Here is a 56,693-nt window from a genome sequence, read left to right as displayed (position 1 = left end):
ACGCCAGCATCGCCACCATCTTCGACTTCGGCCTGGCCTCGCCGGCCAGCGCGCTGTTCGATCTGGCCACGGCCATCGAACGCAACGCCATCGCCTGGCTGGCGGATGACGCGGACGGCCCGGTCGCCCACCCGGACATCGCCCTGGCCCTGCTCGCCGGCTACCGCCAGGAGCGGCCCCTGTCGGCGGCGCAGGTGCACCTGCTGGCCGATCTGCTGCCGGTGGTCCACCTGGACTTCGCGCTGTCGGAAGTGGAGTACTTCCAAGGGGTTACCGGCTCGAGCGCCAATGCCGACGTGGCCTACCACACCTTCCTGCTGGGCCATGCGGACTGGTTCGCCGGGCCGCGCGGGCGCGCCCTGCTGGGCGGCCTGCACGCCGCCGCCTGACATCCAGGCTCGCAACGGCCGCCGTTTGGTGGAAAAATGACCGCTGAAGCGGGGGTGCCTGGCGTTGCCAGGCTGAGAGAGTCCCTTGGAACCTGATCCGGTTTGCACCGGCGTAGGGAGCTTTGAGCAGCGAGCGCACCGACCTGGTGCGCGCGTGCGCCTTCGCTTCGTCTCCTTTGGCTGATGACGACTCGAATGAACCGCTGCTACCGCCTCACGCTCCTGACCGCCGCCCTCTGCGCCGCGCTGCCGCTGCATGCCAGTGAGGCCGATGCCGGCACGGGCGAGCGTTCGCCTACCGACCTGGCCGGTGTCCGCGTGCAGGCACGCAAGCCCGCCGCGGCCCTTCCGCCGTCCAGCAGCTTTGGCAGCGCCGACTGGAAGAACACGCCGGCTTCGGTGAACGTGCTCGACGCCGCCGTGCTCGACCGCCTGCAGGTACGCACGCTGTCGGAACTGGCCCGCCACGATGCGTCGCTGGGCGACAGCTACGCGCCGGTCGGCTATTACCAGAACATCGCCATTCGCGGCTTCGCGCTGGACCCGGCCACCGGCTACCGCTTCAACGGTCTGTCCATCGCCGGCGAACAGCGGCTGGCGCTGGAGAACGTGCAGCAGGTGGAGATACTCAAGGGCGAGGCCGGCCTGGCCGCGGGCGTGATGGCGCCGGGCGGCATCATCAACTACGTGGGCAAGCGCCCCATCGACATCACCACCGTCACCCTGGCCACCGATTCGGAAGGCTCGCGCTACGCCGCGGTGGACGTGGGCCGCTGGCTCACGCCGCGCTTCGGGTTGCGCTTCAATGCCGCCTGGGATGACAGCGCGTCCTACATCGACCATGCCGACGGCCGCCGCAATTTCTACTCGCTGGCCGCCGACTGGCTGATCGGCGAGCACGGCAAGCTGGAAGTGGACGCCAACTACCAGACCAGCGCGCAGCGCTCGGCCTCGGGTTACCAGTTGCTGGGGGGCAGCGCACTGCCGCGCGGCGTGGACCGCAGCCGCATGCTCGGCCACCAGCCGTGGCAGCAGCCGGTGGGCATCGACAGCACCAACATCACCGCGCTGCATACCTACGATTTCAGCCCGGACTGGCAGTCGCGCGTGTCAGTCGGCCACAGCCGCTCGGTGATCGACGACAACGTCGCCTTCGCCTACGGCTGCTACTACGCCGCCGCCTGCGCCGATGGCAGCACGCCGGGCAATTACTTCGCACCGGATGGCGACTACGACATCTACGATTACCGCAGCCCCGATGACACGCGCCGCAATGACGAGCTGCGCGCCGAGCTGCGCGGGCACTTCGCCACTGGCGCGCTCACGCACGAACTGTCGGTCGGGCTGAGCGCGTTCCATCGCACGGTGGACAAGCACCAGAACGTCAACGAGTACGTCGGCACCGCCAACATCGACGATGCGCAGGTGCCGGTGTTCGATCCCTCGCCGCTGCAGCCGGGTCCGTCGGCACGCCGCCTGGACAGCTGGCAGCGTGCACTCTTCGCGCTGGACCGGATCAGCATCGGCGACGACTGGCAGTGGCTGGCCGGCGGCCGCTACGTGCGCCTGGACGAGCGCGCCTACGACAAGCGCGGCACCCCGGAACGGCACAGCCGCATGTCGCAGTTCCTGCCGCAGACAGCGTTGGTGTGGAAGGCCACCGACCAGCTCAATGTCTACGCCAGCTACGTTGAAGGACTGTCGCTGGGCCAGGAAGCGCCGTTCTGGACCTCCAACGGCAGCGCCTTCCTGCCCGCCATGCAGTCGCGCCAGCGCGAGGTGGGCGTCAAGTACGCGGCCACCGACGGGCTGATGCTGGGCGCGGCCGTGTTCCGCACCCGCCAACCGTTCCAGTACGCCAAGCCGGATGACAGCGAGGCCGGCTTCACCTTCGTGCAGGAAGGCACCCAGACCCACACCGGGCTGGAGCTGAGCGGCAACGGGCAGCTCACAGAGCGCTTGGCGCTGACCGCCAGCGCCAGCGTGCTGCAGGCGCGCGCACGCGATGCCGGCACGGCGTACTACGACGGCCAGCAGCTGGTGAACGTGCCCAAGGTGCGCGCCGCCGTGCACGTGGACTACGCCCTGCCCTTCGCGCCCGGCCTGGACGTGAGCGGCGGCTGGCGCTACGCCTCCTCCAATGCGGCGACGGTGGATGGCAGCGTGAAGGCACCGGCGTATTCGGTGTTCGATGCGGGCCTGCGCTTCCGGCACGCGCTGCGCGAGCATCCGGTGACCTGGACGCTCGCGGTGGACAACGTGTTCGACCGCTTCTACTGGCGTGATACCGGCAGCAGCTACGGCGATTACTACCTGTTCGCCGGTGCACCGCGCCAGGCGCGCCTGTCGGTGACGGTCGGGCTATGAACCCGGCCGTGCTCGAATGGTCGGCGGTGGTGGCCAGCCTGCTCGGGGTCTGGCTGATGGCGCGCCGGCGCATGCTGGCCTGGCCGGTGGGCCTGGTGGCGGTGGGGCTGTACGCGGTGGTGTTCATCGAGGCCAGGCTGTACTCGGACACGCTGCTGCAGGTCGCCTTCGGCGGCTTCCTGCTGTACGGCTGGCTCAGCTGGCACCGCCACGCCGAACAGGACGGCGCCATCGTGATCGCGCCGCTGCCGCGCAGGACGCTGCTGCGTGACCTCGCGGTGGGCATCGTGTTCGGCATCGCACTGGGCGCGGCCATGCACACCTGGACCAACGCCGCGCTGCCGTGGCTGGACGCGATGCTGGCGGCGTTGAGCCTGGTGGCGCAGTGGTGGCAGGCCCGGCGCCATGTCGCCACGTGGTGGCTGTGGATCGTGGTCGACGTGGTCTACGTGGCCATGTATCTGGTCAAGTCACTGGACGTGACCGCCGGGCTGTACCTGGTGTTCGTCGGCATGGCGGTGATGGGGCTGCGGGCATGGACGGCGGCCAGCCATGCAGAGGCTGCACTCAAACCGCGTTAGCCTGCGCGCATGAACCAGACCCCTGAACTGCTGCGCCGCCTGCTGCGGGCCAAGGACCGGATGGACCGCGCCCCGCACGAGGCGTGGCCGATCGCACGGCTGGCCGAAGTCAGCGCGGTCTCCGAGGCCTACTTCGCGCGGCAGTTCCGCCAGGCGTTCGGCCTGCCACCGCACCGTTACCTGCTCACCCGGCGGATCGAACGTGCGGTGGCGCTGTGCCGCGACACCGAGCTGCCCATCACCGAGATCGCGCTGCAGACCGGCTGGAGCAGCCTGGGCACGTTCGGGCGGATCTTCCGCGACATCACCGGGCAGAGCCCGGGCGAGCTGCGCGCCAGCCTGGCGCCGGGGTCCTCCGCACAGGCCCCGGAGTGCATCGCGCGCGCGGCGGGCCGCCCGGACCTCAAGACCTCAGTTTCGGAGAAGCGGCAGCGGTCGGGTCGGGAGTAAAAAGGACGCTCACACAGCGGAGGTCATATGAACCAGGGCATTGAAGTAGTGGGTCTATACGTGCGCGACCAGCAGGAAGCGCTCGATTTCTACGTGGGCAAGCTCGGCTTCGTCGTGCACAGCGACGTGGGCAACGGTGACTACCGCTGGCTGACCGTGCAGCACCCGCAGCAACCGGGCTTCCAGTTGGGCCTGTTCCGCCCGGGCCCGCCGGTGCACGACGCGGCGACCGCGCAGGCGCTGAATGCACTGGTGGCCAAGGGGGCGATGCCGCCGCTGGTGCTCACCGTGGACGACTGCCGCGCCACCCATGAACGGCTGAGCGCGGCGGGCGTGGAATTCATGCAGGAACCGGTGGAACGCTATGGCACGGTGGACGCTGGCTTCCGCGACCCCTCCGGCAATGGCTGGAAGCTGATCGAACGCGCCGCCGCGGCGGTCGCGTAGTTCCTCAGTCCAGCAGGAAGCGCATCGCCCCGGTGCCCAGCGCCGGGTCCGTACTGCCCGGCCGGCCATCTTCAATGCGCCCGGCAAGGCGCTGCATCAGGCCGGGTTGCAGGACCTCCAGGTCGTACCAGCCTGCCGTGGGCGCGGCGTTCCAGCGGATCTCCAGCGCCTGCCCCGGCGCCAGCTGCAGCTCCCGCTCCGGCATGCGGCCTGCGTAGACGGCGGCGCGCAGCGTGACCGCCTGCGCGGTGCCCGTGGTGTTGTTCAACTGGAGCTTCAGCTGCTCGCCCTCTCCGCTCACCGACGCCCGCACCGGTGCACCGGCGTTGGCCTCGCCACGGAACTGGCGGTGGAAGCCATTCGGCCCCAGCAGCCACAGGTCGTAGCCTTCCCCGGCGTGTATCGGCCACTGGTCCTGCAGGGGCGCGCTGGGCGCGACGGTGTAGCGGCGCGGAATCGCCTCCAGGCGCAGGCGGTCGTAGACATGCAATACCGCCGCCGCGCCTTCGCAACCCAGCGTCAGCTGCACGGTGGTGGTGTCGGCACCCAGCGCGATCTCCGCCTGTGGGCGGTACGGCAACGCGCGCGCCGGGCGCACGCCCGGTTCCTGCTGGGCGGGCACAAGGTCCACCGGCAGTTGCGGCACCGTGCGCCCGGGCAACGCGGCGGCACGTGCGGCCACCGCCGCCGTTGCGGGCAGCGAGGCGAGGAACGGGCGCGCATCGGACGCGGTGAAGTCGAAGGCACCGGTGAGGTCACCGCACACGGCGCGCCGCCACGGCGAGAGTTCGGGGGCGGCCACGCCGAAGCGGCGTTCGATCAGGCGGATCACCGAGGTGTGGTCATACACCTGCGAATCCACCCAGCCGCCGCGGCTCCAGGGCGAAATCACGTACAGCGGCACGCGCGGGCCGAGTCCGTACGGGCGGCCGCGCAGGTCGAGCGGGTCGGCGGTCTCGTTGCCCGGCGACGGATGCTGGTGATACTCGCCGTCGGTGGATACCGCCGACGCGCCGGCCCAGCCACCGGGAGCGTCGGCGTCGGCCGAGGGCGGTGCCGGCGGCGGTACGTGATCGAAGAACCCATCGTTCTCGTCGAACATCAGCAGCAACGCGGTGCGGCTCCAGACCTCCGGGTCGGCGGTCAGCGCGTCCAGCACGCGTGCGGTATAGGCCGCGCCCTGTGCGGGACTGGACGGCCCGGGATGTTCGCTGCCGGCGGCGTCGGCAATGATGAAGCTCACCTGCGGCAGCTGCCCCTTCAACACGTCTTCGCGCAGCTGCGCCAGGCCGCGCGTACTGACGCCGCGCTCGCGCAGAGCGGCGTCATGGCCCGGGGCGCCGCGCCATGCCTGCCGGAACGATTCGAAGCCGGCCAGTGGGTTGTCGGTGAAGTTGTCGGCCATGTCCTGGTAGATCCGCCAGTCGATGCCTGCGCGCTGCAGGCGCTCGACATAGGTGGTCCAGGTGTAGGAATCCGGGTTGCCGCCCAGCTCCGGGAAGTTGTCGTGCGAATTGGCCACGGCCGGGCCGCCGCCGCGCGCGTGCGGATCGTTGTGCCCGGTCCACAGGAACAGCCGGTTCGGGTTGGTGCCCGCCTGCATCGCGCAGTGGTAGGCATCGCATACGGTGAAGGCCTCGGCCAGCGCGAACTGGAACGGCATGTCATCGCGGCAGAAGTAGCCCATCGCGTGGTCCTGCTTGGCCGCCGGCCAGTGCGCCATGCGCCCGTGGTCCCACGCACGCTGCGCGTCTGGCCAGGTGTGCGGCGTGCCTTCCACGCGCATGTAGCCGAAGTGCGCGGCGGTATCCAGCGGGAACGGCGCGATGCCGTGGGTGCCGGCGGCGTTCGGCTGCAGCCACACGTTGCGGCGTGGCTGGCCGGCCGCCAGCGGCGCGGCCGGCACCACGAAGCGGTCGCCGAAGCCGCGCACGCCGGGCAGCGTGCCGAAGTAGTGGTCGAAGGAGCGGTTCTCCTGCATGAACACCACGATGTGCTGCACGTCCTCCAGGCTGCGGCTGCGCGCGTACGGCGCGATCGCCGCCGCGCGCGCGATGCTTGGCATCAGCGCCGCCAGGCCACCGGCCAGCCCGGCCTGCAGCAACCGGCGGCGGCCGCTGTCGGTCACGGGCGGGCGCGCTGGGCTCACAGGTCGACCCGGACCGAGAAGCCCACGGTGCGCGGTGCACCGATGAACGCCGAGTCGCTGCCATCCACGCCGGCCAGGTAGCGGCGGTCGGTGAGGTTGCTGACCACGAAGCTGGCGCCCACGCCCTTCAGCTTCGGCGACAGGCTCTGCAGGTCGAAGCCGATGTTGGCGTTGAACACCGTGGCCGAGGGCAGGCGGTTGTCGTTGGCCGCATCCAGGTAACGCTCGCCCAGGTAACGCCCGGACAGGCCGAAGTTCCAGGTGTCGCCCTGCCAATCGGCAGAGACCACCAGCACGTGCTTGGGCTGGCCGATCACCTGCGCGCCATCGACGATGCCCAGCTCGGTGTCGCGCGCCACGTTGCCGCTGCCCAGGTACTTGGAGCGGTTGTAGGTGTAGGCACCGTTGATGCGCCAGCCGTTGTCCCAGCCATAGCCGAGCGCGGCTTCCAGGCCGGTGCTTTCCACGCCACCAAAGTTCTCGTAGACGCCATCGGTCTCGTCCAGGTAGTCGATGCCATCGGCCAGCCGCGCGGGCAGGTAGACGATGCGGTTGTCGAACTTGATGTTGTACAGGGTCAGCGAGCCGGTCAAGGGCCAGCGGCTCACGCGCAGGCCGAGCTCGATGTTGTCGGCCGTCTCCGGTTCCACCCGCGAGAAGCGCTGTGCATCGGTTTCACCCAGCACGCCGGACGGGATGGCCGCGAAGTTCTGCGAGAAGCCGCCGAACAGCTCCAGCCCTTCCACGGGCGTCGTCCAGGTGCCGCCGGCGGAAATCAGCGGATCGGACTTCGAATCGGAGCGCACGTTCTCGGCACTGCCGATCACGCGGTTGCGCTTCTGGTCGACGAAGAACTGCTTGACGCCCAGGCGGGCACTGAACGGACCGAAGCGCGCCACGTCCTCGACGTAATACATCTGCTCGTCGGTCTTGTAGCGGTCTTCGAACTGCACCCAGTACGGCTGGTGGTCGAAGCTGATGTCGGTGCCGACGTTGAGCAGGCGGTGCCAGTCGCGGCGCACGCTGCGGTCGAACTGCTCCAGCCAGACGCCGGCGCGCACGGTGTTGTCCACGCTGCCCAGGGTCTGCTTCCACTCCATGTCGGCGGTGAAGCCGGCGCGGTCGTTGTCGTAGTGCGAATGGCGGTAGGACTGCACACCCTGTACGCCGGGCGCGTAGCAGTTGGGGTCGTACTCGGCGGTGAAACCGGCACGCGGCACGCAGCCGGCACGCATCTGCGCGGCGCTGCCGTCGGGATTGACGAAGTAGAACTGGCCCAGCGCGCTGCCGCCGTACACGGTGCTGCCGCCGAGGTACTCCGATTCCGGCGCGCCCGCGCCATCGTTGCGCGCCTGTACCAGGTAGGGCGGCAGCCAGTCGCCACGACCTTCCATCTTGTGCGCGTAGCCGGTAAGCGAGAGCTTCAAGCCGTTGCCGCTGTCGAACGCGCCGCGCAGGTAGCCGAAGGTGTTCTCGCGCAGCGCACGCGAGCCGGAACGGAAATTCTGGTCCAGGTACGGAACGCCGGTGAGCGTGCCGGTCAGGCCGTCGCGGTCGGGGTTGATGGCGAAGGCTTCGGGGGTGACGCTGGTGTATTCGGGTTCGTCGGCGTCGTTGTACGAGGCGTAGCCGCTCAGCGTCCAGCGGTCCAGTTCGGTGATGAACTTGGCGGCGAGATGGTCGTTGCTGACATGGCCGCTGCCGTCGATCCAGTCGTTGACGCGCGACGACGAGGCACTGACCCACGCGCGGGTGTTGCCGCCGAGCAGGCCGGTGTCGTAGCGCACGTAGTACTTGCGGGCGTCGTTGTCGCCGCCACCGGCGACCATGCGCAGGCGCTGTTCCTGCAGCGGGTCGCTGGTGAGGAAGTTCAGCGTGCCACCGAGTGCTTCGTTGGAGCGCGAGGAGATATCCGCGGTGCCCTGGCTGACTTCGATGGTCTCCAGGTCCAGCGTATCGATGTAGCGGTTGGCCAGCGAGCCGCCGCCGTAGCCGGAGCCGCCGTTGGGCAGGCCATCGATGGTGGTGCCGATCTGTTGGGTGTCGCGGTTGGTGACGAAGCCGCGCATGCTGATCTGCGTGCCCCACACCGAGGAGCCGGTGGCGTCGGCTTCGCTCACCACCACGCCCGGCAGTTCGTTGAGGGCGTTGTTGACGCTGCTCAGGATCTGCTGGCGGTTGAGCGTTTCCTGGCTGACGGTGGTCTTGGCGAAGCTCGTGGCCTGGCCGATGACCTGCACCTGGTCCAGCGTGCGTGCGTCATCGGCGGGTGCCGGTTCGGCGGCCATGGCCTGCACGGAAGCGGTGAGCATGAGGGCAAGCAGGGAGACGCGGGGATAACGGCCAGCAATGGGCATGGGTCATGGGCGCGGCAGTGGGGTCGGCCGGCAGTATTGGCAGCGGGGGTTACGTGGCCATGACATGAAATGCGCGATATCGCGATAGTGCGACGGCGCGCACGACGGGGTTTTCCGTCATGCGCGCCGTCGTTTCCCTCAATGTGCGCCGTGCGTGGAGCGACGACGGAACTTGCGCGACATCCACTCGCCCAGATCGTCCATCACGGTAAACGCCGCCGGAATCACGATCAGGCTGAGCAGCGTGGAGGTGATCAGGCCGCCGATCACGGCAATCGCCATCGGGGCGCGGAAGCTGGAATCACCGGCGAAACCCAACGCGATCGGCATCATGCCGGCGCCCATCGCCAGCGTGGTCATGACGATCGGCTGCGCGCGCTTGCGGCACGCATCGATCAACGCATCGTGCTGGCTCATGCCGTGTTCGTCTTCGGCCATCACCGCGTAGTCCACCAGCAGGATGGAGTTCTTGGTGGCGATGCCGATCAGCATCAGCAAGCCGATCAATGCCGGCAGCGAGAGCATGTTCTGGGTGATCAGCAGCGCGCCGAACGCGCCACCCGCACACAGCGGCACCGCCGCCAGGATGGTGACCGGCATCAATGCGTGGTTGAACAGCAGCAGCAACACCATGTAGATGCAGATCAGGCCGGCGGCCATCGCCAGCATGAAGCCGATGAACAGCTCCACGAATACTTCGGCATCGCCGGTATTGAGGAAGGTCACGCCCGGTGGCAGCTGTTTGACGCTGGGCAGGGCCTGCACTTCGGTCATCACATCGCCCAGCGGGCGACCATTGAGTTCGGCGGTCAGGGTCACATTGCGCTGGCGCTGGTAGCGCGAGATCTGCGAAGGCCCACTGCCCTGGCGGATTTCGGCCACGGCCGCGAGCGGCACCGGACCATCGCGCCCTGGCACGCGCAGCTGCCCGATCAGCGCCGGGTTGGCCAGCGTGGCCTCGGCGAAGCCGACGCGTATCGGCACCTGGCGGTCCGGCAGGTTGAGCTTGGCCAGACGCTGTTCGTAGTCGCCGGCCGTGGCGATGCGCGCCGCTTCGGCGATGTCCTGGGTGGCGACGCCGAGATCGGCCGCACGCGCGGCGTTGGGCACGATCTGCAGTTCCGGGCGCAGCAGCGAGGCGGTCGAGGTCACGCTGCCCAGCCCCTGGATGCCGCGCAGGTCGCGCTCCAGTGCGGTGGAGGCTTCCTGCAGGCGCTGCGGGTCGTCGCCGGACAGCACCAGCTGCAGCAGGTTGCCCGGCTCGGAGCTGACATAGCTCACGCGCACGCCGGGCAGGTTGGCCAGGCGCTCGCGCGCGTCGCGCTCCAGCGCACGCTGGTCACGGTCGCGGTCATCGGCCAGGCCCCAGTCGAGCACCAGCGTGGCCTTGCGCGCTTCGCCTACGCCGGTCGCGCTCGGATCGCCGAGGTCGAGCACCGCACCCACGGCGGTGTAGACCTGCTTCAGTTCGGGCATGTCCTTGAGCAGCGCGCGGGCGCGTTCGGCAACGGCCACGGTTTCCTGCAGGCGCGTGCCCGGCGGCAGTTCCAGGTTGAGGTTGCTGCGGCCCAGATCCGACTGCGGGATGAAGGTGGCCGGGATGAACGGCACCAGCGCCAGCGAGGCCACGAACAGGCCGGTCGCCAGCCACAGCGTGCGCCCACGGTGGCGCAGCGCGGCGTCCACCCAGCCCAGGTACCACGTCATCAGCTTCGATTCGGGCTTCTCTTCGCCATGCGGCTTGAGCAGGTAAGCCGCCATCATCGGGGTGAGCAGGCGCGCCACCAGCAGCGAGAACAGCACGGCGGTGGCGGCGGTCCAGCCGAACTCGCGGAAGAACTTGCCGGCGATGCCGGGCATGAAGGCCACCGGCACGAACACCGCTGCCAGCGTCAGCGACGTGGCGATCACCGCGTTGCCGATCTCGCCGGCGGCTTCGCGCGCGGCCTCCAGTGGCGGCTTGCCCATGCGCAGGTGGCGCACGATGTTCTCGATCTCCACGATCGCATCGTCGACCAGGATGCCGACCACCACCGACAGCGCCAGCAGCGTGATCATGTTCAGCGTGAAGCCGAAGAAGTACATGACCGCGAAAGTGGGGATGATCGACAGCGGCAGCGCCAGCGCGGACACCCACGTGGCGCGCCAGTCGCGCAGGAACAGCCACACCACCAGCAGCGCCAGCAGCGCGCCCTCGTAGAGCATCGTCATCGACGAGTCGTAGGACCGGTGGGTCTCGTCGATGGCGGTGGTGACCAGCCGGAAGTCGATGCCCGGGTGCGCGGCCTTGAGCTGGTCGAGTGCGCTGTGCACACCGGCTTCGACCTTCACTTCGCTGGAGCCGCGCGTACGCGACATCGAGAACGCCACCACCGTCTTGCCATCCAGCAGCGCCGCCTCGGTCGGGTCGGCGGCGGCGTCGGTCACGGTGGCCAACGTGGACAGCCGCACGGCGCGGCCATCCGGCAGCGCGATGGAGTAGTCACGCAGCGCCTGCGCATCGCCGACGGTGCCGAGCGTGCGGATGGTCTGCTGGGCGCCTTCGATCTCGGCCTTGCCGCCGGCACGTTCCACCTGGATGCGCGCGAGCTGCTGCGACACGTCACCGGCGGTGATGCCCATCGCGATCAGCGCGTTGGGGTCCAGGTCCACGCGCACCTGGCGCTGCACGCCGCCCACGCGGGTGACCCGCGCCACACCGGGCACTCCGTACATCGCGCGCGAGACGTCGCGGTCGACGAACCAGCTGGCCTCGTCCGGCGTCATGTGCGGCGCGACCAGGGCGTAGGTCATCAGCGAGCCGCCGATGTCCACCTTGGAGATCACCGGTTCCTGGATGTCCTGCGGCAGGTCGGTGCGGATGCGGGTGACCGCGTCGCGGGTGTCGTCCAGCGCGGTGGCCAGGTCGGCCTCCAGCTGGAATTCGATGGTGGTGGTGCTGACGCCTTCGCTGACCGAGGAGATCACGCGCTTGACGTTGTTCACCGTGGCCACCGAATCTTCCACCTTGCGGGTGACCTCGGCCTCCAGCTGGCTGGGCGAGGCGCCCGGCTGGGTGACGGTCACGGTGGTCATCGGGAAGGCGATGTCGGGGAAGCGGGCCACGGGCAGCTGGTGGAAGCCCCACAGGCCGGCCACACACAGCACGAAGAAGATCAGCAGCGCGGGCAACGGGCGCTTGATCGCCCAGGCGGAGATATTCATTTGGCGCTCGCCTTGGCATCGGCCACCACGCGCACGCGGTCGCCTTCACCCAGGAAGCCGGCGCCTTCCACCACCACGCGGTCGCCGGCCTTGAGGCCTTCGAGGATCGCGGTGCGGCCCTGCACGGCCTGGCCGGTGCGTACGCGCAGGCGCGCGGCCTGCTGCTTGTCGTTCACGGTGAACACATAGCTGTGGCCGTCGCGCTGCACGATGGCGGCGGTCGGGATGGTCAGCACCTCGCCCTGGCCGGTGACGATGCGGCCTTCGACATACACGCCCGGCTTGAGCGTGCCCGGGTCGGGCAGGTCGGCGTAGATCGTGCCGGTGCGGGTCTGGGCGTCCACGCCCGGGGTGACCGCACGGATGCGGCCGCTGACCACCGCGTCGGCGTAGGGCAGTTCCACGGTGTTGCCCACGGCCACGCCGGTCAGCTGGTCTTCGGGCAGTTCGGCGCGCCATTCCAGGCGGCCGTCGCGAATCAGGCGCAGCAGTTCGGTGCCGGCCGATACCACCTGGCCGGGCTGGACCAGGCGCTTGGAGATCAGGCCGTCGGCGGGCGCGCGCAGGTCGGCGAAGTCGCGGCGCAACTTGGCCGCATCGCGCGCGGCACGCGCGGTGGCGGTCTGCGCCTCGGCGTTGATGCGGGCGGCGCGCAGCTCGTCCAGGCTGCTTTCGCTGATCAGCTTCTCGGCCGCCAGCTTGGCGCTGCGCTCGTAGTTCAGGCGTGCCAGTTCCTGCGAGGCCTGCGCCTGCTTGAGCGAGGCATCGGCCTGCGCCAGTTCACTGTCCAGGGTGCGGTGGTCCAGCTGCAGCAGCACCTGGCCCTGCTTGACCCACTGGCCCACGTCCACCGGCAGCGCGGTGACGCGCTGGCCGCTGATTTCCACGCCGAGCTGCATTTCCTCATAGGCCGTCACCGGGCCTGAGACCAGCACGGTGCGCGCCATCTGCTGTTGCTGGGCGACGGCCAACGAGACCGGCAGCGCCGAGGTGGCGGCGGCGTCGGCCGCCTTGTCGTCTTTGCCGCCGCATGCCGAGAGCAGCGCGAGGGTGAGCAGGAGCAGCGAGCTGCGGAGAAGGGGTGCACGCATGGATGAGCTTCCGTGTCGGAACAGCGGGAACAAGGGAAAATGAAAACGAATCAGGGCGCGCGGGCCAGGCGCAGTTCAATCCCGTCGAGCATCAGCCCGAGGCCCTGCTCGAAGCGGGTGTCGAAATCGACTTCGCTCCAGACGTCACGGGCCTGCCAGCAATGGGGGAAACGCTGCTCGGCCAGCGCCATGAAGGCCTCGCCAAGCGCCTCCATGCTGCCGTCGCCAGGCCACGACTGTTCTTCGATGACGAAGCCCATCGCGTAGTACACCAGGTCCATCGATGTGGTCGCGGCGAAGCGCACCGAGGCACCGGCACCAACCAGCGCGGCGATGCTCGCCTCGCCCACCCGCAGCACGTTCTCGGTAGCCAGGAACGTGCCGGCATACACGCGCGCGCCATCGCGACGGGCCTTGAACGCCACCCGGAACTCGCGCGCGATCTGCAGCATCGTCTGCCGCCAGGCCTGGCCCTCGGGAATGTGGCGGGCCACCTCCACGATCATGGCGTCGGCCATGGCATCCACCAGCGCCTGCTTGCTCTTGAAGTGCCAGTACAGCGACGGCGCGCGGATGCCCAGCGTGCAGGCCACCTTGCGCAGGGTCACCCCCTCCATGCCGGCCTCGTCGAGGATCTTGAAGGCGGCACCGACGATGTTGTCCCGGGCGATAGGCTGACGCACTGGGGGGCTTCTACCTAACGTTGTTAGGGGGCGAATCTAACAGTGTTAGGTAGACTCCTGCAAGTAGAGCCACGCCATGCGTGGCTGGGCTTCGTTCGGCACCGCTAAGCCACGCATGGCGTGGCTCTACCGCGCCGTAGACCACGCCGATATGCTGCGTCCATCGACCTGCCGGACGCGTGGCATACTCCGCCAGCGCTGCATCCTGCTCTGGCTGCAAGGCGCGCCCCCTTTCCCCCCACTGGCCTGGCATTCATGCACTGGCTTCCGGTTCGTCCTGCTCCTGCGCACGTCACGAACCGGCACGCTGGCGCTGCGTGGCGGCGGCTGTTCTGCTGCGTGTTGGCCACGGTGTGTGCGCTGTCTTCGGCCCACGCGCTGGCACCGGACCGCGCCCTTTCCCAGCTCCGCCATGACCGCTGGACGCCCAACGAGGGCGCGCCCGCGCAGGTGTTCTCCATTGCCCAGACGCCCGACGGATTGCTCTGGCTGGGCTCGCGGCAGGGGCTGTACCGCTTCGATGGCGTGCGCTTCGAGCGCATCACCACGGCCGGCGGCGCACCGTTGATCGATGACGATGTGCTGAGTTTGAAGACGGACCCCGACGGCTCGCTGTGGGTGGGTTACTTCAACGGCGGCATGAGCCGGGTCGGCGGGCCGCGACCGGGCCAGTACGCCTACCAGCGCGACGATGTGCCGCTGGGCTCGGTACTGGGCTTCGCGCGCGACGCAGGCAGACGGTTGTGGGCGATCACGCCGGTCGCGCTGGTCTGGCTCGATCCCACCAGCGATACCTGGACGCCTGCGCAGGACATGGGCTTCGATCCGACGTGGCGGCCGGAGCGGATCCACGCCGACCGCCAGGGCGGGCTGTGGGTGGCGTACTCGGAGAACCACGGCTTCGGCATTGCCTACCTTCCCCCGAAGGCATCGCGTTTCCAGGCCTACCCCAAGCCTGTGCAGATTCCCTACTTCGACGAGGCAGCAGACGGCACGCTGTGGGCGGCCGACTACTGGGGCGTACGCCCGCTGGCACGTGCCGATGCCGATTCCCGCAACGCGCGTGCCACCGTGAGCTGGCTGGATCCTGCGTTCAAGGGTGCCGGGTTGCGCTTCGACCGCGATGGCGGCATGTGGCTGAGCACGTCCGGCGGCATCGCGCGGGTGCGGGATGCGAAGGCGCTGCGCGCGCCAGGCGGCGGCGTGGTGCCGCCGCACCCGGAGTACTTCGGCCCTGCCCAGGGGCTCACTTCCGAGGTGGTCTGGACGATCTTCGAAGATCGCGAAGGCAACCTCTGGACCGGTACCGCCAACGGGCTGGACCGCTTCCGCGACAACGCCCTTGCCCCGATCGCGCTGCCGCGCCGCGACCAGTCCTTCGCCATGGCGGTGGGAGGCGACGGCCGCCTGCTGGTCGGCAATGCCGACCGCGGCCCGATGTGGGTGACGCCCGATCCCGGCCAGCCCAGCGGTGCCCGCATCGACGAGCTTGGCGGCGCGGACATGGAAGGCGTAACTGCACTGCACCGCGATGCCGCCGGCACGATGTGGGTGGGGGGTGCACGCGGCACGTTGTCGCGGCTGGGCGCCAACGGGCTGGAGCACGTTGCGCTGCCACCGGAACTGGAAGGCGACGGCATGATCGGCATGATCGGCAGCGACCGTGCCGGCGGGCTGTGGGTCAGCCGGCTCAACGGCGGCCTGCTGCGCTTGTACAAGGGCCAGTGGGAGATGCAGAACGCGAAGTACGGCGTGCAGCCGGGCGTGACCCCGCGTGCGCTGGCCGAAGATGCGCAGGGGCGTATCTGGACGGACGCCGGGCAGACCATCGGCGTGTTCGAGAACGGTCACCGCCGCGACTTCAAGCAGGATGGCCCGGACATTGGCCGCATCGGCGTGCTGCGCGCCCACGGCGAGGAACTGTGGGCCGGCGCGGCACAGGGCGTGTCGATGCGCGCCAACAACGCCTTCCACCGGCTGCTGGGCAACGGCGGCGAACGCTTCGAGCATACGACGGGCATCCTGCTGCGGCCCGACGGCGAGCTGTGGCTGGGCGGGCGTGGCGGCCTGACCCGGGTGCCTGCTGCGGAAATGCGGCAGTGGCGTTCCAACCCGACCCACCCGGTGGCCTTCGAACGCTTCGGTGTCCTCGATGGCCTGCGCGGGACGACCGAAAAGACCGGGGGGGTGTCGTCGGTGCAGAGCGATGCGCAGGGATGCATCTGGTTCGCCACGGATCGTGGCGTGCACTGGATCGACCCGAATCACATCACCCGCAACCCCGCCAATGCCCCGCCCGCGCCTTCGCTGCTTGGCGTGCAGGTGGACGACACCGCCCTGCCGCTGTCACCGCACCTGCGCCTGCCCGCCGGCAGCCGCGACCTGCGCGTGGATTACACCGCACCGGCACTGCGCATCCCGGAGCGGGTGCGGTTCCGCTACCGGCTCGACGGGGTGGACGAGGACTGGCGCGAGGCCGGCACGCGCCGCCAGGCGCTGTACAGCCGCCTGGCACCGGGTGCGTACCGGTTCCGGCTGATCGCCAGCGACGACACCGGCAGGTGGTCGCCGCAGGAGGCGTCGTTCAACGTCACCGTACTGCCCGCCTTCTGGCAGACCACGTGGTTTGCGCTGACCGTGCTGGCGCTGGTGGCGGTGCTGATCTGGCTGTTCGTGCGCTGGCGCGTCGCGGTGGCGCGCCAGCGCGTGCAGCGCGTGTACCGGGCGCGGGTGGGCGAACGCGAGCGCATCGCGCGCGACCTGCACGACACCCTGCTGCAATCCGTGCAGGCGCTGATGCTGCGCATTGAATCCTCTCGCCGTCGACTGGCATCGGGCGATTCCGCCGCCGCCGATGCCGGCCTGGTGCATGCGCTGGCCGAGGCGGAGTCCAGCCTGGTCGAAGGACGCGACCACATCCGTGCACTGCGCCGCGACGAGGCTGCCGCCGATGAACTCGAGCCGGCGCTGCGCGACCTGCCCACGCTGCTGGAGCTGCCTGCACAGACCAATTACGCCGTCCACGTGCAGGGTCGCCCACGGCGCTGGCGACAGCCCGAACTCGGCGAGGTGTACCGGATCGTGCGCGAGGCGGTGGCCAACGCCACTCGCCATGCCGGCGCCTCACGCATCGACGTGCGCGTCAGCTATGCGCTGCTGCACACCACGATCGAGATCGAGGACGATGGCTGCGGCATCCGGGACGAGGTGCTGGCGCGCGGCGGCAGTGACGGGCATTGGGGCCTGCGTGGCATGCGCGAACGCGCCGCGCTGTGCGGTGGCACGCTGTCGGTGGAGGCGGTGCCGGCCGGTGGCACCCGGGTGCGGGTGCGCCTGCCGCGCTGGCGGGTGGCACACGCGCGCGATGCCGCCTGACCCGCAGGGCAGGCCGCTGCACGCGGGACGCTTGCGTTGGGCGGCGCCACGATGCACGGTGCTCTCCTCACCGGGATCCCGCCCATGACCCTCCGCATCCTGACCATCGATGACCATCCCCTGATCCGCCAGGGCATCGCCTCCATGCTGGAGCTGGAGCCTGGCCTGGAACTGGTCGGCGAAGCGGCCGATGCGCAAAGCGGCATCGAACAATTCCGCCGGCTGCTGCCGGACATCGCCCTGGTCGACCTGCAGATGCCCGGAGTGGATGGGATCGAGCTGACCCGACGCCTGCGCGCGGAGTTTCCGCAGGCCCGCGTGGTCATCCTCACCACCTACCGCGGCGACGCCAATGCGCGCGACGCGCTGGCGGCCGGCGCCTGCGGCTACCTGCTCAAGAGTTCCCTGCGCCGCGAGCTGGTGGATGCGCTGCATCGCGTAGCCCAGGGCAAGCGCTGCCTGTCGGCGGAGATCTCGGAAGAGATCGCCCAGCACCTCGGCGAGGAACCGCTGACCGCGCGCGAGCAGTCCATCCTGGCCGCGCTGGCCCAGGGCTGGGAGAACAAGCGCATCGCCAATGACCTGGGTATTTCCTCGGAAACGGTCAAATCCCACCTGGCGCGGATCTTCGAAAAGATCGGCGCACGCACGCGTACCGAGGCGATCCACATTGCCCTGCGCCGCGGGCTGGTACGGCTGGACGACTAGCGTTTCATCATCGGCAGCGGGCGAAGCGGATGGCGAAGCCCATGCCGCAGCGAGAACTGCACCAGGCGCAGGTGGAAACCCAGTCGCGGGAATCGCGCCACGGTCCGGCTGAAGTCATCCGGATGCAGGTCGAAGCGAAGCAGTCCCAGCGATACATCGATCCAGTCGGCGCACCGGAACGCCTCGATGCGGCGGTCCTGCTCCGGCGGCACGCGCGACACGCGGTGGTGCTCGCTGATCATCGCCAGCACCACCGGCACCAGCTCGGGCCGATCCTGCTCGATCAGGTAGTGCCGGGCCAACGCCTGGGAGGGCGCGAGGTAATCAAAGGTGCCGGCGGTCCATATCCCCAGATCATGGAACGCAACGGCCACTGACAAGGCGTACAGATCGTGCACGGTGCCGGGCAGCAGGCACCAGTGGAAATTGGCCACACGGTAGGTGTGGTTGCGGTAGGGATGGAAGTCCCGGCCCAGCACCTCGGCATGGGTGTCCAGGATGTCATCCAGCACCGCCAGGCGGTCGAGCATGGGGTTCTCCGGGTACACGGCGCGGCACCGTGCCGGGGCAAGCATAGCGCCGGCACCCGGGCATGGCCGGCGCCTCCCGGGGTATCCGTACCTCCCCCATGTGGGGGCATCGACGCGCGCCCGAACGCCCGATGCCCCGCGTACCCCCGCGTGTGAGCCTGTCTTCCTTCCCTCCGCCACGAGGAACCGCCATGAACGCCGTCCCCCCCACCGCCCTGCATGACGTGCCCGCCGACGTTCATGCAACTGGACCTTCGCACACCGAAGAATTCATCCGCGGCGGCGAACGCGAGCTGTTCATCCGTAATCGAGCGGCACCTCAGGTGACGGCGATGCCTTTCACCAGCCGCGACGCGAGACGCTCGTGCTTGAGCTGCGCCAGCCACCAGTCGAGCGCGCGCCCCTGGTGATCACCGCGCCACGCCACGTACAGCAGGTTGGGTTCGCGCGGATCGGCCATGCGCTTTTCCACCAGCGCGCCGCTGGCGAGCAACCCCGCCACGCGTTCGCGCGGCAACCAGCCCACACCAAGCCCCTCGCACTGCGCGCGGATCTTGGCCTGCATGCTTGGCACCGCCAGCGAAGGCTGGCCGCCGAGTACGCCGTAGCCGCGTACGTCGACTCTCCGGGAGGTATCGGCCACCACCACCGCGCGATGCTGCAGCACCGTTGAGGCATCCACCGGTTCGGCGGCCTTGGCCAACGGATGATGCGGCGCCACCGCGAACACCCATTCCATCACCCCCAGTTCGAACCAGCGCAGGCCCGGGATCACCGGCGGCTCATTGGTGGCCCCAACGACCACGTCCGCGCGCCCGTCGCGCAGCGCGTCCCAGGTGCCGGTGAGGACTTCGTGGGTAATGCGCAGCGTGACCCCGGAAGCAAGCGTATCGAAGGCCTGGATCACCGGCAGCAGCGTGTCGAACTCCAGTATTTCGTCGGTGACGATCCACAGGCGGTCTTCCCAGCCGCCGGCCACCTGCTTGACCCGGCGGGTAAGCCGGGACACGTCGAGCATCAGCCGCGCCGCTTCCTGCGCGAGCAGATGGCCGGCGGGCGTGAGTTGCAGGCGGTAGCGGCGGCGGTCGAACAGCAGGGCGTCGAAGCGGGCCTCCAGCTGGCGAGCGGCGTGCGAGACGGTCGAGGGCGCCTTGCCCAGCCGGGCGGCGGCGCGCGACAGGCTGCCGCTCTCGCGGATTGCCTCCAGCAGGGCCAGTTCGTCGGCAGACAACATGTTCGATCCCTTCGAACGAGTTCGTCGTGATTGTGGCACGGAAACATCAGGACGCCCGCGCAACATGGGCTCACGGCATAACGCCCCCGTCGAAGGAGATCCGCATGAACCGTTTCAACAGCAAAACCGTCCTCGTCACCGGCGGCAGCAGCGGCATCGGCCTGGCCGCCGCCAAGGCGTTCGCCGCCGAGGGCGCCCGCGTGGTCATCACCGGCCGCGACGCGGCCGCGCTCGACCAGGCCAAGGCGGCCGTGGGCGCCAACGCCCTGGCGGTGGTGAATGACGCAGGTGACATCGCCGCCGCCCGCGCCCTGGCCGACACCCTGGCCACCCACGACGTGCGCCTGGACGCGGTCTTCATCAACGCGGGAGCCGCGAAGTTCGCCGCCTACCCGGACGTGGACGAGGCGTTGTGGGACCAGATCTTCAACACCAACATCAAGGGGCCGTATTTCCAGCTGCAGGCCCTGCTGCCGCTGCTCAACCCGGGCGCGTCGGTGGTCATCAACGGTTCGATCAACGCCCGCATCGGCATGCCCAACACCTCGGTGTATGCAGCCAGCAAGGCGGCAGTGATCTCGCTGGCCAAGACGCTCTCGGCCGAGCTGCTGCCGCGCGGCGTGCGCGTCAACGTGCTCAGCCCGGGCCCGGTCTCCACCCCGATCTACACCAAGCTCGGGCTGGATGCGGCTGCGCTGGATGCCACCGCCGCACAGATCCAGAGCCAGATTCCGCTCGGCCGCTTCGGCACGCCGGAAGAAATCGCCGCGACCGTGCTGCACCTGTCATCGCCCGAATCGGCCTACATCGTCGGCACCGAGATCATCGCCGACGGTGGCATGAGCCAGCTCTAACGCCGCCCCTTTCCCAGGAGATCGTCATGAAACTGTTCCCGCGTTCCTTCCGCCGTGCCGCCACCGCGCTGCTGATGATGATGGCCGTGCATGCCACCGCGCAGGCGGCCGACACGGCCGCCATCCAGAGCCACAATGCCACCGTCAACGGCGTCACCCTGCACTACCTGCAGGCCGGGCAAGGCGACGCATCGCCGGTGGTGCTGCTGCACGGCTATGCCGAAACCAGCCACATGTGGCGCCCGTTGATGCCACAGCTGGCCGGACAGCATGTGGTGATCGCGCCGGACCTTCGCGGTGCCGGCCAGTCTTCGAAGCCGGACGGTGGCTACGACAAGAAGACGATGGCCCAGGACATCCACGCGCTGGTGAAGTCGCTGGGTTACCCCAAGGTCAAGATCGTTGGCCACGACATCGGGCTGATGGTGGCCTACGCCTATGCGGCCCAGTATCCGGATGAGGTGGATAGCATCGTGCTGATGGATGCATTCCTGCCCGGCGTGGGCGACTGGACCCATGTGTGGCTGCTGCGCGATCTGTGGCACTTCCACTTCTACGGCGAAACACCGCTGAAGCTGGTCGACGGCCGCGAGCGCATTTACTTCGAGCACTTCTGGAACGACTTCGCCGCCGACCGCAACCACTCGATTCCGGAGGCCGACCGCAAGTTCTACGCGTCCGAATATGCGCGTCCCGGCGGCATGCGCGCGGGCTTTGAGTACTTCAGGAACTTCGAGCAGGACGCCAAAGATTTCGCCGGATTCGCCAAGACTCCGCTGCACATGCCGATGCTGGTGCTCTCCGGCGAAAAGGCCGGCGGCCAGTTCCTGATCGACCAGGCCAAGCTGGTGGATACCAACGTGGAAGGCGTGATCGTCAAGGGCTCGGGCCACTGGCTGATGGAAGAGGCGCCGGCGCAGACGATGCCGGCGCTGGTGGCATTCCTCAACAAGTGATATTGAACAGCGAACCTCGTCAACGCTGGGCCTGATCGGTGGCCGGCAGCACCAAGGGCCGCTCCGACCACATGAGGTGCTCACAGCGCCCCTTGGCGGCGCGGCACATGAAGACCCACGTCGTGTCGTTCTGGTGCAGCCACCACACCGAGACGTCCTTGCGCCGCTGCGCGTCGCGTACTTCGGAAGCCGCATGATCCGGAATCCGGGCGGGAACGCCCGGCTTCAGCCGCCGGAACAGCTGGGGAGCTTCAGCCGGCGCGAATGAGAATTCGCCGTGGGACGTGTTGAGATCGAGGTTGTTGACCGTAACGATATCCACGGTCGAAGGAGGCAGTACTTCCGGCAGCCAACCCCGACCGAACAGTTCGTCCGCCTGCGCATCGGCAAGCGTCTTGTAGCGGCTGGTCACAACATCCAGGCCGCAGCCGGTAGCGAGAAGCACCGCCACCATTGTCATGATGTATGTCGCTCGCCGAGATGCCCTTGCGAACCGCACTCTCAGGATGTCCGCCCGGCTATACGAGGTTGCCATCCTCGCAGAGGCGTCGCGTTCGCAGCAGATGGGTTCTTCCATGACGACGGGGCGCTTCCTTGTTCAATGTCCATGGCACGCCGGTTGGCGCGTCATCTTCCTTTGCGACGTCCATCCTACGACAGCGATCGTCTGCCGCTGGAAGCAGTTTCCTGGGCGGCGCAAGTTCCCTGAACGCCCGCTTCATTCATGTACCGCTCAGTTCAATATTCAGGGTTGATTAGAGCGCCTAACGGATAATTTACATCTGTCGACCGCCCCTCTCTCCCCTCCCCAGGGGGCGGCCGGCGAAACCAAAAACAATAAAGGTGTGTTCCCGATGATGAAGACCTCCCTGCTTGCTCTGGGCCTGTTTGCCGCTCTGCCGTTCGCTGCTTCGGCCGCCGATGGCCTGTCGTACAACTACGTTGAAGGCGGCTACGTGAACACCGATGCCAAGGGTGGCGACGCTGACGGTTGGGCCGCCAAGGGCTCGGTCGCCGTGGCGCCGAACTTCCACATCTTTGGCGATTACAACTCCCAGGAAACCAAGCGCGGCAACGCAGACGTTGACCAGTGGCGCGTGGGCGTCGGCTACAACTACGGCATCGCGCCGACCACCGACCTGGTGGCCCGCGTCGCGTACCAGAAGTTCGACCCGAAGCACGGCCTGGACTTCAACGGCTACTCGACCGAAGTGGGCGTGCGCACTGCGTTCACCCCGATGATCGAAGGCTACGCGCTGGCCGGCTACGAGGACTTCAGCAAGAAGCACGGCATCAACCCGGACGGCGAGTTCTACGGCCGCGTCGGCGCCCAGGCCAAGTTCACCCCGAACTGGGGCCTGAGCGGCGAAGTGAAGCTGGCCAAGGCAGGCGACAAGGAATGGTTCGTCGGCCCGCGCTACACCTGGTAAGGCGATAGCTGCACGGTACGTTGTTGGATGGCGTGATCTCTCTCTCCCTCACGCCATGAAGCCCGGCTTAGTAGGCCGGGCTTCACTTATCTGGCGCTCACCTCGTCGGTGTGCCACGTAACAACCCAGCGAAGGCTGGGTTTTTGCGTTCAAAAAAAACCCCGGCATTGCCGGGGTTTTTCGTCATCACTTGAACAGCGTGTCCGGGTATTCCGGCTTCTGCTCGCGCGCCAGCAGCGCGCGCAGGCCTTCTTCCGGCGTCTGTTCGCCGTGCAGCACGGCGCGGACGCGGTCGGAGATGGGCAGGTCGATGCCATGGCGGCGTGCCTGGCGCATGACTTCATCGGCGGTCTGCACCGATTCGACCACCTGGCCAATCTCACGCACGGCATCCTGCAGGCTTTGCCCACGCCCCAGCGCCAGGCCGAGGCGACGGTTGCGCGAGAGGTCGCCGGTGCAGGTCAGCACCAGATCGCCCAGGCCCGCCAGGCCCATCAGGGTTTCCGGCTTGGCACCGATCGCAGCGGCAAGCCGCAGCATCTCGTTGAGGCCACGGGTGATCAGGCCGGCACGGGCGTTGAGGCCCAACTGCATGCCATCGGCGACGCCGGTGGCTACGGCCAGCACGTTCTTCATCGCACCGCCGAGTTCGGCGCCGACCATGTCATCGCCGGTATAGGCGCGGAAGGCCGGGCCATGCATCGCTTCGGCCACCTGCTGGGCGAAGTCGGCGTCGTCGCCGTGCACGGTAATCGCGGTGGGCAGGCCCAGCGTGACTTCCTTGGCGAACGACGGACCGGTCACCACCGCCAGCGGCACATCCGGCCCGAGGACCTCGCGTGCTACTTCGTGCAGGAAACGACCCGAGCCGGGCTCGAAGCCCTTGGTGGCCCAGGCCACGCCGGCATCGGCCGGGCGCAGCGGTGCCAATGCACGCACGGTTTCACCGAAGGCATGCGAGGGCACCACGACCAGGATCCAGCGCGCGTCCTTGACGGCAGCGGCCAGATCGGTGGTGGCACGCAGCGATTCCGGCAACGGAATGCCCGGCAGGTAGCGGGTGTTCTCGTGACGCTGGTCGATGGCGTCGACCATCGCCGCGTCGCGGCCCCACAGCACGGTCTGCTGACCGTGCCGCGCAAGCAGGCTCGCCAGGGCCGTGCCCCAGGAGCCGGCGCCGAGAACGGCGATCTTGTCTGCGTTGTTGCTCATCGTTGCGACAGCAGCGCCGATCAGGCGTTGCCGGCCGGCTCGGAATCAGCAAGCGAGGTTTCGCCCTGTTCCTGGCGCTGGCGCAGGGTTTCGGCGTACAGGCCTTCGAAGTTGATCGGCTGCAGGAAGAACGGCGGGAAGCCACCAGCCTGGATCAGCTCGCTCACCAGCGAACGCACGTACGGGAAGAGGATGTTCGGGCACTGGGTGCCCAGCAGCACGTCGATGGACTGCGGGTCCAGGCCGACCAGACCGAACACGCCGGCCTGCTGCACTTCTGCCACATAGGCGGTCTTGTCGCCGGCCTTGCAGGTCAGGGTGACGGCCAGCACGACTTCAAACGCGCTCTCGCCCAGGCGCTGCACGCGCTGGTTGAGGTTGAGCTGCAGCTCGGGCTGCACGGCTTCGTTGAACACGGCCGGAGCGTTCGGCGATTCGAAGGAAACGTCCTTGACGTAGATCTTCTCGACGGTGAACGCGGGACCAGTGGCGGCGTCGGCCGGCGCGATGGCGCCGTTGGTGTTCTCTTCGGACATTTCCTGTTGCTCCAGAATGAATGCAATGAATGCTGTAAAAATCGATTGTTACATGCCCTGCGATGGGGGCGTGTGGCGGCGCGCACAAGGCGTGCCACGCAATCGGGGCAAAATCAGTTGCGGCCCTTGACCAGCGGCAACTCGGCCTGCTGCCAGGCCGGAATGCCGCCGTCGAGCACGCTGACCTGCTCGAAACCGGCCTTCTTCAACGCCTTGGCGGCGGTTTCCGAGGCGGTACCGGTGCGGCAGACCAGCACGACCGGGCTCTGCTTGGCGTTGACCACCAGCTTGTGCTCGGGACCGAACTGGGCCGGCTGCACATTGCGGCTGCCGGCGATGTGACCCTTTTCGAAGTCGCTGCTGGACGACAGATCGACCACGACCGCGCCGCCCGCATTCATCAGCTGGGTCAGCTCGGCCGGCTTCAGGGACTTGTAGCCACGCAGCAGGCGGCGCACTTCGGTGACGATGATGGCTACGGTCAGGCCCACGAAGGCCATCGACAACATCGGGTTTCGGCCGGCAAAAGCCAGCAACTCTTCGTAATTCACTTGGATCACGGGTCGATAAGCGGGCGCCGATTGTCGCACATGCAGGCGAACCGGCGTCCAGCGGGGCGGTGAGGGCTCAGTTCTGGTCCTGCCAGAGGTCCGGCAGACCGCTGGCCTGCAGCCAGCGCTTGCCTTCGGCATCCCAGCGCCAGATTTCGTTGACCCGCACCGTGCGCTCGGCCTGGGTGTTGTTGTTGATCACGCGCACTTCGGCGCTGCGACCGACGCGGCCGCCGGGCATCGGCACGTTTTCGCCGGCACGGTAGCTGGAGATCTTCACCTGCTCGAAGCGGCGCAGCTCCAGGTCGGTCAGCGGGTGCGCCTTGGTGTACTCCGGGTCCAGGTACGGCAGCGCGTCTTCGGCGGTGCCCCAGCGCATGGTGGAGTCGTACTTGATCTGGACTTCCTCCAGCTCCCGGCGCTGCTTCTTGGTCAACTTCTCGGCCGCCACGGCCGCCACGCTGGTCAGCGCAAGCAGGCTCAGCAGCAGGATCTGGAAGGTACGGCGCATGCGAATTCCCCAATTGGCAAGGCGCCCATCCTACCGCCTTGCGAAGGCAACGAAGCGCCCGGTCAGTTCAGCCGCCGGCCTGCCGCCCTCGCCCGGCTGGCGGGCCACCACTTCGATGCGGGCCTTGCCGCGCTGGGCGAACGTGGCCAGGAAGACGGCCCAGTCGGCCTCGTCGGCGGCCTGGGCCTGGGCGTGCAGGTCCTCGTAGACCGGGGCCAGGTAGCGCACATGGCTGTCGGCCACGTAAACGTCGGCCTCGAAGCCGGCGAGACGAAGCCGCAGGGTGACCAGCGCCCAGCCGGACAGGGTGAGCGCCGAGGCCAGGCTGCCGCCGAAGGCATTGCCCTTGTCGTTGACATTGGCGGCCAGCGGCGCGCGCAGGTGCAACACGCCGTCGGCATGGGTATCCACGCGGATCTGCATGGCGGCCACCGGCGGCATGCGCTCAAGAACCTGCTGGAGCGCGGCCAGGTGCGCGGGCATCGAATCGGAATCGGACATCGGTACGGCGACGTTGCATCGAAGGCCTCGCATAATGCCCGCAATGAACCGCCCCGCACATGTGCCGGAATGGACCCTGCTGTCGCTGCGCCCGCGCGGCCAGCATGCCGCGCTGCGGCGTGCGGCCCGGCCGCTGGGCGCCCAGGTGCTGGCGTTGTCGCCCTGGGCGCTGGTGGCGCGCGACGATGCCGCTACCCGCGCCGCGCTGGCGCAGGCACTTGGCGCCGACCGGGTGGTATTCAGCAGCCCGGCGGCGGTGAATGCCGCCGCGCGCCTGCTACCGCTGGCGATGCCGCGCGGCGGCCGCTGGCTGGCGGTGGGCGCGGGCACAGCGGCGGCGCTGCAGCGGCATGGCATTACCGGGGTGCTGGCGCCCACCCGGATGGACAGCGAAGGCCTGCTCGACCTGCCCGAGCTGGCGGATCTGCAGGGGCTGCGTGCGGCCCTGGTCACCGCCCCGGGCGGCCGCGGCATCATCGCGGCCACGCTGCAGGCGCGCGGCGCACAGCTGGAGCGGGTGGACGTGTACCGCCGGGTGGCGCTCCCGCTGCCGCCCCGCCAACTGCAGCGGCTGCGCCGGCGTGCAGCGCCGTGGGTGCTGGCCCTGAGCAGCGCCGAGGCCCTTTCGCTGCTGCTGGCGCAGCTGCCAGCCGACCTGCTGGCGCGTCTCCAAAGCGCCCACGTGGTGGCCGCCAGCGCGCGCCTGGCCACGCTTGCGGCCGAGGCGGGCTTCGCCCACGTGACGCTGGCCGAGGGGCCGCTGCCGCTGCAGCTGGTCCAGGCCGCACACGCCGCTATCACCACCGCCGCAACTTCCTGAACAGGGGTCGCTTACGGCCTTGCAGGGCCTGCGGGCGAGGAGCGATGCTGTGCACCTGATCGATCGCCAGCTCGTGAATGCACCGGCGCGATCGACAAGGATGCCTGCATGAACGACGTAGTTCCGCCCCCGCCCCACCGACCGCTGCGCTGGATCGTGCCGCTTGCCGCGCTTGCGGTGATCGTGGGCGGCGCCGGTTGGGGCTGGAGCCTGTGGCAGGCCGAGCAGGCGCGCACGGCGCAGCGCGAGTCCGACGCCAATGTACTGGTGCAGGGTCTGGCCGGCAGCGTGGAAACGCTGCGCCGCGACCAGCGCTCCACCGCGCAGCGGGTGCAGGATGCCGCCGCCACCAACCGGGTGCTGCGCGATGAAATGCTGGGCCTGAGCCAGCGCAACGCGCTGCTGGAGGAAAACCTGGCCCGGCTGGCCGACAGCACCCGCCACAACGCCCAGGCGCTGCAACTGGAAGAGGCCGAGCTGCTGCTCAGCCAGGCCGGGCAGCGGCTGGCATTTGCCGACGACGTGGAGGGCGCCAAGCGGCTGTACGCGCTGGCCGCCGCCGCGCTGGAAGAGGTGCAGGGCACCGAATTCCTCAACCTGCGCCAGGCATTGATGCAGGAGCGCAACGCAGTGGATGCGCTCGGCCCGGGCGTGCGCGCCGGGATCAACCAGCGCCTGGGCGCGTTCGCGCACGCGCTGCTCGCATTGCCGGAACAGGTTGCTCCCGCACCGGGCACGGCCGCGCCGCCCTGGTGGCACCAGGTGCTGGCCCCGTTCGTGACCATCACCCCGACCGCCGCGCAGGGCCCGCTCACGCGTGCCGAGCGCACCGCCGCGTGGGATTCACTCCAGTTGGAGCTCACCCTGGCGCGCGCCGCCGTCGAGCGGGGCGACCAGGCCGGGTTCGAACAGGCGCTGGATCGCGTGGCGCTCTGGCTGCCGCGGCTGTGGCCGGATTCACCCGCCCTGCGCGAGCGTCGTGCTGAACTGCAGCAGTTGCGCACCCAAGTGCTACGCCCCCCGCTGCCCGAACTGGGCAGCACCCTGCAGCAACTGCGCGCCATGCGCGACGGGAGTTAAATGATGAAGCCGATTCAATCCGTGGTGGTGCTGCTGCTGGCCGTGGCGCTGGGCGTGATCGCCGCGCAGTGGCTGGGCGCCGATTCGCTGCGCCAGTACGGCGAGGTGATCTACCGCGCCGGTGGCAACGACTACCATTCCACCGTGCCGCAGGTGGCCTTGATGACGCTGGTGGGCGTACTGGTGCTGTGGCTGCTGTGGAGCCTGGTCGCATCGCCGTTCCGGGCCTGGGGCCGCTACCGCCGCAAGCAGGGCCGCGCCCGCCTGATCGAAGGCCTGCAGGCGCATGAGTACGGCCACTGGCAGCGCGCGGAAAAGCTGCTGGGCACGGCCGCCGAGGATGACGAAGTAAGCGCTGTTGCCTATGTCACCGCCGTGCGCAGCGCGCAGGCACGTGGAGACCAGGGCGCGGTGGACCAGTACCTGCAACGCCTGGCCGCTGCGGATGCCACTTCGCACGCGCTGCTGCAGGCCGAACGCCTGCTGCAGCAGGAGCGCCCGGTGGACGCGATCAACGCGCTGGACGCGCCCGGCATCCAGCCGCTGCCGCCGCGCGGCCTGTGGCTGCGTACCGAGGCCCTGGCGCGCGCCGAACGTGCCCACGAGGCCTACGGGCAGCTAGGTGCGTTGCGCAAGCAGAAGGTACTGCCCGATGACGCGGTCGCCGAACTGGAGGTTCGCCTGGCCGCGCAGTCGCTGCTTGAGGCGGCCGACGTGAATGCACTGGCCGCGCAGTGGGAAGCCACGCCCAAGGCGCTGCGCAGCGACCCGGACGTGGTGTCGGCCTACGCGTTGCGTGCGGCCGCGCTGGACTGGGACGAACCGGCGCTGCTCGCGCTGGAGCAGGCGCTGGACACGCGCTGGGACGAATCGCTGGTGACGCTGTACGGGCAGATGCCGGTGGAAAAGCTGGCCACGCGCCATGCCAACCTGCAGCGCTGGCTGGGCCAGCAGCCGTCCAGCCCCGCGCTGTTGCTGGCACTGGGCCGGATCGCGGTCCGCCAGGGCGAACACGTGCAGGCCGAAGACTACCTGCACCGTGCGATTGCCGCCGGCGCGGGCCCGGAAGCGTGGGAAGCACTTGGCGAGGTATTCGTCGCGCGCGGCGAACCCGCCCTGGCCGCGCAGTGCTACACCAATGCGCTGCGCCGGCAGCGTGGCGAAGACAGCACTGCGCTGGCGCATGCCACCGCACCGGTGGCACCGTTGGCAGCCGTAGTCCCGGAACGCGCCACGGTCGAGGAACAATCATTGATGATCGAACCCGCTGTGATCCGCGATGAACGCGACGAATTCGGCAACCCGATTCGATAACGCCGCGCCGATGGGCACGTAAGAGCACAAAAAAAGGCCGCCCTTTGGGGCGGCCTTTTTTGTCCGCAATGCGAACGCCTCAGCGTTCGACAATCGCCACCACGCCCATGCCGCCGGCGGTGCAGACCGACACCAGCGCACGACCACCGCCGCGTTCGGCCAGCTGCTTGGCGGCCGTGGCGATCACGCGCGCACCGGTGGCGGCGAACGGATGGCCGGTGGCCAGCGAGGAGCCCAGCGGGTTGATCTTGGCCGGGTCGATGCGGCCCAGCGGCGCCTCCAGGCCCAGGCGGTTGCGGCAGTAGTCTTCGCTTTCCCACGCGCGCAGCGTGCACAGCACCTGCGCGGCGAAGGCTTCATGGATCTCGTAGATGTCGAAATCCTGCAGGGTCAGGCCGTTGCGCTTGAGCATTTCCGGCACCGCGATGGTGGGCGCCATCAGCAGGCCTTCGCCGTGCACGAAATCGACGGCGGCCACCTGCGAGTCGCGCAGGTAGGCCAGCGGCTCGTGGCCGTGCGCGCGCGCCCATTCCTCGCTGGCCAGCAGCACCGCCGAGGCACCGTCGGTGAGCGGGGTGGAATTGGCGGCGGTCAGGGTGCCGCGACCGGACACCTTGTCGAACGCGGGCTTGAGCGTGGCCAGCTTTTCCAGCGAGGTGTCGGCGCGCAGGATGTTGTCACGCTCCACGCCGCGGAACGGCGCGATCAGGTCGGTGAAGAACCCGCGCTCATAGGCGGCGGCCAGCTTCTTGTGCGACGACACCGCCCACTCGTCCTGCGAGTCGCGCGAGATGTTCCACTCCTTGGCCATGTCCTCGCAGTGGTCGCCCATGCTCTTGCCGGTACGCGGCTCGGCCACGCCCGGGAATTCCGGCTTGAGCTCGCCCAGCTTGAAGCCGCGCACGATGGCCTTGATCTTGTCGCCGGTGGTCTTGGCGCGATTGGCCGCCAGCAGGCGCGCGCGCAGCTTCTTGCCGTACACGATCGGCACGTCGGAGGTGGTGTCCGAACCGCCGCCGATGCCCGATTCGATCTGGCCCAGCGCGATCTTGTTGGCCACCGCGATGATGGTATCCAGCGAGGTGCCGCAGGCGCGCTGCATGGTGATGCCCGGCGTCAGCGGCGACAGCCCCGACGACAGCGTGGCTTCGCGGCCGAGGTTCCAGTCGCTGGAATGCTTGATCACCGCGCCCATGGCGACTTCGCCCAGCTGTTGGCCGTGCAGGCCGAAGCGTTCGACCAGCGCGCCGAGCGTGCGCACCGACATGCCGAGGTTGCCGACGTCCGAATAGGCCGTGTTCTGGCGGCAGAACGGGATGCGGACGCCACCGAGGATGGCGACGGGACGAGCGTTGGGCATGGAGATACCTGGCATGGGAAGGGTGTCTGCAACATGGCCTGCACGAATGAGCAGGCATAATGGGGGCAAGTGTAGCTGCCGCCCTGTGATGGGCCAACCGTGATCCCATGAGCAAACCCGACCCCGGCATGAATGCCCTTGGCGTACTGGCATTGGAATTGGCCGGTGGAGACGCCCCGCGCCACGCGGCCCTGTCGTCCCAACAGGCCGGTGAACTGGCCGACCGCGTCGGCCGTGACCTGGCCAAACTCGTCCCCGGCGTGAGCGGGCTGGACTTCGTGTTCGCCGGCGCCCATTTCGACCCCGCCGAAGTACTGCGCCCGGGCTGGCCGATCCACCGCCGCCTGGAGGAACTGCAGATGCGCGCGCCCGGCCGCAACGAAGGCCCGCGCCTGCTGGCGTTCGGCGCCGGCGCCGACGGCGAAGTGCCGCTGCCCTTCCAGGCCGATGCCAGCCTCACCGGTGGTGGCCTGCGGGTGGTACCGTTCCTGCTCACCGGCACCGAGGTGGCCGCGACGGCTGCGGTCGCCGAGGCACTGGAAGAGGTGCTGCTGGCCCAGGGCATGGCCCAGGCCGATACCGCCCTGCAGGCGCAGAACGCCTTCGGTGCGCAGATCGAACACGCGCGCTATTTCACGGTGAACGACCTCGCCGCGATGATGTCGATGCAGTACGACAACCAGGGCCTGGCCGCGCTGTGGCCGCTGATCGAGACGGCACTGATGGCGCCGCAGACCGAACAGTGGCTGGACGCCGCGCCGGAGCCGCTGCTTCGATACGCTGACGGCGAAGTGCGTATGGCCCTGTTCGATCCGGCCGGCTGGTGCAATTTCTACAGCCACGGCACGGGCGACTGCGACCGCCTGCAGGGTATCTACGACCAATACCTGATGCGCCAGCGCCAGATGGCCGCCGTGCTGGAGGCGCACGGCCTGCCGGTGCTATTCGTGCATTGCGAAGCCGGGCAGGATGCGCGGGAATTGTTGACGCGCTGATCGACGGTCGCGCAGCCACCCATGGGGTGGCTCTACCGATGAATGAAAAACGCCGGCGATGCCGGCGTTTTTCATTCCGGTGGGTGCCGCCACACCGTGGCCACCCACCGTAGTGCCACCCCATGGGTGGCTACCCCTCGGCAGATCAGGGCGCGGCCTTGATCACCGCGCAAGCCAGACGCGCACCGGCATTGCCGGTCGGCTGGGTCTTGTAGTCATCCGGGTCGGCGTGGACGATCAGGCCACGACCGATGATGTCGTTGTCGTTGCCTTCGCCGATGTTGACGTTGGTGGAGACGGCGGCATCGACCACGGCATTGCCCTGGGCATCGGCGGTGATGTTCGGCATGTCGCCACCGTGGTGCGGGGTGGTGGCCACGTTGCCGTGGTCTTCCTTGCTCGGGTTGAAGTGGCCGCCGGCGCTGTCGCCGTTCGGCGCACTGCAGTCGCCCTTCTCATGGATGTGGAAGCCGTGCTCGCTGTTGGGCTTGAGGCCGCTGATCTCGCCCTTCACGTGCACCTTGCCGTCGACGACGCTGAAGGTGACGTTGCCCTTGACGGCATTGCCCTGGGTGGGCGCCAGCTCGGCGGTGGCGGTGTGGTTGGCGTGGGCCTCGCTGGTCATGGCCGGCGGCGCTTCGGTGGTGCGCGCGGTTTCGGCGATGGGCGGGGTGGCGGTGGCGGCATCGGCGGGGGCGTCGGCCGGCTTGTTGCAGGCGGTGAGGCCGAGGGTGGCGATCGCCGCGAACAGGGCGGTATGGATCAGGCGCATGTGGATCTCCTTACGGGTAGCGATGGAAGAAGCGACGTCGGTGGGCCGCGCGTTCAGCGCGGGACCCGGATGACGCCGCAGGCGATTCGGGCGCCGGCATTGCCTGCCGGCTGGCTGCGGTAATCGTCGGCGTTGGCGTGCACGACCAGCGCGCGGCCGACGATATCGGTGGCCGCACCGCCGCCGAGGGTGACGCCGGGAAGGCGCACATCGACGTTGACGCGGCCCTGTGCATCGGCGCGCAGGTTGTCCATGTCACCGGCATGATGCGCACCGGCGCCGTTGCGGCCGTGCGGCTGGTTGGCCGGGTTGAAATGCGGGCCGGCGCTGCTCGCATCGACGGCACTGCAATCGCCGCGCTCATGCACATGGAAGGCGGCGGTCTGCATCGGCTGCAGGCCCCCGATGGTGCCGGTGATATGCACGCCGCGTGCATCGGGCACCAGCGCCAGCCGGCCGCTGACGATACTGGCCGAGGCGGGCGCCAGCGCGGCGTCGGCCAGCTTGGCGGTGCTCACCACCGGCACAGCGGGCGCCGGCGCGGTGCGCTGCTCGGGCGCGGTACCGCAGGCGGAAAGCACCAGCAGCGCGGGGATCAGCAGGGCGAGTTGGGAACGACGCATCGGAAACTCCATGTCTGCAAACTAACGTCAGGGTCGTCCACGAACCATGAAATGCGCCGCCACGCGGCGCCAACGGGTCCATGAACGGGGATTCATCCGCCGCGTCGGCGCCCCGCGCCGAGCTTGCGGGTCAGGGTATTGCGGCCCATGCCCAGGCGCGCGGCGGCTTCGGCGCGGCGCCCGTGGGTGATCTGCAACGCGGCTTCCAGCAGTGCCTGGTCGACGCGCTCGCGCACCTGCGCGTGCAGCCCTTCGGCGCCTTCGGCCAAACGCTGCCGCGCCCAGGTCGAGAGCAGGGTTTCCCACTGCCCGGGATCGCCATGCGCGCGCGTGCGCGAGCCGGCGCCACGATGCAGCGCGCTGTCCACGTCGGCCACGCCGATGGTGTCCGACGCGGCCAGCGCCGCCATGCGCCAGCACACGTTCTCCAGTTCGCGCACGTTGCCCGGCCAGTCGTGCTCGCGCAGTGCCTGCAGCGCCGCGGCGGTCAGCCGCTTGGGCGGCGTGTCGAGCTTGCGCGCGGCGGCGGCCAGGAAGGTGTCGGCCAGCTGGGCAACGTCGTCGCGGCGTTCGCGCAGCGGCGGCAGGCGCAGGCGCACCACGTCCAAGCGGTGCAGCAGGTCGGCGCGGAAGCGCCCCTGCGCCACCAGCGTTTCCAGGTCCTGGTGGGTGGCGGCGATCACCCGCACATCGACACGGATCAGCTCGCGGCCACCGACGCGGAAGAACTCGCCCTCGGCCAGCACGCGTAGCAGCCGGGTCTGCAGCGGCAGCGGCATGTCGCCGATCTCATCGAGGAACAGCGTGCCGCCGTTGGCCTGTTCGAAGCGACCCACATGCCGGCGCTGCGCCCCGGTGAAGGCACCCGCTTCGTGGCCGAAGAGCTCGCTTTCCAGCAGTTCAGACGGAATGGCCGCGGTGTTCAACGCCACGAACGGGCCCTGCGCGCGAGGCGATTCGTGGTGCAGCGCGTGCGCGACCAGTTCCTTGCCGGTGCCGGTTTCACCGTTGATGAGCACCGACAACGGCGCCTGCGCCAGGCGGCCGATGGCGCGGAACAGCGCCCGCATCGCGGGGGTATCACCGACCAGTTGCGGGCGCTGGTCGGGCGCGGCCGGCTCCGCCACCGCGCTGCGTTCGGCCACGGCCGTGTCCGGCGCGGGCAAAACGCGCTGCGCCAGCGCCACGGCATCGTCCAGATCGAACGGCTTGGACAGGAATTCCTGCGCACCGCCCCGGAACGCGCCGGCGGTGCTGGCGACATCGGTATAGGCCGACATCACGATCACCGGCAGCTGCGGGTGCGCGGCCTTGAGCTTGTCCAGCAACACCAGCCCGTCGTCGCCGGGCATGCGTACATCGGTGAACAGCAGGTCCGGCGGCGGTTGTTCGGCCAGCATGGCCAGCGCGGCCGCCGCACCATCGAAGCCCTCCACCGCGTAACCGGCATCGCGCAGCGCCGTGCACAGCACGAAACGCACGGCGCGGTCGTCATCCACCACCCATACGCGCTGGGACGTGGCCTGGCTGTCATCCGCCATGCGCGGTCTCCTCGGTGGCGGGGGTGCCTTGCCCGATCGGCAGCTGCACGGTGAATACGGTGTGGCCCGGCCGCGAGCGGTAGGTCAGCGTGCCGCGGTGTTCGCGCGCTACCTGCTGGGCCAGTGCCAGGCCCAGCCCGGTGCCTTCGGCGCGGCCGCTGACCAGCGGCAGGAACAGGTGCTCGGCCAGCGCCTCGGGCACGCCGCGGCCGTCGTCGGCAATTTCCAGGCGCAGCGCCATCGGCTGCAGCTGGTCGCCGATGCGTATGCCGTGTTCGACCCGGGTGCGCAGGGTGACGGTGCCGGCGCCGGCCTGGATCGCATTCCGCACCAGGTTCCACACCGCCTGGGTGAGGCGGTCGGCGTCGCCGTCAAATTCGGGAATGCTGGGGTCGTAGTCGCGCTGCAGCCGCACGGCCCAGCCGCCCTCGCTTTCGGCCAAGCGCAGCACGCGCTCCAGCGAGGCGTGGATGTTGAGCGGCGCATGCGGTGCGGCCGGTGCCGGCGACAGCAGCTGCTCCAGCAACCCGTTCAGCCGTTCGATTTCGGACCCGATCAGCTCGATCAGCTCGCGCTCTTCCGGGTCGCGCTGCAGGCTGCGCCGGGCCAGCAGCTGGGCGGCCCCCTTCAAACCGGCCAGCGGGTTGCGCAGCTCATGGGCCAGACCCTTGAGGGCCGCGCTCAGCGCACTGGGTAGCGCCTGGGTGGGGTCCATGCCGGGAAACTCGTCCACCGGGTGGGCTTCCAGCAGCCAGCCGTCTTCCTCGTGGCGGCTCAGCCAGCCCTCGGCGAAGCGGGGGGCCTCGCCGGGCAGGGCCAGCGCCAGCCGGTGCAGGCGCAGCGTGTCGCGTTCACCGCGTGCCAGGAAATGCGCCAGCGCCTCGCCCTGCACCTCCAATGACGCCAGCGGCTGGCCCAGCAGGCGCCGCACGCTCACGCCCAGCCACCGCGCGAAGGCGGGGTTGCAGCCGGCGACGCGGCCTTCGGCATCGGCCCAGGCGACCGGGGTGCCAAGGACATCGAGGGACGGAGACGGTGGAGCGGCAGTCATTGCACCAATGTAGTGCAAAAGTGGGGCGGTTGCTCAGTCCAGCAGATCGTGCGCGGCCGTGTCTGCAGCCGCTCCCGTTGTCGCTGCGATCTACAGGGACCGATAGGTCGCGGGCAGCCGATTTGCTGCCTGGCAATGGCGTCAGGCCGTTTTCGCTCAGTCCACAAACACCCGTGACCAGTCATCGCGCACGCTTACCAGCGGCCAGCCGCGCTCCTTCGCCAGCGCCACCGACTTCTGCGCGCCGGAGGTGTACGGAATGTCGCGCTCGTCATCGTCATGCGTGACCAGCAGCGCCAGCGACGCACCCTTGCCCTGGGTGGCGAACTGCAGCATCTGGATATCGCCGTTGGAATTGCCGGCGGCGAAGATCGGGCGCGCGCCGATGCGGCTCCAGATCCTGACCACCTTGTTGGGGCCGTCATCGAACACCTCCAGCCTGGAGGTGTGGAACAGCTTGCCGACGCCGTCTTCTTCGCGGTACTCCAAGGCAACCGTGGTACCCACCACGCGCTCCGGCGGAATGCCATAGAGCTCGGCGGTGATCGGCCGCATGAAGTCGCGCCCGCCGCCGGACACGATGTAGTTGGTGAACTGATTGGCCTCCAGGTAGTGCAGCAGTTCGCGCATCGGCGCGTACGCCGTCTTGAGATAGGGTCGCTTCAGCACTGGGTTCTGCGCGCTGCGCAGGAAGTGTTCGGCTCGTTCTGCGAACGCGCCGACCTCGTCATCCACATAGGCCGACAGCAGTCCCGCCGCCATCTGCTTGAGCGCGGTGTCATCGCCTTCGTAGTGTTGGGTGATGACACCACCCAGCCATGCCTGGTCCTTGTCGTGCACGGCTTTCCACGGCTGCTTCTCGCATAGCGCGGGATCTGCGGCGGCCTGTTCGGCGATGCGGCGGAGGAGGAAGTCGGCCTGGATGGGCATCGGCTTTTCGCACCACAGGCAGCCGTCGTTGTCGAACACCGCGATCCTGGCGGCGGGCGGCACGTAGTCGGTGCCGCCCTCCTGGGTGACCCTCGCTACGAAGGCGATGATCGCCTGGCGCGTCGCGCCGTGATTCCAACTCTTCAGCAGACCTTCCTGCATGACCCCGTCTCCGTGCGTACAGATTCACCGGAAATGCTATTCCGATCATGCAGTTGGCACCTGCGCAGAACCACTGCCCGCATCGCGGTAGTTCTACTGGACGTGCGGCATTGCACCAATGCGGGCCAGCAAATATCGAGGCCCGGTGGCCTGCATCCGTTTCGCAGGACGCCCCGTACCTTTCCATGTCCTCACCCTGAGGGCCGAAGAATCCAGGAGATATTCCATGCGCACCATTCTTCACCGCGTCACCGCGATCGCCAGTTTCGCCGTGCTGTCCTCCGCCGCCTCATTCAGCTACGCCGCCGATACCGTCATGGTCGGCGGGGCAGCCATGTACCCGACCAAGACCATCGTCGAGAACGCCCTCAACTCCAAGGACCACACCACGTTGGTGGCCGCCGTAAAGGCCGCCGGCCTAGTGGACACGCTCAACAGCAAGGGTCCCTTCACCGTCTTTGCGCCGACCAACGCCGCCTTCGCCAAGCTGCCTGCCGGCACCGTCGATACCCTGATCAAGCCTGAGCACAAGGCCGATCTGACCAAGATCCTGACGTACCACGTGGTGCCCGGCACCTACACGTCGCAGAAGCTGATGGCCGACGCGAAGGCGCATGGGGGAATGACCACGCTGAAGACCGTTCAGGGCGAACCGCTGACCATCAAGCTGCATGACGGCAAGCTGTGGGTCGTGGATGCCAAGGGCGGAAAGGCCGGCGTCTCCATTGCCGACGTGACGCAGTCCAATGGCGTGATCCATGTGATCGATACGGTTCTCATGCCGAAGTAAACGCGCAGGGCTGGCGGGCATCCAACGATGCCCGCCAAGGCGCGGTAGAGCCACGCCCTGCGTGGCTGTGCGGCGCCGAACGAAACGCAGCCACGCACGGCGTGGCTCTACGTCCGGTGCCTGCAGGAGGTGCCGCGCAGCGCCACGGCCGCTGTTTGCGCGTGACCGGCACGAGAAAAACGAGTGCCAGGCAAGCCGCGATCACGGCGACCCCCATGCGAATGTTGGCCGCCTGCAGCGACGGCTGCGCCAACTGCAGGAATGCAACGTAGGCCGCCACGGGAACGCCGGATCTTGGCACCGGCATTGATGCGGTCAGCCGTGCTGCCAGCGGGTAATCAACCTCCGGCAGGTGCCACCGGCAACGCGGCGCCCTTTGGCCAGAGCAACCAGATATTGCCCTTCTGTTTCATGTCGCCGGCCAGCTTGCCGGCGGCATCGCCGGTGCCCCAGAACAGGTCGGCCCGGACTTCGCCGGCGATGGCGCCGCCGGTGTCCTGCGCGGCGACCGGGCGCACCACCGGCGTGCCGTCCGGGCGGGTGGTCGACAGCCACAGCAGGCTGCCCAGCGGCACCACAGTGCGGTCCACCGCGACGCTGTAGCCCGCCGTCAGCGGCACGTTCAATGAGCCGCGCGGGCCGTTGCCGTCGTCCGGCCCCTTGCTGAAGAACACATAGCTGGGGTTGCTGGCCAGCAGTTCCGGAATGCGCGCCGGGTGCGCGTTGGCCCAGGTGCGGATGGCGTCCATGGTGACGTCTTCTTTCTTCAGTTCACCCTGCTCCACCAGCCAGCGGCCGATGGGGCGATACGGGTGGCCGTTCTGGTCGGCGTAGGCGATGCGCAGCTGGCGGCCATCGTCCAGGCGGATGCGACCGGAGCCCTGGATCTGCAGGAACTGCAGGTCCATGGGGTGGGTCAGCCACGCCAGCACCGGTGCGTTGGCGCCCTTGGCGTTGATGGTGGCGGCGTCGTCGTAGGGCCTGAGCACGCGGCCCTGCACACGGCCGCGCAGGCGCTTGCCCTTGAGTTCGGGGTAGAGGTCGTCGAGCTGCACGCTGACCATGTCGGTGGGTACGCCGTACACCGGCACCGATGCCGCAGGCGTGCGGGTCAGGCTGCCGGGGTAGACCGGTTCGTAATAGCCGGTGATGAGACCGTCGGCGCGGTTGCCGCCGGCACGCAGTGCGTAGACGTCGAGGCGGTCCTGCAGGAACTGGCGGATGTCGGCCGGTGTTGCAGCGACGTTGGCGGCGGCGGCGCAGGTGGACGCCCAGGTGGTGTCGGTCTTGAGGCGTGTGCAGGCGCTGCGCCAGGCGGCGAAGCCTGCCTGGAGGTCGGTGTCGGCCACGGCGGGGAGTGCCTTCCAATCGGCCCTGGCGTAGGTGTTGGTCGCGGTTCTGGTTACGGTGGGCGGTGCATCCGGCTTCGGGGTGCTGATGCTGCAGGCGGTGAGGAGGGACAGGCCCAGGAGGGTCAAGGCGGGGTGCTTGAATGCGGCGGGGATGCGCTTGGCCGTCATGGAGGCTCTTCTGGGGTGGTGTCGACTGTTGATTGTAGGTGGCGGTTGCTGAAGCAGCGGACTAACAGTCCGCTCTACCCCGTCGCATGTAGGCCGGTCGTGCGTGCCGTCGCATGGGGGCCAGCCCGTGTACGGCGTCGCATGTGGGACAGCCGTGCGTGCGGTCGGCATCCTCCGTGGTCGCAGCGGCCTGGCTGCGTCCGCTCAGCGCGTCTGTTGCAGCAGCGAGTGCAGGATGCGGGCGTCTTCGGCGTCGAGCTGCGGCGGCAGGTCGTCGCGGCCGCGGAAGCGGCGGTGGAACGCGCCTGCCGCCGCCGCGCGATCGTCGAGCGGGTAGCCGAAAGCCTGGAGTGCGAGCCAGGGATCGAAGCCTGCGGGGGCCGGGCCATCGCTGGCGCGCGGCCATACGCCGAAGCCGGCCTCTGCCAGCTGCTGCCAAGGGAAGTAGCGGCTGGGGTCCTGCTTCCGGGCCGGCGCCAGGTCGGCGTGGGCGATGATCTGGGTGCGCGGAATGTTCAGGCGCGCGCACAGGTCGTCGAGCAGGCGGACCAGGGCGGCGATCTGGTCGGGCGCGAACGGGCTGTTGCCGTCGTTGTCGATCTCGATGCCGATTGAGGCGGAGTTGAGATCGGTGATCGTGCCCCAGCGGCCGCCGCCGGCATGCCAGGCGCGGCGGTTGTCGGCCACCAGCTGGTAGATGTGGCCATCCGAACCGACCAGGTAATGCGAGCTGACCTTACCGCCGCTGTTGGCGGTTCGCAGGGTGTGCAGGCTCTGCTGCACGTTGTCCTGGTCGGTGTGGTGCAACACGATGATGACCGGGCTGCGCGCGTTGTGGTTCGGCGACGGCACCCAGGTCGCGAGCGGGCTGCGCACGTCGGTGCTGGCGCAGGCGGCGAGCAGGACGGTGGCGAGCAGCATGAGCGGAAGGCGGAATCGGCGCATGGCTCGATTGTGGCCGATTGGGGTGCGGGGCGCGAATGCAGGAAAAAGGCCGGTGTTCCTTTCGGGACACCGGCCAAGATGACGTCTCTCTCTCTCGTTTCTTGTTTCTTCGGTTGCCGGGCAGAGCCCGGCGCTACCGGGTGGATCATTGTTTGATTAGTTGCCGACCAACAGTCGGCACTACACAGTCGGCACTACCGATTGCTTGGCCGTCAGGCCTCGTAGGCCGATTCGCCATGCGAGGTTACATCCAGGCCGGTGCGCTCGGCTTCCTCGGTCACGCGCAGGCCGAAGACCAGGCGCACCACCAGCAGGATCGCTACGGTGACGACGGCACACCAGACGATGGTGAAGCCCACGCTGACCAGCTGCACCCACACCTGGTGGCCGATGTCGAGGTCGGCCTTGGTGCCGCCCAGCGACTGCGCACTGAACACGCCGGTGAGCAGCGCGCCGACGATACCGCCCACGCCATGCACGCCGAACACGTCGGCGGTGTCATCGACCTTGAGCAGGCGCTTGAGACCGGTGACGCCCCACACGCAGACCACGCCGGTGACCAGGCCGATCACGATGGCGCCCAGCGGACCCACGGTGCCGCAGGCCGGGGTGATGCCGACCAGGCCCGCAACCGCGCCCGAGGCGGCACCCAGCGCGGACGGCTTGCCCTTGCTGACCGCTTCCACCAGGGTCCAGCCCAGTACCGCAGCGGCGGTGGCGAGGATGGTGTTGATGAAGGCCAGCGAGGCCACGGTGTCGGCGGCGGCGGCGGAACCGGCGTTGAAGCCGAACCAACCCACCCACAGCAGCATCGCGCCGATGTACGTGAACGGCACGTTGTGCGGCTTGAGCGCGGTCTGGCCGTAGCCGATGCGCTTGCCGACGAAGTACGCGGCCACCAGGCCGGCGACACCCGCGTTGATGTGCACCACGGTGCCACCGGCGAAGTCGATCGCACCCATCGCGCCCAGGTAACCGCCGCCCCACACGATGTGCGCCATCGGGATGTAGCTCAGGGTGAACCACAGCGCCGAGAACAGCAGCACGGCCTTGAACTTGATGCGCTCGGCGAACGCACCGACGATCAGCGCGGTGGTGATGCCGGCGAAGGTGGACTGGAAGGCGACGAACAGGTAATCGGGCAGGCCCTTGATCGGGGTGTTGCCAACCGAGTCGGGGGCGAAGCCCTTGAGGAAGGCGAACTGGGTGAACGAGCCGAAGAACTGGTTGCCTTCGCTGAACACCGCGCTGTAGCCATAGGCCACCCACAGCATCAGCACCAGCGAGAACACCACCAGGATCTGGCTGAGGATGGACAACACGTTCTTGGAGCGGACCAGGCCGCCGTAGAACAACGCCAGGCCCGGCACGACCATCAGCAGGACCAGCAGGGTGGAGGTCAGCATCCAGGCCACGTCGCCGTGGTCGAAGCTGGGCGCCGCGGCGGCGGCAGGTTCAGCGGCCGCGGCGGGCGCGGCGTCGGGGGTGGGCAGCGGTTCGACGGCCACGCTTTCGGTCGGTGCCGGGCTTACCTGGGCCTGGGCATGTGCGGTGCCAGAGAAGGCGCCAACGGCCAGCGCGCTGATGAGCATCATCAGGCACACGGCATGGAACCGGGCTTGCCACCCGGTGAACAAGGAAGTCTTCATTGTGGGCTCCGAGTGAGAGTTAGAGCGCGTCCGCGCCGATTTCGCCGGTGCGGATGCGCACGACCTGTTCGACCGCGGTGACGAAAATCTTGCCGTCGCCGATCTTGCCGGTGCCGGCCGCGTTCTGGATGGCTTCGACCACGGCGTCCAGGCGGTCGTCGGTGACCACGGTTTCAATCTTGATCTTCGGCAGGAAGTCCACGACGTACTCCGCGCCGCGGTACAACTCGGTGTGACCCTTCTGGCGACCGAAACCCTTGACCTCGGTCACGGTGATGCCCGACACGCCCGCATCGGAGAGGGCCTCGCGGACCTCGTCGAGCTTGAACGGCCGGATGATGGCGGAGATCAGTTTCATGCGCATATCCCGATGGTGGATGGAACCGGCCTGCAATCGCAGGCCGATGTCAGGTCAACCGACGACCACTTGCACATGGCCGCCGGTCGTTGCGCCGGACGTTGCATGGACCACGCCGGTGCCGACGCCCGTGAGGGCGACGCCAGCGGTGACGCGGGAGGGAGGAAGGCCCATGCTGCGCGTCCGGTCTCTCTTGCCCCTGGTGTTGCAAATTGCCTTGCGTTTCGGCTCCCCAGCCGTCGCGCATTGGTGAAGCGGTGGCGATGACGAAGGTGGGAGGGAAGTCCTTCGGCATCGCCACCTGTTGCTCAGTTGGCGTAGTACATCTGGTATTCGAGCGGGTGCGTGGCGGCGCGGAAGCGGGTCACTTCCTGCATCTTCAGCGCGATGTAACCGTCGATGAAGTCGTCGCTCATCACGCCACCGGCCTTGAGGAACTCGCGGTCCTTGTCCAGCGCTTCCAGGGCCTGGTCGAGCGAGGAGCAGACCTGCGGGATCAGCTTCTCTTCTTCCGGCGGCAGGTCGTACAGATCCTTGTCGCTCGGTGCGCCCGGGTCGATCTGGTTCTTGATGCCGTCCAGGCCGGCCATCATCAGCACGGTGAAGGTCAGGTAGCCGGACTGGATCGGATCGGGGAAGCGCATTTCAATGCGGCGCGCCTTCGGGTTGGACACCCACGGAATGCGGCACGACGCAGAGCGGTTGCGGGCCGAGTAGGCCAGCATGACCGGGGCTTCGAAGCCCGGGACCAGGCGCTTGTAGCTGTTGGTGCCGGAGTTGGCGAAGGCGTTGATGGCCTTGGCGTGCTTGAAGATGCCGCCGATGTACCACAGCGCCATCTGGCTCAGGCCGCCGTAGCCGTCACCGGAGAACAGGTTGGTGCCGCCCTTGGACAGCGACTGGTGCACGTGCATGCCGCTGCCGTTGTCGCCGACGATCGGCTTGGGCATGAAGGTGGCGGTCTTGCCGTTGCGGTGGGCCACGTTCTTGATGACGTGCTTCATGCGCAGCAGTTCGTCGGCCTTCTGCACCAGGGTGCTGAACTTGGTGCCGATTTCGCACTGGCCGGCAGTGGCCACTTCGTGGTGCTGCACTTCGACTTCGATGCCGACCTGTTCCAGCGTCTTGCACATTTCAGCGCGCAGGTCGTGCAGCGAATCGGTCGGCGGAACCGGGAAGTAGCCACCCTTCACTGCCGGACGGTAGCCGCTGTTGGCGCCGTCGTACTTGTCGCCGGTGCTCCAGGCCGCTTCTTCGGAATCGATCTTGAAGAAGGTGTGGCCCATGTCGTTGGAGAAACGGACCGAATCAAAGATGAAGAACTCCGGCTCCGGGCCGAAGAACGCCTGCTCGGCGATGCCGGAGGACTTCAGGTAGGCCTCGGCGCGCTTGGCGATGCCGCGCGGGCAGCGGCCGTACGGCTGCATGGTGGCCGGGTCGAGGATGTCGCAGCTGATGACCAGGGTCGGGTCGGCGTAGAACGGGTCCACGTACGCGCTGGACGGGTCCGGCAGCAGCACCATGTCCGATTCGTTGATGCCTTTCCAGCCGGCGATGGAACTGCCGTCGAACATCTTGCCTTCTTCGAACAGGGCCGGCTCGATGATGCTGGCCGGGAAGGTCACGTGCTGTTCGATACCGCGCATGTCGACGAAACGCAGGTCGATGAACTCGATCTGGTTGTCCTTGATCAGCTTCTCAACGTTTTCCACGGACATCGGTGAAACCTCAGATGGGTGATTGCCTGTGTAGGTAGAGCAATCCCCGTGCCAACTTTCTTTGGCGCACAAGTGATTGATTTCACACGGCGTGCACCCGGATGGGCGCTGAACGCAGCGCACCATTGCGGTGCAATGACCGCACCGTGCACACATTTGGTGCGCCATCCGATGTTTTATGCTTGTGCAGCCGGGCAGAGCCCGGCGCTACAAAATTTGTCGGGCAGAGCCCGGCGCTACCGAAGTTGCCGGGCAACGTCCCGGCGTTACCCCGTTTTCATTCAAAGAGCCTTTGCCCGCCGATGTCCGACCTGCTCTCCGCCCTGTTGTTGGGCATCCTTGAAGGCGTTACCGAATTCCTCCCGATTTCCAGCACCGGCCACCTGCTGATCGCCCAGCACTGGCTGGGCGCGCGCTCGGACTTCTTCAACATCGTGATCCAGGCCGGCGCGATCCTGGCCATCACGCTGGTGTTCCGCCAGCGGCTGTGGACGCTGGCCACGGGCCTGCAGGACCGTGCCAACCGCGATTACGTGCTGAAGCTGGGCACCGCGTTCCTGGTCACCGCGATCGTGGGCCTGCCGGTGCGGCTGGCCGGCTGGGAGCTGCCCGAAACGGTCACCCCGGTGGCCTGGGCGCTGATCATCGGTGGCATCTGGATGCTGCTGGTGGAGGCGCGTACCGCCCGCCTGCCCGACCGCGACGAGGTGACCTGGAAGGTGGCCGTGCTGGTCGGCCTGGCGCAGGTGGTGGCCGGCGTGTTTCCCGGCACCTCGCGCTCGGCCGCGGCGATCTTCATCGCCATGCTGTTCGGCCTGAGCCGGCGCGCGGCGGCAACTGAATTCGTATTCCTGGTGGGTATTCCCACCATGTTCGCCGCCAGTGGCTACGCGTTCCTGGAACTGGCCAAGGACGGCAAGCTGGCCAGCGAGAACTGGACCGACGTCGGCGTGGCGTTCGTTGCCGCGGTCATCACCGGCTTCGTCGTAGTGAAGTGGCTGCTGGGCTATATCAAGGCCCACCGCTTCACCGCCTTCGCGTTCTACCGGATCGCACTCGGCGCGGGCCTGCTGCTGTTCCTGCCTGCCGGCAACTGAACAGCGCCGCGCCGCCGCAACCCCACCCGGGGTGCTCCAACGTTCTTCCCCGGGTTCCCAAGGAGATGTCCATGAAAACCACCCGCACCCTGATGCTGATCCTGCCGCTGGCCCTGATGGCCGCCTGCAGCAACCCGTCCACCCCGGCACCTGCCGGCACCGGCCGCGATGAGCTGGCCCCGGCCCCGACCGCTGCGGCGGACCAGAAGGCCGTCGCACAGCTGGACGCGCAGCGCCTGCAGGGCAACCACTGGCTGCTCGACAGCGCTACCGACAGCGCCGGCAAGCGCATCGATGCGCTGTTCGCACGCGCCGACAAGCCGGTCACGCTGGACTTCACCGACGGCCGCCTCGCCGTCAGCAATACCTGCAACCGCATGGGCGGGGGCTACACGCTGGCCGATAACACGCTGACGGTTTCGCCGATGGCCTCGACCATGATGGCCTGCACCGACAAGGCGCTGATGGCGCTGGACCAGGCCGTCGGCTCGCGCCTGGAAGGTGCACTGAAGACCGAGCTGGGCGGCGAAGGCCAGCTCACCCTGCGCACCGCCAGCGGTGATGTGCTGGTGTTCACCCCGCAGCCGACCGCCGAGACCCGCTTCGGTGGGCCGGGCGAGACGATCTTCATCGAGGTGGCCGCACAGACCAAGCCGTGCCCGCACCCGATGATCCGCGACAAGCAGTGCCTGCAGACCCGCGAGATCCACTTCGACGACAAGGGCATCAAGCAGGGCACGCCGGGCGCGTTCGAGAACTTCTACGACGTGATCGAGGGCTACACGCACGAAGCCGGCACGCGCAACGTGCTGCGGGTGAAGCGCTTCAACGTGGCCAATCCGCCGGCCGATGCGTCGTCGAAGGCGTATGTGCTGGATATGGTCGTGGAGTCTGCGATCGAGAAATAACCGGCATCGCGTGTGCCGGCCAACGGTATGCCCGCCGTCCTGGCGGGCCCCCTGCGGGCCGTCGCTGCGCGACGTTGAGAACGGCTCCTGCCGTTCTCTTCGGCACGCGTTTCGCTTACGCCAACGCCGGATTCAGCGTGTAGGTGCCATGCAGCGCCGCTTCGGCCAGCACATGGCCGTGCATGGCCTTGTGCACGTCGGCGGCGGTGAACGGGGTGGGCAGGTCGAGCGTGGCCACGTCCAGCGCGAACAGGCGGAAGAAATACCGGTGCACGCGCTCGTCGTTGAACGGCGGGTACGGGCCGTCATAGCCCAGGTACTGGCCGGCCATGTCCGGGTTGCCGGCGAACCAGCCGGTGAAGTCGTTCAGGCCCTGGCGCGCGCCGGCCGGGCCGGCCGGTTGCGGCTTGCCCTTCACGGTGAAGCCATTGCTGCAGCTGCCTTCAGCGATCTCGCGCAGGTCGGCCGGAATATCGGCCATGGCCCAATGCACGAAGTCGGCCCGTGGCTGGTCGCGCGGCACGCTGCGGTCGTGGCGGCCGACCGTCTCGGGCACGGTCGGCACATCCGGGTCGACGCACAGCAGCGCAAAGGAACGGGTGCCCTCGGGCACCTCGCTCCACGCCAGCGGCGGGTTGCGGTTGGCGGCAAACCCGTTGGCATCGCCGGCGGCGAAGGTGGCGGGAATCGGCGCGCCGTTGCGCAGGCCGGTACTGGTCAGTTTCATCGCACCGCTCTCCTTATGCTTCCGGGTAGCCAAGCCGCACCGCGACCGGGGTGAGTTGGGCGAATGCGCCAGCCAGGAGGCCGCTGTACTGGCGCCAGTAACCGGCCGGGAAGCGTGCCGGGCCCAGTGTCTGCGCGGGCGGGAAGCTCACCCCGAACAGACGGCCCAGGTGCTCGGCCATCGCTGCCGGGTCGTTGCCGATCTCGTCGATGCGCACCAGCGCGTGCGGGTACAGGTCCTGCTCGTGCAGCGTGGCAACCTGGGTCAGCGCGCGCGCCAGCCATTCGGCCGCTTCATTGACCGAGGTCACTGCGAACGGCGCCGGCGCGCAGTGGGCGAGCCATTCCAGCAACATGTCGCGCGGGTCGCGCAGCACCAGCAGCAGGCGGCCTTCCGGCAATTGCGGGCGCAGCGCCCACAGCAGCGCGTTGTCCCACCACAGCAGCCAGTCGATCACATTGGCATCGGCCAGGCCACGCGCCGGCAGCTGATAGCGCCATTGCGCGATCAGCGCCTCGGGGGTGAGCTTGCCGGTCGAGAGGTCCTGCAGCGCGTGGTAGCTCTGGAAGGCGTCATTGGGCGGATTGGCGCCGAAGCGGTCGCCACGCAGCACCTGGCTGGCGGCGGCAATGGCGGCGATCACGCGCTCGACGCCCGAACCGGGGGCGCCCCACACGAACATGGGGCGCGCGCTGCTGCCTGCAGCCACCTCGCCCAGCTCCGGCCAGCTCAATGGCGCCTTGGCCTGCGGCGGCAGCGGCAGGCGCGTGGGCGCTTCGCTGGCATGCAGGCTGGTCCAGGTGGCCAGTGCAGCGTCGTGCTGCGCGGCCCGGTCCTGCACCGAACCCAGCCACGCGCGCAGGCCCGGCTGTGCCTCGGCCGGGGACTGCGCCACCAGCTGTTCCACTTGCGCTACGGCGGCGGCGGGGTCGCGCGCCAGCAGCGCATCCACCAGGCGCGTTTCGCCACTGGCCCGGCCCGGCTCCAGCGCGATGATGCGGCGCGCGACGGCCTCGGCCGCGTCGGGTTCGTCGGCCATGTCGTGCACGCGCATACGCGTTTCCAGCGCGGCCATGTGGCCTGGCATGGCGTCGATCCAACGGTCGGCAACGGCTGCGGCATCCGTACCGCCGACCGGGTCGATCGACAGCCGCGCCAGCCACAGGTTGTGTTCCTGCGGGTGGTTGGCCAGGGCGGCATCCAGGGTCTCGCGGGCCTGCGCTTCGCGGCCCAGGCGCTGCCAGGCCATCAACAGCAGCTGCAGGGTCTGGCGATCGGCCGGCCACTGCTCCAGTACCGGCAGCAGGTGGTCGAGCGCCTGCAGCGGCTCGCCGCTCTGCAGCGCCAGCTCACCGGCCAGGCGGCGCATGGCGGGGGTATCGGTTTCCGGCTGGGCCAGCACCTGGTTCAACGTGGCCGCGGCGCTTTCGGTGTTGCCCTGGCGCAACGCCAGCTGGACCAGCAGCCCCTGCAGCGAGGTGATGCCGGGATTCAGTTCGAGCACACGGCGGAAGGCCTGCTCGGCGAAGGCCAGCATGTCCTTGGCCAGGTAGGCAAAGCCCAGCGTGTACAGGATGCGCGAGTCGTTGGGCAGCGCCTGGCTGGCCGCCGACAGCATGGCCAGCGCGCGGTCGGCATCGTTGCGGCGCAGGGCGATCATGCCCTGCAGCGCCACCACTTCGGGATTGTCCTGGTCGACCCGGGCGGCGATGCGGGTGATCCGCTCGGCCTCGTCCACGTCGTTGCGCGACAGCGCCAGGTGGGCCTGCATCAGGTAGGCCGACAGTTCATTGGGGTTGAGCGTGGCGGTGCGGTCCAGCGCCGTGTTGGCCGCCTCGAACTGGCGCAGCGCCAACAGCAGGCCGGCGTGCTGCAGGTGCAGGTCCGCGTTGTCCGGCGCCAGCGCCAGGCCACGCTGCAGGCTTTCCAGCGCGTCGTCGTGCTGGCCCTGCTGCTGCAGGGCCAGGGCCAGCCAGCGGTGCGCCTGCGGCTGCTCCGGCTCGGCCTGGACCCATTCGCGCGCCAGTTGGGCGGCTTCTTCCACTGCGTTGCGGCGCAGGGCCTGGATGATCTTGTCTTGCATGACGGTCCGGCTTGGGGTCAAACCCCGATTGTAGAACACCCGCAGCGGCACGCCGGGGCTGCCGTCAGCGCAGCGCTTCCAGGCTCAGCCGCTGGGCCACCCAGCGCTCGGAAAAGCCATCGCCCCGCCAGTTTTCCAGGAACCCGCAGTGGCCGCCCCACGGCGCGATCTCCAGCCGGGCGTGGGCGGGCAGGCGCCAGCCGTTGAAGGTGGCATAGGGAATGACGGGGTCGTCCTGGGCCATCAGGATGTCGGCGGGCACTTCCAGGCCGGCCAGGCGGTCGCCGGCGATGGAATAGCCGTCGAAGTAGGCCTGCAGCGTGCCGAATTCGGTGTGGTGTTCCACCAGCCAGGCGGTCAGCGCGCGGATGTCGAGCTTCAGCACGCGGTCGTCCCAGTCGCTCAGCTCGGGGAACAGGTCGCGCTTGCGGCGCAGTGAACCGGCCCACTTGCGGCGGAAGTACCAATCGTACATCGCCGGGCCGTTTTCAATGTTTTCCATGGTGATGGCCGGGTCCAGCACCGGGCAGACCGAGGCCACCCGGCGCAGCGGCACGCCGGCCGATGGCGCGCGCAGCGCCAGGCGCAGCACGAAGTTGCCGCCCAGCGAATAGCCGGCGGCCACCAGCGGCAGCTGCGGCCACCGCCGGGCGATATCGCCGGCAGCCTGCACCACTTCGTCGATACGGTTGGAATGGAAGATGCCGGGATTGAGGTGGTGGGTGTTGCCGTGGTCGCGGAAGTTCAGGCGTACCACGTCATAGCCCGCCTCGAGCATGCGTGCGGCGGTCATGCGCATGTAGCTGGATTCGGAACTGCCTTCCCAGCCGTGCAGCAACAGCGCCATGCCCACCGGTTCACGGCCTTCGATGCGGCTGTGCCAGCCCTGCAGGCGCACGCCGTCGCCGCCGTCCAGGATCACTTCGTCGGTCAGCGCGCCAGTGGCCGCCAGCAGCACCAGGCCACGCTGCATGCGCATGCGGCTGGAACTGAGCATCGACTGCAGGTGCGGATTGCGCAGCCAACGCGGTGGGCGATAGTCGGCAGCGGTCAACATGGGCGCGAGCCTGCACCCGGACGCAACGCTGGCGCGTGAAGGGGCGCCACGGCGCTACTCGGCAGCCATCGCCGCCACGATGCGCGCACGCGAGGTTTCGGCGATGCGGCGGCGGCCTTCCAGGTCCTGGGTACCGATGGGCGCGAGGAAATGCACCTCGGCCCGGCGTGCCGGCTCACCCAGCAGGCGCAGGAAATTGGCGAAGAAGCTCTCGTTCGGGCCGAAAGCGACAATAGTCTGCGCGTCGCCGTGCAGGCCGTAGCGCAACGCGACCGGCTGCACCGGCACCTGGGTCTCGACGGCGGCCTGGAAGATGCGCGCATGGAACGGGCCCACTTCGCGGCCGCCGCGGGTGCGGCCTTCCGGGAACACGCCCACGGCCTTGCCTTCCTGCAGGCGCACGACCATTTCCTGCATGACCCCGCCCAGCGACTCGGTGCTGCCGCGCTGGTGGAAGATGGTCTGCCCGCGTGCGGCCAGCCAACCCACCACCGGCCAGCCGGCGATTTCGCGCTTGGCCACGAAGCCCATCATGCGCTGGCTGTGCAGCACGGAAATATCGACCCAGCTGACATGGTTGGCCACGAACAGCACGGCGCCCGGCAGCGGCGTGCCGATGCGCTGCAGCCGGAAGCCGAAGATCCACATCAAGCCGGCCGACCAGGCATTCACCGCGGCATGCTCGAACGTCCGCTCGCCCACGCGCAGGGGGCCCCACGGCGGCAGCATGGCAATCAGCAGCAGGGGCAGGAACAGCAACAGGTGGACCAGCAGCAGCGGTACGCGGTACAGATAACGGCACACACGCGCCACGCCGCCACGTGAGGCCGAAGTGGGGGAAGTCATCCGCGAACGATACCCGAGCGCCGCGGGGTCTGCCAGCTGATCCCGGACAAAATGATGACAACCGGCGGCCAGTCGCCGCAGGCGGTCAAGCCGGTGCCCGGCTGCGGCACAGCCGCCCCGGTCTCACCGGCGCGACCGGCGCAACACAGCATCCGCATGGTGGGCCGCTCAGGCCGGGCGTGCGGCGGGCACCACGGCCAGGGTCAGGCGCGACGTACACACCAGCTTGCCGGCCTCGTCCTCGATCCGGATGTCCCAGACGTGGGTGCTGCGGCCCACGTGCACCGCACGCGCCGTGCCGGTGACCGTGCCCGCGCGCTGGGCGCGGATGTGGTTGGCGTTGATCTCCAGGCCCACGCAGACCTGTTCGCGGGTATCCACGCACAGGTTGCCGGCGCTGCTGCCCAGGGTCTCGGCCAGCACCACGGAGGCGCCGCCGTGCAGGATGCCGTATGGCTGACGGGTACGCGCATCGACCGGCATGGTCGCGCTCACCCAGTCATCGCCGGCGGCAGTGAAGACGATGCCGAGGTGCTCGATCAACGTGTTGCGGCTGAGCGTGTTGAGCGACTCGATCGAGACCGGCTCGCGAAATACCAGGGACATGACGCATCTCCGTACGACGGTAGGGGATTACAGGATCGGCACCAGGCCGGCGCCGAAGGCGGTGAGCATGCGCACCAGCAGCCACTTGGGGCCCACGTTGACTTCGGGGAAGTCGCCCACGGCGATGTAGCAGGTGTGGAAACGCGCGTCCTGCCGTTGCAGTGGCTCGGGGCAATCCGGGCCGGGCTGGAACTCGTAATCGGTGGCGTAGCGCCACGGCCAGAAGTCGAGGACGGGCAGCGCCTCGGAGGCCTTGCCGACGCTGTAGTTCAGGCCCGACAGCACCGGCGGCTTGGTACGCGGCGCCACGGTCCAGGAATTCTTGGGGTGGATGTCGCGCAGGATGCTCTGCGCCAGGGCTTCGGCGAACACCGGGTCGTCGATGATCACCGCGCCTTCGGTGTTGTAGTTCTCGCTGCGTGGGTCGAAGTTGTGGGTGCCGACCACGCCGATGCGGCGGTCCACCACCAGCGACTTGGCGTGCAGCCCCATGCGCGCGCCGCTACGGGTCACCGGCAGCGGCTTGTTGACCGCCTTTGTGCCCAGGAACGAGGGGCGGGTTTCGGCACGCAGCACGCGGCGCTCCACCGCGCTGCCGTCGTTGAGGCGGCGCGCCGCCGGGCCGGGGGTCGGCTGGCGGCGGGCGGTGTCGGCAACGCGATCGGACTCGTCCTCAGCCGTTGCCGGGGTGGGCGCGGGCTGGACCGCCACGCCGTCACTGCGGCGGTTGCTCTTGCCGCTGCCGCCACGCGCGTTGCTGCCGGCGGCGCTGCCACCGAGCAGGCTGCTCCGCTTGCCGTCGCCGGCGGGGGCTTCACCCAGCGGTGCCGGTAGCAGGTTGCGGTAGTCGACCGGTGCGTCGAGCGGGAACGGCTTGTATTCGTAGATGTTGAAGCCCAGCTCGCGCAGGTTGCGGCGCTTGTACTTGTAGGAGAGCGCGTAGACGATCGGGTTGTCGGTGGCGGCCAGGCTGTTGGTGGACACTACGATGCGCGGTGGATTCTCGCGTTTGCGCAGTTCCTCGAACAGCTTGCGCGCCGGCTTGGACAGCACCAGGTACGGGGTCTGCAGCAGCACTTCGGACTGCGCGCCGGAAATCAGCGCGTCCAGCTGCGGCTCGGTTACGTGCTGACCATTGGCAGGCTGGCTGGCGCGTTCACGGCGGTGCTTGCGTGGCAGGTCGGCCACGTAACGCACCGACGCCACCGGCAGTGCGGTGTCGACGAAGGTGCGGCGTACGTATTCCGCATCGGTGGCTTCTTCGATGACCTGTTCCACCCGCTGCGGGCGGCGGTAATCGGCCGGTGGCATCGCCGGAGCGCCCTGTTTGAGCAGGATGAGACCCACGTCGTTCAGGCGCTCGGCCGGCACGCTGCGTGGCGCATGCCAGAACGCATCGAAATTGGCGGCCATGCCACGTGCGACGGGGCCGGCGACCACCACGTCACGGTCGCGGAAGTTGTATTCGCTGTCCCAGTCGTAATAGTCGTCCTGGTAGTTGCGGCCGCCCACCACGCCAAGCGCGTCGTCGATCACCAGCAGCTTGTTGTGCATGCGCTGGTTGAAGCGCCGGAAGCAGCACAGCACGCTGCCTGCGTAGTCGGCATAGTTCAGCCGCGCCTTGCCGAAGGTCGGGTTGTACACGCGCAACTCGAAGTTCTGGTGGCTGCTGGCCAGCGCGCCCAGGATCTGCAGGTCCGAAATGGCCGACAACTGGTCGATCAGCACGCGCACCTTGACCCCGCGCCGTGCCGCGGCCAGCAGTTCGTCCAGCACCAGGCGCGCGCTGTCGTCCTTGTCGAAGATGTAGGTCTGCAGGTCGATGCTGCGGGTGGCACTGCGGATCAGGTTGACCCGGGCCACCAGGGCGACCTCACCTTCATCCACCAGGGTGGCGTAGTGGCGCGGCGCCGCCTGCGTGGATTCGCTGAAGGCATGCCCGCCCAGCGCGCGCAGCGGCGAGTCGAGCGCACAACGGTCGGGCTTGTCGCAATCAACGACTTGAGAGCGCGCCTGCGCGGCAATGCCGGACGCACGGTCACGCTCCGCGTTGGACAGCGACGCACAGCCACTGCCCAGCAACAGCGTTGCCAGTACCACTACCCGCAGGAGTGGATTCACGGTTTAGGCGCCTCGGTCAGGCGCGCTCGCAATACGAAGGTCACTCGATCACTCAATGCTAGCTGCCAGCTGTCCATCCCATACCGGCCACGCTGCACGGTACCGCGGCTGACGACGTCGCAATCATACCCGGCCCGGGGGCAGGCCGCCGGTTCCACCTGCAGCGTCTCGGGATGGGACACCCCGCGCAGGATCAGCCGCCCCTGGATGCCGCCGCCCTTTTCGACCAGCTCGGGGTGGTAGGGAATCGAATCGAACTCCACCACGGGGTAGCGCCCGGCGTCGAAGAACTCCTCGCCGCGCATCCAGCCGGTGTAGCGGTCCTTGCCGGGAATCTCCACGTAACCGGTGAACATGCGCAGATGGACCTGATGGCGCCCGTCGGGCAGGACGTCGATGCGCCCCTCAAAGCGCGGGAAAACGCCTTCGATGCGCTGGCCCAGACGGGTACGTATCTCGAAGCCGAACCGCGAGCGCGCGGTATCCAGCTCCAGTACCTGCTTGGGCGTGGCACGGACCGGGGGCAGCGCCGACACCGGGGGTTCGGCATGCACCACCCCCGCCGCCAGCCCGAGCAGACAGCCCAGCAGGATGCGCACTGCTGTCACAGCTTACGGCCACCAGAACTGGGTCAACGTGGCCGCACCAGGTTCGATGGCGGACTCGCCTTCGAAGGAAAGAACGGCGATACCGCCGGGCGGCATGCCGCGGTAATCGCTGCTGCTGCCGTCGGTCAGGAAGGGCACAAGCTGCTCCAGGCCGGGGTTGTGGCCCACCACCAGCAGGCGTTGCACATCCGTGCGGTCGGCCACCAGGCCGATCAGCGTGCCGGGGGTCGCGTCATAGACGCCATCCTCCAGCTTCTGCTCGGTGTAGCCGGTGATGCCCAGCACCGCTTCCAGCGTTTCGCGGGTACGCCGCGCCGGCGAGCACAGCACGCAGTCGGGCAGGAGTTTGTTTTCTTTCAGCCACTTGCCGGCGGCTTCGGCTTCGGCCAGGCCAACGGCCGACAACGGCCGGTCAAGGTCGGCCTGTCCGGTACCCGCAGGTTCGGCATGGGCGTGGCGCAGCAGGATCAGTTCTCGCATAAGGCTCTCTTCTGGCTCAGGCAATCTTCAACCACTGCAACAGTGGCTCCCAGTCACTCTGGTGCTCGCGCACCTGCGCGGAGCGGTAATCGAACAGGCTTCGGCCCAGGCCGGTCATGACCACGTAACCCTGGGTGTCGCGCAGCTTGGCGACGATCGGGTACGGCCACTCCTCCAGCATCTGCTCGGCCTGGCGGGAGGTCTGGGTCCATGGCTTGGTACGGTTGAGCACCAGCCCGACCGGCAACTTGCGCTTGTGCACGCGCGGCACCTTGGACAGGCTGTTGAGGAAGCCGACGATGGCTTCGATATCCAGCGCCGACGGCAGCACCGGCACCACCACGGCATCGGCCACGTCCAGGAAGGGCTCGAGCTCCGCCGCCCGCGCGCCGGCCGGGGCGTCGATGACCAGCACCTCCGTATCGTCAGGCACTTTCTTCAGCGGGTTCTTGCCGGTGGCGTCGATCGGCAGCACCGCGCTTTCCAGCCCCGCGCGGCGCTCGGCCCAGCGGGTGCTGGAGCCCTGGGGGTCGGCGTCGGCCAGCACGGTCCGTTTGCCGGCCAGGGCGGCCTGCGCCGCCAGGTGGGTGGCGACGGTGGATTTGCCCACCCCACCCTTGGAACCGGCTACCAGGATCGTCTTCATGCCAGCCTCGCTTCTGGAGAACGTGTCCCGAGCGTACACCGCCCTCCGTGATGGAGATAGTCGCGCGGCTGAACCTCCTGCATACCCCGACGCTTTGCTATCGTGCGCGATCCAATGGACTGCATGCCGGTATGAGCGAGTTACAGGATCTCAGTGCGCTTATCCGCGCCAACACCCCGCTGATTGTCATCGAGACCCAGGACGAGGGTCGCGTTGTCGAATTGTTCCGCCAGACCCTGATGCACGTCTGGCGGGCCCTGCACCGCTGGTCGATCACCGAGGGCCTGCGCCGGATCGACATGGACCGCGAGGATGAGCCGGTCGGCCCGCCCGACGCCAGCTCGGCCCTGCAGATGATCCGCCAGGCCGACCAGCGCGGCATCTACCTGCTGCTCGATTTCCACCCCTACCTGGGCTATGCCAGCCACCAGCGCGCGTTGCGCGACCTGATCCAGCGCCGCCACTGCGAGGCGCACGTGCTGGTGCTGATCGGTGCCAAGGTGGAGCTGCCGGCGGAGCTTGAAGCCCTGGCAACCCGCTTCAACCCGCGCCTGCCCGACCCCAACGCCCTGCTGAAGATGCTGCGCGAGGAAGTGGCCGCCTATGCGCGCGAGAATGGCGGGCGCCGCGTGGAAGTCGACAACGATGCGGTCAAGAAGATCCTGCACAACCTGCGCGGGCTGAGCCTGGTCGATGCGCGCCGGATCGCCCGCCAGCTGATCTTCGCCGACGGTGCGATCCGCGAGGACGACCTGCCGCAGCTGGCCAAGCTGAAGTTCGAGCTGCTCAACCGCGCCGGGCACCTGCATTACGAGTACGACACCACCCGGTTCGCCGACGTGGCCGGCGCCAACCGCCTCAAGCGCTGGGTCAACCAGCGTCGCCCGGTGTTCCTGGGCGGCCAGGGCCCGGCCGGGCTCGACCCGCCCAAGGGCATGCTGCTGCTGGGGGTGCAGGGCTGCGGCAAATCGATGCTGGCCAAGGCCACCGCCGCCGGCTTCGGCGTGCCGCTGCTGCGGCTGGACTTCGGCAGCCTGTATGACAAGTACCACGGCGAGACCGAGAAGAACCTGCGCGAGGCGCTGGCCTCGGCCGAACAGCTGGCCCCCTGCGTGTTGTGGATCGACGAGATCGAGAAGGGGCTGGCCAGCGGTGGCGAGGACGGGGGCGTGTCACGCCGCGTGCTCGGGCACCTGCTGACCTGGCTGGCCGAGCGCAAGAGCACGGTGTTCATCGTGGCCACGGCCAACCAGGTGCACGAGCTGCCGGCGGAGCTGCTGCGCAAGGGCCGCTTCGACGAGATCTTCTTCGTCGACCTGCCCGACGCCAACACCCGGGTGGAGCTGCTGCGCCTGCACCTGGGGCGGCGCAAGCTCAATGCCGACGATTTCGCGCTGCCGGCACTGTCTGCCGCCAGCGACGGCTTCTCCGGCGCTGAAATCGAGCAAGCCGTCGTGGCCGGGCTGTACGCGGCGCACGCCGAGGAACGCACGCTGGATACCGAGCTGCTGATGACCGAGATCCGCGGCAGCCGCCCGTTGTCGGTGCTGATGGCCGAACAGGTCAACGCGCTGCGCGAATGGGCGCGCGGGCGCACGGTGAGCGCGGACGAATAGGATAGCCGGGCAGAGCCCGGCTCTACGGCGGGGGGGGGGGGGGCGGCGGGGGGGGGGGGGGGGCGGGGGGGGGGGGGGGGGGGGGGGTGGCCGCCTCAGGCCGGGCCCGGAAGCGTGCTTGAACGCGTGGCCCAGGTGAATGGTCGTGTTATGC

General features: G+C 68.5%; 51 protein-coding genes and 1 riboswitch (1 of these 52 running past the window's edge). Of the genes, 18 read left to right on the top strand and 33 right to left on the bottom strand.

The genetic code is table 11. The features are described 5' to 3' along the window. From ACOZHM_RS06925 to ACOZHM_RS06905, 5 genes are all read left to right on the top strand, one after another. On the top strand, positions 1-389 hold the 3' end of the coding sequence (locus ACOZHM_RS06925) for a phosphotransferase enzyme family protein (protein ID WP_421568406.1). The gene continues 703 nt to the left of window position 1, outside the view; only the last 389 of its 1,092 coding nucleotides appear in the window; its start codon lies off the left edge, out of view; it ends in the stop codon at positions 387-389. A 40-nt stretch (positions 390-429) separates the two neighbouring features. After that, positions 430-525: riboswitch (TPP riboswitch) on the top strand. Between the two features lie 59 nt (positions 526-584). Next, positions 585-2,756: a TonB-dependent receptor gene (locus tag ACOZHM_RS06920; protein ID WP_421568404.1), complete on the top strand. Its 2,172-nt coding sequence runs from the start codon at positions 585-587 to the stop codon at positions 2,754-2,756. Next, complete coding sequence (gene pnuC, locus ACOZHM_RS06915; protein WP_421568402.1) at positions 2,753-3,337, top strand: nicotinamide riboside transporter PnuC; 585 nt, start codon at positions 2,753-2,755, stop codon at positions 3,335-3,337. The genes ACOZHM_RS06920 and pnuC overlap by 4 nt, the downstream gene beginning before the upstream one ends. A 9-nt stretch (positions 3,338-3,346) precedes the next feature. Further along, entirely contained in the window at positions 3,347-3,787 is a 441-nt protein-coding gene (locus ACOZHM_RS06910) for a helix-turn-helix transcriptional regulator (RefSeq protein ID WP_421568401.1), read from the top strand. A gap of 27 nt (positions 3,788-3,814) precedes the next feature. Further along, a complete protein-coding gene (locus ACOZHM_RS06905) occupies positions 3,815-4,234 on the top strand; it encodes a VOC family protein (RefSeq protein WP_421568400.1) in 420 nt (139 codons plus the stop codon). Positions 4,235-4,238: 4 nt separating this feature from the next. Here the strand turns inward: ACOZHM_RS06905 and ACOZHM_RS06900 are convergent, their stop codons facing one another. The 5 genes from ACOZHM_RS06900 to ACOZHM_RS06880 form a co-directional block, all read right to left on the bottom strand. Then, positions 4,239-6,362, bottom strand: a complete 2,124-nt coding sequence (locus tag ACOZHM_RS06900) for a phosphocholine-specific phospholipase C (RefSeq protein WP_421568620.1) — start codon at positions 6,360-6,362, stop codon at positions 4,239-4,241. Between the two features lie 17 nt (positions 6,363-6,379). Further along, a complete protein-coding gene (locus ACOZHM_RS06895; protein ID WP_421568399.1) occupies positions 6,380-8,740 on the bottom strand; it encodes a TonB-dependent receptor in 2,361 nt (786 codons plus the stop codon). 138 nt (positions 8,741-8,878) lie between these two features. Then, the gene (locus ACOZHM_RS06890; RefSeq protein ID WP_421568398.1) at positions 8,879-11,944 is read right to left on the bottom strand and encodes an efflux RND transporter permease subunit; all 3,066 of its coding nucleotides are present in this window, start codon (positions 11,942-11,944) and stop codon (positions 8,879-8,881) included. Next, positions 11,941-13,035 carry an efflux RND transporter periplasmic adaptor subunit gene (locus ACOZHM_RS06885; RefSeq protein WP_421568396.1) on the bottom strand — a complete coding sequence of 365 codons (1,095 nt, stop codon included), beginning with the start codon at positions 13,033-13,035 and terminating at the stop codon, positions 11,941-11,943. Before ACOZHM_RS06885 ends, ACOZHM_RS06890 begins: the two co-directional genes overlap by 4 nt. Positions 13,036-13,085: 50 nt before the next feature. Then, positions 13,086-13,718, bottom strand: coding sequence for a TetR/AcrR family transcriptional regulator C-terminal domain-containing protein (locus tag ACOZHM_RS06880; protein WP_421568394.1), 633 nt, complete (start codon positions 13,716-13,718; stop codon positions 13,086-13,088). A gap of 339 nt (positions 13,719-14,057) precedes the next feature. Between ACOZHM_RS06880 and ACOZHM_RS06875 the strand changes: the two genes are divergently transcribed. Together ACOZHM_RS06875 and ACOZHM_RS06870 are read left to right on the top strand one after the other, a co-directional pair. Next, entirely contained in the window at positions 14,058-17,093 is a 3,036-nt protein-coding gene (locus tag ACOZHM_RS06875; protein WP_421568393.1) for a sensor histidine kinase, read from the top strand. An 84-nt stretch (positions 17,094-17,177) separates the two neighbouring features. Further along, complete coding sequence (locus tag ACOZHM_RS06870) at positions 17,178-17,801, top strand: response regulator (protein ID WP_421568391.1); 624 nt, start codon at positions 17,178-17,180, stop codon at positions 17,799-17,801. On the opposite strand, the gene ACOZHM_RS06865 is transcribed toward ACOZHM_RS06870, so the two are convergent. Then, positions 17,798-18,331: a hypothetical protein gene (locus tag ACOZHM_RS06865; protein WP_421568390.1), complete on the bottom strand. Its 534-nt coding sequence runs from the start codon at positions 18,329-18,331 to the stop codon at positions 17,798-17,800. The genes ACOZHM_RS06870 and ACOZHM_RS06865 overlap by 4 nt on opposite strands. A 319-nt stretch (positions 18,332-18,650) precedes the next feature. Next, positions 18,651-19,565 carry a LysR family transcriptional regulator gene (locus ACOZHM_RS06860; protein ID WP_421568388.1) on the bottom strand — a complete coding sequence of 305 codons (915 nt, stop codon included), beginning with the start codon at positions 19,563-19,565 and terminating at the stop codon, positions 18,651-18,653. Positions 19,566-19,669: 104 nt separating this feature from the next. Here ACOZHM_RS06860 and ACOZHM_RS06855 point away from each other — a divergent pair, with 104 nt between their 5' ends. Together ACOZHM_RS06855 and ACOZHM_RS06850 are read left to right on the top strand one after the other, a co-directional pair. Next, on the top strand, positions 19,670-20,419 hold the full coding sequence (locus ACOZHM_RS06855) for an SDR family oxidoreductase (protein WP_421568386.1): 750 nt from the start codon (positions 19,670-19,672) through the stop codon (positions 20,417-20,419). A 26-nt stretch (positions 20,420-20,445) separates the two neighbouring features. After that, the gene (locus ACOZHM_RS06850) at positions 20,446-21,375 is read left to right on the top strand and encodes an alpha/beta fold hydrolase (protein ID WP_421568385.1); all 930 of its coding nucleotides are present in this window, start codon (positions 20,446-20,448) and stop codon (positions 21,373-21,375) included. 19 nt (positions 21,376-21,394) lie between these two features. Here ACOZHM_RS06850 and ACOZHM_RS06845 read toward each other — a convergent pair whose 3' ends face one another. Then, complete coding sequence (locus tag ACOZHM_RS06845; protein WP_421568384.1) at positions 21,395-21,835, bottom strand: hypothetical protein; 441 nt, start codon at positions 21,833-21,835, stop codon at positions 21,395-21,397. A 397-nt stretch (positions 21,836-22,232) separates the two neighbouring features. Between ACOZHM_RS06845 and ACOZHM_RS06840 the strand changes: the two genes are divergently transcribed. Beyond that, the gene (locus tag ACOZHM_RS06840; RefSeq protein WP_421568383.1) at positions 22,233-22,805 is read left to right on the top strand and encodes an Ax21 family protein; all 573 of its coding nucleotides are present in this window, start codon (positions 22,233-22,235) and stop codon (positions 22,803-22,805) included. Positions 22,806-22,991: 186 nt separating this feature from the next. Here ACOZHM_RS06840 and ACOZHM_RS06835 read toward each other — a convergent pair whose 3' ends face one another. From ACOZHM_RS06835 to ACOZHM_RS06815, 5 genes are all read right to left on the bottom strand, one after another. Next, positions 22,992-24,017 (bottom strand): NAD(P)H-dependent glycerol-3-phosphate dehydrogenase, encoded by a 1,026-nt coding sequence (locus tag ACOZHM_RS06835; protein WP_421568381.1) that lies wholly within the window; start codon positions 24,015-24,017, stop codon positions 22,992-22,994. Between the two features lie 20 nt (positions 24,018-24,037). Next, positions 24,038-24,553: a protein-export chaperone SecB gene (gene secB / locus ACOZHM_RS06830; protein ID WP_313342263.1), complete on the bottom strand. Its 516-nt coding sequence runs from the start codon at positions 24,551-24,553 to the stop codon at positions 24,038-24,040. A 113-nt stretch (positions 24,554-24,666) separates the two neighbouring features. Next, a complete protein-coding gene (locus ACOZHM_RS06825) occupies positions 24,667-25,104 on the bottom strand; it encodes a rhodanese-like domain-containing protein (RefSeq protein WP_421568379.1) in 438 nt (145 codons plus the stop codon). Between the two features lie 76 nt (positions 25,105-25,180). Further along, positions 25,181-25,615: a hypothetical protein gene (locus ACOZHM_RS06820; protein ID WP_421568378.1), complete on the bottom strand. Its 435-nt coding sequence runs from the start codon at positions 25,613-25,615 to the stop codon at positions 25,181-25,183. Positions 25,616-25,645: 30 nt separating this feature from the next. Continuing rightward, positions 25,646-26,116, bottom strand: coding sequence for a YiiD C-terminal domain-containing protein (locus tag ACOZHM_RS06815; protein WP_421568377.1), 471 nt, complete (start codon positions 26,114-26,116; stop codon positions 25,646-25,648). A gap of 43 nt (positions 26,117-26,159) precedes the next feature. On the opposite strand from ACOZHM_RS06815, the gene ACOZHM_RS06810 reads away from it, so the two are divergent. The 3 genes from ACOZHM_RS06810 (at position 26,160) to ACOZHM_RS06800 (ending at position 29,330) form a co-directional block, all read left to right on the top strand. Next, entirely contained in the window at positions 26,160-26,936 is a 777-nt protein-coding gene (locus ACOZHM_RS06810) for a uroporphyrinogen-III synthase (protein ID WP_421568376.1), read from the top strand. 108 nt (positions 26,937-27,044) lie between these two features. After that, a complete protein-coding gene (locus tag ACOZHM_RS06805; RefSeq protein WP_421568374.1) occupies positions 27,045-28,016 on the top strand; it encodes a uroporphyrinogen-III C-methyltransferase in 972 nt (323 codons plus the stop codon). 3 nt (positions 28,017-28,019) lie between these two features. Beyond that, complete coding sequence (locus tag ACOZHM_RS06800; RefSeq protein WP_421568372.1) at positions 28,020-29,330, top strand: heme biosynthesis protein HemY; 1,311 nt, start codon at positions 28,020-28,022, stop codon at positions 29,328-29,330. Positions 29,331-29,409: 79 nt separating this feature from the next. On the opposite strand, the gene ACOZHM_RS06795 is transcribed toward ACOZHM_RS06800, so the two are convergent. Further along, a complete protein-coding gene (locus ACOZHM_RS06795) occupies positions 29,410-30,705 on the bottom strand; it encodes an acetyl-CoA C-acetyltransferase (RefSeq protein WP_421568371.1) in 1,296 nt (431 codons plus the stop codon). Positions 30,706-30,797: 92 nt separating this feature from the next. Here ACOZHM_RS06795 and ACOZHM_RS06790 point away from each other — a divergent pair, with 92 nt between their 5' ends. Continuing rightward, positions 30,798-31,685: a hypothetical protein gene (locus ACOZHM_RS06790; protein WP_421568370.1), complete on the top strand. Its 888-nt coding sequence runs from the start codon at positions 30,798-30,800 to the stop codon at positions 31,683-31,685. A 145-nt stretch (positions 31,686-31,830) separates the two neighbouring features. Here the strand turns inward: ACOZHM_RS06790 and ACOZHM_RS06785 are convergent, their stop codons facing one another. The 5 genes from ACOZHM_RS06785 to ACOZHM_RS06765 all read right to left on the bottom strand — a co-directional run bounded on the left by ACOZHM_RS06785 (position 31,831) and on the right by ACOZHM_RS06765 (position 36,764). Beyond that, positions 31,831-32,457, bottom strand: a complete 627-nt coding sequence (locus ACOZHM_RS06785) for a superoxide dismutase family protein (protein WP_421568369.1) — start codon at positions 32,455-32,457, stop codon at positions 31,831-31,833. A 53-nt stretch (positions 32,458-32,510) separates the two neighbouring features. Further along, a complete protein-coding gene (locus tag ACOZHM_RS06780) occupies positions 32,511-33,080 on the bottom strand; it encodes a superoxide dismutase family protein (RefSeq protein WP_421568367.1) in 570 nt (189 codons plus the stop codon). Between the two features lie 92 nt (positions 33,081-33,172). Then, entirely contained in the window at positions 33,173-34,621 is a 1,449-nt protein-coding gene (gene ntrC, locus ACOZHM_RS06775) for a nitrogen regulation protein NR(I) (RefSeq protein ID WP_421568366.1), read from the bottom strand. Further along, positions 34,611-35,672 carry a two-component system sensor histidine kinase NtrB gene (locus tag ACOZHM_RS06770; protein ID WP_421568364.1) on the bottom strand — a complete coding sequence of 354 codons (1,062 nt, stop codon included), beginning with the start codon at positions 35,670-35,672 and terminating at the stop codon, positions 34,611-34,613. Before ACOZHM_RS06770 ends, ntrC begins: the two co-directional genes overlap by 11 nt. A 156-nt stretch (positions 35,673-35,828) precedes the next feature. Next, positions 35,829-36,764 carry an HAD family hydrolase gene (locus ACOZHM_RS06765; protein WP_421568363.1) on the bottom strand — a complete coding sequence of 312 codons (936 nt, stop codon included), beginning with the start codon at positions 36,762-36,764 and terminating at the stop codon, positions 35,829-35,831. A gap of 226 nt (positions 36,765-36,990) precedes the next feature. Here ACOZHM_RS06765 and ACOZHM_RS06760 point away from each other — a divergent pair, with 226 nt between their 5' ends. Then, positions 36,991-37,554, top strand: coding sequence for a fasciclin domain-containing protein (locus tag ACOZHM_RS06760; protein ID WP_421568361.1), 564 nt, complete (start codon positions 36,991-36,993; stop codon positions 37,552-37,554). A gap of 338 nt (positions 37,555-37,892) precedes the next feature. Here the strand turns inward: ACOZHM_RS06760 and ACOZHM_RS06755 are convergent, their stop codons facing one another. The 5 genes from ACOZHM_RS06755 to glnA all read right to left on the bottom strand — a co-directional run bounded on the left by ACOZHM_RS06755 (position 37,893) and on the right by glnA (position 43,744). Then, entirely contained in the window at positions 37,893-39,074 is a 1,182-nt protein-coding gene (locus ACOZHM_RS06755; RefSeq protein WP_421568359.1) for a murein transglycosylase A, read from the bottom strand. Between the two features lie 204 nt (positions 39,075-39,278). After that, positions 39,279-40,019 carry an N-acetylmuramoyl-L-alanine amidase gene (locus ACOZHM_RS06750; protein ID WP_421568358.1) on the bottom strand — a complete coding sequence of 247 codons (741 nt, stop codon included), beginning with the start codon at positions 40,017-40,019 and terminating at the stop codon, positions 39,279-39,281. Between the two features lie 212 nt (positions 40,020-40,231). Further along, entirely contained in the window at positions 40,232-41,668 is a 1,437-nt protein-coding gene (locus ACOZHM_RS06745; protein ID WP_421568356.1) for an ammonium transporter, read from the bottom strand. 19 nt (positions 41,669-41,687) lie between these two features. Continuing rightward, complete coding sequence (locus ACOZHM_RS06740) at positions 41,688-42,026, bottom strand: P-II family nitrogen regulator (protein ID WP_026070924.1); 339 nt, start codon at positions 42,024-42,026, stop codon at positions 41,688-41,690. Between the two features lie 308 nt (positions 42,027-42,334). Beyond that, a complete protein-coding gene (glnA, locus tag ACOZHM_RS06735; protein WP_421568355.1) occupies positions 42,335-43,744 on the bottom strand; it encodes a type I glutamate--ammonia ligase in 1,410 nt (469 codons plus the stop codon). Positions 43,745-44,046: 302 nt separating this feature from the next. On the opposite strand from glnA, the gene ACOZHM_RS06730 reads away from it, so the two are divergent. Next, positions 44,047-44,841: an undecaprenyl-diphosphate phosphatase gene (locus ACOZHM_RS06730; RefSeq protein WP_421568353.1), complete on the top strand. Its 795-nt coding sequence runs from the start codon at positions 44,047-44,049 to the stop codon at positions 44,839-44,841. A gap of 71 nt (positions 44,842-44,912) precedes the next feature. Continuing rightward, on the top strand, positions 44,913-45,749 hold the full coding sequence (locus tag ACOZHM_RS06725; RefSeq protein WP_421568352.1) for an META domain-containing protein: 837 nt from the start codon (positions 44,913-44,915) through the stop codon (positions 45,747-45,749). Between the two features lie 115 nt (positions 45,750-45,864). Here ACOZHM_RS06725 and ACOZHM_RS06720 read toward each other — a convergent pair whose 3' ends face one another. The 9 genes from ACOZHM_RS06720 to ACOZHM_RS06680 form a co-directional block, all read right to left on the bottom strand. Further along, a complete protein-coding gene (locus tag ACOZHM_RS06720; protein ID WP_421568350.1) occupies positions 45,865-46,476 on the bottom strand; it encodes a YbhB/YbcL family Raf kinase inhibitor-like protein in 612 nt (203 codons plus the stop codon). A 13-nt stretch (positions 46,477-46,489) separates the two neighbouring features. After that, the gene (locus tag ACOZHM_RS06715; protein ID WP_421568349.1) at positions 46,490-48,559 is read right to left on the bottom strand and encodes a tetratricopeptide repeat protein; all 2,070 of its coding nucleotides are present in this window, start codon (positions 48,557-48,559) and stop codon (positions 46,490-46,492) included. A gap of 64 nt (positions 48,560-48,623) precedes the next feature. Beyond that, positions 48,624-49,616 (bottom strand): YheT family hydrolase, encoded by a 993-nt coding sequence (locus ACOZHM_RS06710; RefSeq protein ID WP_421568347.1) that lies wholly within the window; start codon positions 49,614-49,616, stop codon positions 48,624-48,626. Positions 49,617-49,670: 54 nt separating this feature from the next. Continuing rightward, positions 49,671-50,462 (bottom strand): lysophospholipid acyltransferase family protein, encoded by a 792-nt coding sequence (locus tag ACOZHM_RS06705; protein WP_421568346.1) that lies wholly within the window; start codon positions 50,460-50,462, stop codon positions 49,671-49,673. 168 nt (positions 50,463-50,630) lie between these two features. After that, entirely contained in the window at positions 50,631-51,068 is a 438-nt protein-coding gene (locus ACOZHM_RS06700) for a hotdog fold thioesterase (RefSeq protein WP_421568345.1), read from the bottom strand. Between the two features lie 27 nt (positions 51,069-51,095). After that, entirely contained in the window at positions 51,096-53,189 is a 2,094-nt protein-coding gene (locus ACOZHM_RS06695; protein ID WP_421568344.1) for a phospholipase D family protein, read from the bottom strand. Then, on the bottom strand, positions 53,186-53,725 hold the full coding sequence (locus ACOZHM_RS06690) for a YceI family protein (RefSeq protein ID WP_421568619.1): 540 nt from the start codon (positions 53,723-53,725) through the stop codon (positions 53,186-53,188). The genes ACOZHM_RS06695 and ACOZHM_RS06690 overlap by 4 nt, the downstream gene beginning before the upstream one ends. Positions 53,726-53,800: 75 nt before the next feature. Beyond that, positions 53,801-54,277: a SixA phosphatase family protein gene (locus tag ACOZHM_RS06685; protein ID WP_421568343.1), complete on the bottom strand. Its 477-nt coding sequence runs from the start codon at positions 54,275-54,277 to the stop codon at positions 53,801-53,803. Positions 54,278-54,293: 16 nt separating this feature from the next. Next, positions 54,294-54,923, bottom strand: a complete 630-nt coding sequence (locus tag ACOZHM_RS06680) for an AAA family ATPase (RefSeq protein WP_421568342.1) — start codon at positions 54,921-54,923, stop codon at positions 54,294-54,296. Positions 54,924-55,054: 131 nt separating this feature from the next. Between ACOZHM_RS06680 and ACOZHM_RS06675 the strand changes: the two genes are divergently transcribed. Further along, on the top strand, positions 55,055-56,539 hold the full coding sequence (locus ACOZHM_RS06675) for an AAA family ATPase (RefSeq protein WP_421568340.1): 1,485 nt from the start codon (positions 55,055-55,057) through the stop codon (positions 56,537-56,539). Positions 56,540-56,693 lie beyond the last annotated feature (154 nt).

The organism is Stenotrophomonas sp. PD6 (genome assembly GCF_049199305.1).
Classification (GTDB): domain Bacteria; phylum Pseudomonadota; class Gammaproteobacteria; order Xanthomonadales; family Xanthomonadaceae; genus Stenotrophomonas.
Note: the sequence above shows the minus strand (reverse complement) of the source record. Positions and strands in the feature narration are given on the sequence as shown.

Coding starts and splice junctions, on each gene's coding strand:
- ACOZHM_RS06920 (WP_421568404.1), top strand. CDS start 585: ATGAACCGCTGCTACCGCCTCACGCTCCTGACCGCCGCCCTCTGCGCC.
- pnuC (WP_421568402.1), top strand. CDS start 2,753: ATGAACCCGGCCGTGCTCGAATGGTCGGCGGTGGTGGCCAGCCTGCTC.
- ACOZHM_RS06910 (WP_421568401.1), top strand. CDS start 3,347: ATGAACCAGACCCCTGAACTGCTGCGCCGCCTGCTGCGGGCCAAGGAC.
- ACOZHM_RS06905 (WP_421568400.1), top strand. CDS start 3,815: ATGAACCAGGGCATTGAAGTAGTGGGTCTATACGTGCGCGACCAGCAG.
- ACOZHM_RS06895 (WP_421568399.1), bottom strand. CDS start 8,740: ATGCCCATTGCTGGCCGTTATCCCCGCGTCTCCCTGCTTGCCCTCATG.
- ACOZHM_RS06890 (WP_421568398.1), bottom strand. CDS start 11,944: ATGAATATCTCCGCCTGGGCGATCAAGCGCCCGTTGCCCGCGCTGCTG.
- ACOZHM_RS06885 (WP_421568396.1), bottom strand. CDS start 13,035: ATGCGTGCACCCCTTCTCCGCAGCTCGCTGCTCCTGCTCACCCTCGCG.
- ACOZHM_RS06870 (WP_421568391.1), top strand. CDS start 17,178: ATGACCCTCCGCATCCTGACCATCGATGACCATCCCCTGATCCGCCAG.
- ACOZHM_RS06865 (WP_421568390.1), bottom strand. CDS start 18,331: ATGCTCGACCGCCTGGCGGTGCTGGATGACATCCTGGACACCCATGCC.
- ACOZHM_RS06860 (WP_421568388.1), bottom strand. CDS start 19,565: ATGTTGTCTGCCGACGAACTGGCCCTGCTGGAGGCAATCCGCGAGAGC.
- ACOZHM_RS06855 (WP_421568386.1), top strand. CDS start 19,670: ATGAACCGTTTCAACAGCAAAACCGTCCTCGTCACCGGCGGCAGCAGC.
- ACOZHM_RS06850 (WP_421568385.1), top strand. CDS start 20,446: ATGAAACTGTTCCCGCGTTCCTTCCGCCGTGCCGCCACCGCGCTGCTG.
- ACOZHM_RS06845 (WP_421568384.1), bottom strand. CDS start 21,835: ATGACAATGGTGGCGGTGCTTCTCGCTACCGGCTGCGGCCTGGATGTT.
- ACOZHM_RS06840 (WP_421568383.1), top strand. CDS start 22,233: ATGAAGACCTCCCTGCTTGCTCTGGGCCTGTTTGCCGCTCTGCCGTTC.
- ACOZHM_RS06835 (WP_421568381.1), bottom strand. CDS start 24,017: ATGAGCAACAACGCAGACAAGATCGCCGTTCTCGGCGCCGGCTCCTGG.
- secB (WP_313342263.1), bottom strand. CDS start 24,553: ATGTCCGAAGAGAACACCAACGGCGCCATCGCGCCGGCCGACGCCGCC.
- ACOZHM_RS06820 (WP_421568378.1), bottom strand. CDS start 25,615: ATGCGCCGTACCTTCCAGATCCTGCTGCTGAGCCTGCTTGCGCTGACC.
- ACOZHM_RS06815 (WP_421568377.1), bottom strand. CDS start 26,116: ATGTCCGATTCCGATTCGATGCCCGCGCACCTGGCCGCGCTCCAGCAG.
- ACOZHM_RS06810 (WP_421568376.1), top strand. CDS start 26,160: ATGAACCGCCCCGCACATGTGCCGGAATGGACCCTGCTGTCGCTGCGC.
- ACOZHM_RS06805 (WP_421568374.1), top strand. CDS start 27,045: ATGAACGACGTAGTTCCGCCCCCGCCCCACCGACCGCTGCGCTGGATC.
- ACOZHM_RS06800 (WP_421568372.1), top strand. CDS start 28,020: ATGAAGCCGATTCAATCCGTGGTGGTGCTGCTGCTGGCCGTGGCGCTG.
- ACOZHM_RS06795 (WP_421568371.1), bottom strand. CDS start 30,705: ATGCCAGGTATCTCCATGCCCAACGCTCGTCCCGTCGCCATCCTCGGT.
- ACOZHM_RS06790 (WP_421568370.1), top strand. CDS start 30,798: ATGAGCAAACCCGACCCCGGCATGAATGCCCTTGGCGTACTGGCATTG.
- ACOZHM_RS06785 (WP_421568369.1), bottom strand. CDS start 32,457: ATGCGCCTGATCCATACCGCCCTGTTCGCGGCGATCGCCACCCTCGGC.
- ACOZHM_RS06780 (WP_421568367.1), bottom strand. CDS start 33,080: ATGCGTCGTTCCCAACTCGCCCTGCTGATCCCCGCGCTGCTGGTGCTT.
- ntrC (WP_421568366.1), bottom strand. CDS start 34,621: ATGGCGGATGACAGCCAGGCCACGTCCCAGCGCGTATGGGTGGTGGAT.
- ACOZHM_RS06770 (WP_421568364.1), bottom strand. CDS start 35,672: ATGACTGCCGCTCCACCGTCTCCGTCCCTCGATGTCCTTGGCACCCCG.
- ACOZHM_RS06765 (WP_421568363.1), bottom strand. CDS start 36,764: ATGCAGGAAGGTCTGCTGAAGAGTTGGAATCACGGCGCGACGCGCCAG.
- ACOZHM_RS06760 (WP_421568361.1), top strand. CDS start 36,991: ATGCGCACCATTCTTCACCGCGTCACCGCGATCGCCAGTTTCGCCGTG.
- ACOZHM_RS06755 (WP_421568359.1), bottom strand. CDS start 39,074: ATGACGGCCAAGCGCATCCCCGCCGCATTCAAGCACCCCGCCTTGACC.
- ACOZHM_RS06750 (WP_421568358.1), bottom strand. CDS start 40,019: ATGCGCCGATTCCGCCTTCCGCTCATGCTGCTCGCCACCGTCCTGCTC.
- ACOZHM_RS06745 (WP_421568356.1), bottom strand. CDS start 41,668: ATGAAGACTTCCTTGTTCACCGGGTGGCAAGCCCGGTTCCATGCCGTG.
- ACOZHM_RS06740 (WP_026070924.1), bottom strand. CDS start 42,026: ATGAAACTGATCTCCGCCATCATCCGGCCGTTCAAGCTCGACGAGGTC.
- glnA (WP_421568355.1), bottom strand. CDS start 43,744: ATGTCCGTGGAAAACGTTGAGAAGCTGATCAAGGACAACCAGATCGAG.
- ACOZHM_RS06730 (WP_421568353.1), top strand. CDS start 44,047: ATGTCCGACCTGCTCTCCGCCCTGTTGTTGGGCATCCTTGAAGGCGTT.
- ACOZHM_RS06725 (WP_421568352.1), top strand. CDS start 44,913: ATGAAAACCACCCGCACCCTGATGCTGATCCTGCCGCTGGCCCTGATG.
- ACOZHM_RS06720 (WP_421568350.1), bottom strand. CDS start 46,476: ATGAAACTGACCAGTACCGGCCTGCGCAACGGCGCGCCGATTCCCGCC.
- ACOZHM_RS06715 (WP_421568349.1), bottom strand. CDS start 48,559: ATGCAAGACAAGATCATCCAGGCCCTGCGCCGCAACGCAGTGGAAGAA.
- ACOZHM_RS06710 (WP_421568347.1), bottom strand. CDS start 49,616: ATGTTGACCGCTGCCGACTATCGCCCACCGCGTTGGCTGCGCAATCCG.
- ACOZHM_RS06705 (WP_421568346.1), bottom strand. CDS start 50,462: ATGACTTCCCCCACTTCGGCCTCACGTGGCGGCGTGGCGCGTGTGTGC.
- ACOZHM_RS06700 (WP_421568345.1), bottom strand. CDS start 51,068: ATGTCCCTGGTATTTCGCGAGCCGGTCTCGATCGAGTCGCTCAACACG.
- ACOZHM_RS06685 (WP_421568343.1), bottom strand. CDS start 54,277: ATGCGAGAACTGATCCTGCTGCGCCACGCCCATGCCGAACCTGCGGGT.
- ACOZHM_RS06680 (WP_421568342.1), bottom strand. CDS start 54,923: ATGAAGACGATCCTGGTAGCCGGTTCCAAGGGTGGGGTGGGCAAATCC.
- ACOZHM_RS06675 (WP_421568340.1), top strand. CDS start 55,055: ATGAGCGAGTTACAGGATCTCAGTGCGCTTATCCGCGCCAACACCCCG.